We start from the raw sequence: 57,671 nt of genomic DNA on the forward strand, positions 1-57,671 counted from the left end.
TTAATAACCGGTTTATCGTCTTTTTGGGGGGCATCTATATTGTCAGGCACGTGTTTCGACTGCTTCCACCCGACAAAAATGAGGATCCCAGAGAAAAGATAAAACGCCATGTGCGGCATATTAGGCACAGAGCCTATAACGAACATGACCGCACCCGTCATGAATAATATCGACGGTTTAGACAGTAATTGACCACGCACCGATTGCGCGATGTCTTTATCATCATCACTAATGCGAGTCACAATAATCGCGGTAGCGGTGGCAAGCAGTAGCGATGGAATTTGTGCGACCAGGCCATCACCAATGGTTAATAATGCATAGGTTTGAAAGGCATCTTTACTGCTCATGCCGTGTTCAAATATCCCGATTAAGCACCCACCAATGAGGTTGATAAATAAGATACAAATACCGGCAATAATATCGCCTTTAACGAATTTGGATACCCCATCCATGGCGCCACCAAAATGCGCTTGTTGGGCGAGTGTTTCACGTCTTTTGGTGGCTTCTTCTTGGTCAATCGCGCCAGCATTCATGTCCGACTCAATCGCCATTTGTTTACCTTGAATACTGTCTAAGGTGAATCGAGCAGAGACTTCACTGACCCGTTCAGCCCCTTTGCTGATCACCATAAAGTTAACGATGCTGAGAATGGCAAACACCACAATACCCACCACGTAACTGCCGCCGATCACCACTTCACCAAAACTTTGAATGACTTTACCGGCCGCCGCTCCACCGTTATGGCCTTCTAATAACACAATACGAGTGGAGGCGACGTTTAAAGTGAGGCGCAAAAGCGTTGCCACTAACAGTAACGTAGGGAAAACGGAAAACTCTAATACATCTTTGGTGGTGCTGCACACCAGTAAGATCATAATGGCGAGAACAATGTTAAAAGTAAAAATGGTATCTAATAGAAGGGGAGGCAAAGGAAGAATGATCATTGCCAAAATGAGAAGCAGCACAATAGGGATGGCTGATTTAGAATTAATAAAAGACATATTTTTCAATGTTAACTATCCATATTGTTTAATTAATCGTATTGTTGTCTAATGTAGATTGCTTTATTTTATGGTTTTTATGAAAAGAATAATAGTATAAATCCTTTGTTTTTGGGGTTTTAAGTGGTTTTGTTGATTTGTTATTTCTATTATTTTTAAAAAAATATAAAATGTTTTGAACTAAAAGGTAAAAACGGTCGTTATATGTTTGTGAGAAAGAAAATCTCGTTATTATTTAATAAAGGATTGAACATCATGATTTCTATTGCATCTAACTTCGCTTCACAAACGACCATTAACCAAATTAACAGCTCAAATAATGCTTTGACCTCTTCTATGGAGCGTCTATCAACCGGTAACCGTATTAATTCAGCGGCGGACGATGCAGCAGGCCTGCAAATTGCTAACCGTTTGTCGACTCAGTCTCGTGGTATGTCAGTTGCTATGCGTAATTCTCAAGACGCAACTAGCCTACTGCAAACTGCAGAAGGTTCGTTAGAAGAGCTAGGTAACATTGGCGCGCGCATGAACGACCTTGCCACTCAAGCGGCAAACGGCACCAACTCTCAAAGCGACTTAGATGCATTGAATGGTGAATATCAAGCGCTTGGCAAAGAAATGGCCAATATTCTTGAAAACACCAACTTTGGTGGTCAGAAGCTTCTAGCGGGCTCTGGTCTTTCTCAGCAGGAAGGAACTAAAACTCAAGCTGACTTGGATACTGAAAGTACGGAAGCAAACGATGCGCTAACTGCTGCTCAAGATGCTTTAACCGCTGATGATGGATTAGATGACGATATTACTGCTGGTTTGATAGCAGATTTAGATGCTGCACAAGAAACAGCAAACTCCGCAATATCAGCAGCAAAAATTGGGCCAACAGAAGCTGGTATGAAATTCCAAACTGGCTCTACTACAAATGAGACGCTGAACGTCGCGATGGACATGAGCGGTATTTCAAGCTTTGTGAGTTCTATTGGTGATCTTTCTTCTGCTGACAATGCACAAGCAGCCATGAAAGCATTAGGTGGTTCTGCGGCTGTTCCTGAAACTTCAGTAGGCGCTGGAGATGCAGTACCAGCAACAGGTGGCTTCCTACAAGACGTGACTGCCCAACGTTCTAACCTAGGTGCCAACATCAACCGTATCGAACATAACATTGCTAACATGACGCAAATGAAAGAAAACCTAGACGCGTCTACTGGTCGTATTATGGATACGGATTTTGCAAGCGAGTCTGGCGAAATGACTAAGCAACAAATGTTAGTTCAAACTGGTGCGAAAATGCTGTCTACCACCAAAATGGTTCCTCAACTAGCGATGTCTATGTTGGGTTAATCAAGAACTGAATTGATAGTAAGGGTGGGCTGATATGGCTCATCCTTATGTTGTTTTTAAGGAGTAAAAATGAACATAGATGCAGCGGCTATGGCTTCCCAATTGGCTACTTATGATGTGCAACCATTTGAAAACTCTTATGGCACCAAAATTAAAACCGCCAATAGCCAGATTTCGGCTTATGACAAAATTAAAGCGTCTTTGGATTCGTTAGATAAAAAAATTTATGAATTTACCAAACGTGGTGGTGACACCATTGGTAAAAGTTCGGCAGAAACGACAACGGATGAATTTTTTGATCTAACGGTTTCAGGTAACGTTACCAACCTAAATTTGGATTTATTTGTTGAGCAAACCGCGTCATCTCATCAATTGATCATGGATACAACCGCAGAGAAGGTAACCGATACTTTTGCCACTAACGGCACTTTTTCGATTGATGTGAATGGGACGAACGTTGATCTTGATTTATCGTTGGCCGATACCGACGGTACCGGTGATGTGTCTTTGGTGGAATTTACTCAATATTTCAATAAAGAGATGGGCGATCAGGTGACATCCTCGATAGTTCGTACTGATGGTGAATTAAAAGTGATGTTTTCGGCTGTGGAAACTGGCACTGATCATACCTTTAATATTGCGGCGAGTGCGGATACTGGCCTTGCGAGCCAAGCGTTAAGTGCCACCGAGAACCCAATTAAAGTGGCGAAAGATGCCATTGTTTGGCTAGGTGAACAAGGTACCGGCGCTAAGCTGACTAGCCAATCCAATAAATTCGAAAATATAGTCGATGGCGTCACGGTTAACTTGAAAAAGCCACAAGCTGTAGATGATAGCAGTGTGGGAGTTTCTATTGCCCCAGATGAAGATGCAACGCTTAAAGCACTTAATGAATTTGTGACCAGTTATAACGAAGTATTGTCGTTAATCTCAGATTACACCGCCATTGGTAGCGCAGATGAAGGGCGTGGTGTTCTAGCCAGTGATAGCAGCATTAAAGGACTAAGCAGTGAGCTTAAAAATATTATTCGAAGTGAACATGGTGGGGTTCGATTGTATGAATTGGGGATCTCATTGGATCGAAGCGGAGAATTAAAAGTTGATGCTACCGATTTTAAAGAAAACATTAAGAATGTTGATATTGATGAGGTGTTTAAAGGTGATGATGGGTTGTTTTCTAAATTAGAAGATAGCTTGGATAAATACACCGATTTCTCAACTGGCATCATCAAGCGTAAGAAAGAGGATTTAAACGATAACGTTCAAGAATATAACGATCAGCTGGCTCGTTTAGATGATCGTTATAACTCACTTTATGATCGTTATTTAGCACAATTTACTCAATTGAATTCATTGCAGTCGAGCATGGACTCAGTATTAAACCTATTTATTTAGATAATCTATTTATGTGAAGGAAGTGATGATGTTACTTGGACGAAATGCGAAAAGCGCTTATGCCAACACTCAAATCAATGCTAACGCGGCGGTCTCTAATAGTTTCGAGTTGAATGCCATGCTGCATAAGCGATTAGATACGGAACTTGATGTCCTTGCTCATGCGATTGAAACCAAAGACTTTGAAAAGAAAGCTAAAGCCGCTCAAAAAATCATCGATATTCTGATTACCTTAGATGCATCGCTTGATCTGGAATTAAAAGAGCCTTTAATCGAGAACATTCATCAGTTGTACGAACACTCTATTTCAAGTGTTTTTTCGGCGTCAAAAGATATGGATCTTGAAAGGCTGGCCGGTGTTAAAAAGGTGCTGACGGATCTGAAAGAAGGCTGGGAAGGTTTATTAGAGCAAGTTAGGTGAATCAAGTTAGGTGAATGGATCATGCTAGAGGCGAAACTGAAGAAATTGATCAAAGTATTAAATAAAGCGAGAGCAGAGAAGGACTTTGAGACCATTCAAAAAGTCACTCACTTGCTTGCGACACAGTTGCCGAAAATCGATCAATCTAAACATATTGACGTCATACAAGCGTTGAAATGCGCCTACGAGTTAGCTCACGACACGGTTTCTGCCGAAGCAAAACAAGTCAGCCAACAAATGGGGTTATTGAACCAAAATAAAACTCGTAAGCGGGCTTATGCCAAAATGCAGATCGCAACTCAGCAGCAGATCGGTATTCATAAACTAAGCACCATTCAACGCGGATCATTATGAACTTGACCTCTTCCCATTCATCTCGAACAGTCACCTTATCTTCTTTAAATAAGGGAGATAGCGACATTCAACCCAACCGGGTCAACGATTCTGGTGTGTCATCTTCAGATTCAACAACCAATGCAAAAAAAGCTTTTTCTCACGAAATGGTGCGAGTAGAGCAATCCTCGAAATCCGATTCATTCTCTTCTAGTAAGAAGTTTTCTAATAATGAGCTCGCTAATGATGCGTTTGTGAATGGTGAGCCGCTTGATGCTGCGAAAAAAAGTGAATCATCAGACTCAGGACTTGAGAAGACAAACAAAGATGATGGTTCTGTGGATAGCTTATTAACCGACGTCGAGACCACACCTCAAGAAGCGGTGATGCTAGATTTGAATAGCTTAGAAGCTACTACGTTAGAAGCCACTACGTTAGAAGCGATGCCGGTAGGGGGAACACCGAATCAAGCTGGTGGGTTGAATGCCGATGTAATAGGCCAATCGGATGCTTCTCAAGCTGGCAGCCCATCGGTTCTGCCCTTAGACGGTAAGTCTTCTCAGGCGTTAACTCAGAATCAGACACCTTCACCGGTACGTGATACTTGGATGTTGAAGCAACAAGAAGGGCAAAAGCCTGAATTGAATGCGTTAGGAGGGAAGGTATCGCTTGCAGGAATGGAATCATCTTCTAATCAGCTGTCTCAATCGATATCGAGTATGAATACCGCTCACTCTCATAACGTGGTGATGGCGAACCACCTGACACCCGCTTCTCAATCTATGTTTTTCAATGCCAATGTTTATGCCAACCCTATGCTGGCGAAGAAAGATTTTCAGCAGCAAATTACCTCTTTGGTTTCCGATAAGCTTGAGCTACAAATCAATTCAAAATCTCCCAGTGCCACGATCCGTTTGGATCCACCGGAATTGGGTAAAATTGAACTCAAAGTAAAACTGGATGGCGATAAAGTCTCGGTGCATTTAACGGCCAATAACCCTCATACACGAGATGCGATTCAAGCCACCGTTGATCGGTTGCGAGCTGACTTAGCATTAGATATGAATGCCCAAGTGACGGTTTCTTTTTCTCAATCTGGACAACAACGAAACGATAATGACTCGATGAATCAAGGAGAAGAACAACGAGGTTCAGTTTTAGCTAATAGTGTAGATGAAACATCAAGCTTAACGTCGAGCGATCATGAGTCAACCAATAATAGGGTTTTAGCTAGGATTTAGTGATGATAATAACTAAGAAGAAGTGGGCGATAATAGCGATTGTGTTGTTATTACTGGCTGGTAGCGGCGGTTTTTTGTATGCCCAATATGGTTTGACGCCAATCAAGGATTTAGTGGCCCCGAGTGAACCAGTGCAAGAAAACAACAGTTTTGAAGTGTTACTGACAGGGACGCTTATTCCGGTGAATGATGGCAAGCGCCAAAAACTATTGTTGTTAGATTTGTCGATGTATTCCTCACAAGCAAACCAAGTTGCAGTAGAGAAGTCGAAAAACCATATACGTCATGCACTGCTCAATGCTCTGAGCGTGAAACCAACGGCTTATTTTTATGACCGAAAGTTTGTGAGCAATTTACAAAAAGATGTAGAAGATTTATTGATTGGAACTATGGGGCTTCCGATTAGTGAAGTTTTGGTCACGAAAGCCATTTATCAATAAATGAGATTTTAAATTTTACTTTAGGATCAGGAGTGAGCATGGGCAGTCAATTGGTAACAGATAAGACAGCTTCATTGTGTTTTGACGAATCGAATTTAACCGTAGATTTGAGCTGTGTACCAATGGCTATCTTCGATTTGGAGATCAGTGATGGTAAGCGAAAACGTTACCTAAATTTGATGTTCACCGTTCAAACTCCAACACATTTAATGCAGCATGTGATCGATAGCCAACCTCGTATTGAAACGGTACTCGCTTGTCATTTTTATCGTCACCTTAAAAGTTACATCAATTACCCTCCTCATCTTTTTTACATGGAAGAAATTTTGTTTCATGTCAGTCAATCACTGTATGACTTACAAATTCAATGGGTCGATCTGAAGTATATCGATATTAATAAAAGTGTATTGATGAAAAATAACCGCTGATGGTGACGCTAAAGTGTGTGCAGATTAATGAACAACGGTTGATCATTAATGAATTCGGATCGAAAAGGTGTGGTTATCGATGTTGAGTAAAAAAACCTATCAAAAGACAGATCTTAAAAGCGATAAAGAGAAGCAGTTAATCGAAGCCAAAGCAGTGAATGAGTCACTGAGTATGATCAATGGGCACTTACGTTTTTATGGGAACCTGTTTAATGAATCGGTTCTTGATGAGCTAAGGCAATGTGCCCTTTTAGCGGTGTTACTTGAGATCCGTAAATTTGATCATGTATTAGGACAAGAATTTAAAAATGCGAGTGCAGTTCGAGTGCGTGGTGCGATCATTGATGAGATCCGAGGCCGAGATTTTTTAAAGCGTAATGACCGTAAGATGTTGTCCACTTTGAAAAAAGCAGAGAAATATTTGAATAGCCAATTATTACGCACGCCAACGGATATTGAATTATCGGAGTATATGGATATTACGTTAGAGCAGCTTCGTGCGTACCAAATGATCGATGTGACATTTGAAGATGTTGGCATGTACGAAAGTATTTTGGCGCTTGATGGCGGGGATGAGCAAGTTGAAAAAGCGTATTTAATCAGTCGAGTGAAGGAATCGTTAGAAAGCTTACCAGACAATATTAAGAAAGTGATGTATCTGATGTTTGTTGTGGGGCTGAGCGTACCTGAAATTTCTGCAACATTATCAACGACCGATACCATTGTAAAAAGAATAAAAAGGCAGGGTATTCAAATGTTGAAAAATAACTTAAAGGTAGATTGAATCATGAAACAGCTCATTGGCTTTACGTTAATTGTGGTGGTCGTTTTTGGTGGATTTGTTCTTCATGGTGGACGTTTTACTGCCTTATTTAAAATTTCAGAAATTGCTATTATTTTTGGTGCCGCGTTTGGCGGCATGATCATTGCCACCAAAAAAAGCACACTGAAATTGATGCTTCAACAAGTGAAAATGTGCTTCAAGAAATCGATTTATAATAAGGATTACTACAATCAGCTTTTAAGTCTCAATTTTGAATTATTAAAAGAACATCAAGCCAAAGGCGATAAAGCGTTAGATAAGCACATTGAACAAGCTGAAGAGAGCGAGGTATTCCAAAAATATCCTTTGATAATGGGGGATAAATTTACCATGACATTTATTGTCGATTCTTATCGAGTTTTCATTTTATCGAAAGGGAAATTATCGTCTCATGATATTGAATCTGTCTTGGAAGAAGAGATTGCCTTTTTAGAAGAAGAGTTAGAAAAACCATCTGAACGTATGCATGCAACGGCAGAGTCGGCTCCTGGATTGGGTATTTTAGCCGCGGTAATGGGGATTATTCTTACCATGCAAGGCCTTGATAATGGCGTGGCTGAAATCGGACGTAACATTGCCAGCGCACTAGTCGGAACCTTTACCGGTGTGTTTGGATGCTATTGCTTACTGGGGCCATTATCCGGCGCGATGTCAAATATTGCAAAAGACCAAACCATTCCTCTTCAATGTGTGAAATCGATCATCACGGCCTACTACCAAAAAAATAGCCCACACTTTTGTGTGAATGCCGCGAGAAAGAATATTGAGATTGAAGAAAAACCTACTTTTGTCGAATTAGAAAATTCAATCAAAGAATTACACTCTAGTAAGGCTTAGCTATGCAAAGTGAACATGCCATCATCGTCAAAAAGGTAAAACGTAAGAATAAAGGCAATAAAAAAGGTGGGGCATGGGAAGTGGCCATGGCTGACTTGATGATCTCCATGATGTGTTTCTTTTTGGTCATGTGGATACTTCAAGTGATTAACACAGAAGATAAAGAAAAGTTCATCAATTTTATGAAAGATGGCAATTTAGAGCTGGTAGAGCATGGTAATGGGCTGGGTAATTCCATTAGCCCAATACATTTGCCACAGGTCGCAACTAGCCACAGCGAAGATTACAAAGAGTTTGTAATGGAAGACAGTTCGGTCATTGAGGGGGAATTTAATACTCAACAAGAATTAACGGCTTTGGCGAACTTTATCGACTCTCAGTTGGATAATCTTGATCCTAACGACAGCATTAGCCTAGAAGTTACACCGCAAGGTTTAAAGTTAGTCATTTCGGATTCGAATAAAGGCAGCATGTTTGACCGAGGGGGAAGCCGAATTACGCCTTATTACCAAGACCTACTTATTCATTTGGCACCTCTTATTTATTCGATAAAAAACTCTATGGTCATCACTGGGCATACCGATTCCGTTAAATTTGTGGGGAGGAAGCAGTCTAATTGGGATCTTTCTTCTCAACGTGCAAATGTGGCGCGAAACACGCTGGTTGAGAGTGGTTTTCCTATCTCTCATATATTCCAAGTCACAGGAATGGCAGATACCGCCCCATTAAATCCAGATGATACTCGCAGCAGCGTAAATAGGCGTGTCGAACTTTTTATATTGACTCGAAGCGCCAAAGAAATCATGTCAACAATTTATAAAAATAATCGGCTTGATCAACGTGGTGATTATGTTAAAAATTTTAATGAGTCAAAGAAAAAAGCCGCCAATGAAGCAGAGAATAATCAATGGCAATCCTCATTTGAAGCTGTTAATTAAATCGGTATGATGATGGACTTATATGCGAAATAAAGTCACGTTTATATTGATGTTTCTTTTCATTCTTAATCTTTCTGGGATTGGGAAAACATACGCCACAGAAAATAAAGTTTCTATCCCTCCTTTTTTTGTCAATATGGCATCGTTATATAATATTCCTGTCGATGTGTTATATGCTTTAGCCATCATGGAAAGTAATACAAAATTGCAGAATGGAGAGTATGCACCTTGGCCCTATACCATGAATGTTAACTATAAAGGGATGCGCTTTGCCAGCTATGAAGATTTAGTTTATCAATCTCGTTTGCTTATTAAACAAGGTAAAACAAGTTTTGATGTTGGCTTTTTCCAAGTCAATTGGAAATGGAATGGCCATCGAAGTGAATCAATTGAAGCATTGGCTAACCCTTATGAAAATGCAAGAGTTGCTGCGGAAATTATGCTTGAAGAGTATGCAAAGGTTGGGAGCTGGGCTAAAGCTGCTGGGCGTTACCATAATCCGGCGAATAGAAATGGGCATGCGGATCGTTATGCGAGTGATTATGCAAAAATATTGAATGTGATTCGTAAAAACATGCGCTATTAAATTAGAGAATATCTAACTAACATATTAATGATGAACAGTTAGCTATTTTTTAATTAAAATAAAGTATTTTTCTCAAGTTTATTTTTTGGTTTAATTATCTTTTGAATATCTAAATATATTAATTCACCTGTTTCTGATAGGCATATTAGTGTAGGAGGTTTCTTAGAAAGCCGAGTATCCCAATTTATACCTTTTTCAGCTAAAATATGGGCTTTCGATGTTCTAATAAAATGTTCAGGGTTCCTACCAATAATATCGCACAATTTTGCGACATTCTTTGGTGTGAATGCCATGCTATACCGTTCGCAAAGCTGGTTATAAGTTAGCCCATCCATACCTACTGCATCAATCATTATCGCCATATTAATGCTTACTTTTTTATTAATACAATAGGTTAATAGCTTTTGTAAAAACATCTATTTATCTCCTAATATTAATATTTACACCTATTATTGTAGGAATATTCTGTATTTGACATTAAATTTACATAATTATACATATAAATGTATAAAGGTAATAATGAATAAATATTTTTTATTTAAATACTTGATGAGATTAAAAAATATAAATAGTATTTATATTAGATGATAGGTTGATCTGAGAGGGGTATCACTAGAAAAAGTATTGGGTATGGATAGAAGAAAGCTCCAATGACTTTACTAAGTCATTGGAGCAAAATTATTGGAGGGAAATGTAACGGGTCAAATTAGATCTTAAACGATTCTAATTTTCCACCTTTATCTAGCTCGATTTGTATAACCGAAGGCATTCTGCCTTGTCCAGTCCAGGTCTTGCGTTTTCCATTGATAAAATATTCATACTTGGGAACACGTTTTGGTTTCTCTGAATCATGAGAGTATTTGACATCTGGTGAATGCATAGCTGCCATTACTTCTTCAAGACCAACGCCTTTATCCAGCAAAATCTTTGCTACTTCTTTCACATTTTCAGCATGTACTTTTGCTTCAAGCGCTCTTTCTTCTTCTTCTTTAATACGTTCTTCTAGGATATGCCCTAATCGTTCATGCGCTGCTTTTAGTTCATTCACAGTCATTTCATGGCGGGCATAGCCTCTTAAACGTCTAGTATCTAAAAGAATGGTTTTAACACTAATTGCTGTTGTCATAATTTTGCTTCCATAATCTATATCACACAAAAACTTAAGCCATACGGAGTTTGTTTTTCATATCTAGACTGCTATGGTTAATTGTTACTTTTTTTTAAATCTTTATTGTTAGCAGAATGAAAAAATATATGGCTAAAAATTAAAAGCCTAGCTACTTTTCATACATGGTGCTTTTATATGAAAGTAGATTGAGCGATTGAAACACTGAGAGATAGACTGCAATGACAAGCAAGCTCAATAATATCTGCCATTACTATTGGACGAGATTATATACAAAAACGTGAGGTGAGTCATTATTTGTTCATAAATAGATTGTATTTTGAATAAAAATGATAATTTCAAGAAGAATGAAAAGCATCATAAAATATAAGTGATTTATGAAAGGATTTCAGAAAAAGTAACCTTTTTATGCACTTTTTAATCAATTTTCACTAAAACTCTGTAAATTGCGAAGTTTTAAGTTTATCCAAATTCTCATAAGTAATACTATTAGTGAAACGCATACATCACCCAATAGTAATGACATGAGTTATAACACTTGTGTTGACAGGTAATTATGAGAAGTAAATCTGAAATTCCAAATAGGTATCGACCTGATGGCTATGATTATTACCCGATAGATTCACAGCTAAGTGATGAAAATAAACTTAGTCTACAACTCACATCGTTTAAAGAACAGCATAGCGATTTATATAATGTTGTTCGCTTTATTCATGCTCTAATCACGGTATTGAAGCACCATCCTAATGGTGAGGTTGATTTAATCATGAATCCGGAATCGTCCATTGCTGAGATGTTGACTTATAAAACTCAGCAGTGGCAAGCATTGGAAGAAGTGTTACTGGGTATCAGAAACAACCAAATACATGCTTATGTGAATGTTCGAGTTTTAAGCGATTACGATAAGAGTGGGGACTTCAATGTTTGTGTTTATTCATTTGAATTGATTGCTCAAAATGGCCAATATATTTTAAAGCAAAGTGAGCCTGTACCTTTATTTCCTGATAATTGCAGAGTGAAGATATTACCGACGAATGTTGGTATTGTTCGTTTATTGGCTAAGTATCGCATGATTTTAAAAGTACAAAGCGAGTCTAATCGCTATGGGCTGACTCAGTATGAATACGCTAAATCAGTCACCTATTTAACTCAGTGGTTATCGTCATTTTTGTTTTCTGATAATGGCATTATTCTAGGTTTATCGGACGTTGGTGAAACAAAAATAAAGTTACTTTTCTCTAAGACTACTTATCTTGACTTTAATTATGAAGTGAATAAAAGGATTAAAGGTGGTCACCCTTTTCAGTTGTCCATTATCACGAAACCAATGTCTTTCTCGAATGATTTATTAATATTACCGATTGTGATTGATGGCGATTCAATTCGCGCAATAGACAGGCAGGAGTTTAAGGAAACATTGAATGTTAACTTTATCTATGGCGATAAAGTGGATGTTTTTATGGGATTGAAAACACTCTACAACCTTTATATTAGTCAGTCTCATTAAAGCAAAAAAAGAAACATAAAAACCAAACTTTACGCTTAATATTGCCGATGCTTCTACCCTCAATGGATAAGAAACATCGGCTTTTATTTGCCTTTTAGCTTTGAATATTACAAGGCTCTTTGCTATCCATTTTTATGGGGAAAGCATATTTACATTAAGGTTTTATGAGCTTTATTTACGGCTTTTGGCTTAATGCTTTATCAATGTCTTCGGCACTATGACGCTCTTCAATGGCTTCCCACGCTTCACCCATTGGTTTATTAACGATGCGTCCTCGTTGAACCGCTGGGCGTTCGGCAATGGCTTTAGCCCAACGTTGTAGGTGCGTATAACTTTCCACATCTAAAAATTCAGCAGCATTGTAGGCATTATTTAACACTAGGTTGCCATACCATGGCCAAATCGCGATGTCAGCAATGCTGTACTCTTCCCCTGCAATATAAGTATTCTTTGCAAGCTGCTTATCTAAAACATCTAATTGACGTTTGGCTTCCATCGAAAAGCGATTAATAGGATATTCATATTGTTCTGGTGCGTAATGATAGAAATGGCCAAAACCACCGCCTAAGTAAGGTGCTGCACCTTGTAGCCAGAATAGCCAATTCATTACTTTGGTTCGTTCATCAATGGCGGCTGGTAGGAACTCACCAAACTTTTCAGCTAAATAAAACAAGATGGATCCCGATTCAAAGACTTTGATTGGCGTTTCGCCACTGTAGTCAACCAGCGCCGGGATTTTTGAGTTTGGATTCACGTCAACAAATCCAGATGAGAACTGATCGCCATCCCCAATTTTAATTAAGAAAGCATCGTATTCTGCTTCGGTAATGCCTTTAGCAAGAAGCTCTTCCAACAAAATAGTGATCTTTTGCCCGTTTGGTGTGCCGAGTGAATATAACTGAATAGGGTGTTTTCCAATTGGCAGAGCTTGCTCATGTCGAGCGCCTGAATCTGGGCGGTTTATGCTGCCCCACGTACCGCCTTGTTGTTCATTTTTCCAAACTTTTGGTGGTGTGTATTGGTTTGTCATCATGATTCCTTTTTTTGGGATTGCTAACCTAACTAGATATTAGGCTGTTTTATGAGATTAAAAGGATAGATAAGGTTAATTATGACTTTTGTTCAGAACACTTAGTTATGAGGAATACTGTTTTTATATAAATTGGTTGGAATGGATAAGATTATGCTAAGTCGTTCCGGCCTAAAATCCAGTTTGGATCTGGGCAGTTATCAAGATAAAAATTAGCCTCTTTGGGATCGACTACCCCCGGGTAATCATTTTGATATCTGTCCATGTTTTTAATGATTTGAAAATGCAGATGGGTTGCCCAGCCGCCATTTTCATCAGTATGACCAATCGTGGCAAATGCTTCGCCTTGTTTTATTTGTTGGCCGATGTCTAATGAGGTTAATGACGATTTGGCTAAGTGCCCATAGAGGGTATGAAAAGTATGTCCTTCTAGCTGATGACGTAAGATGATGGTGGGGCCGTAATCGCCTTGTTGATGATGATCTGCGAAGCCAAAAATCTCACCATCCAGTGGTGAAAACACAGGATTTCCCGCTGGAATGCCGAGATCGATACCTATATGAAGTGTACGAGATTGGTGGTCGGAAAAACTATCGGTATCTTGATATATCATGCGTTGTTCTGCGTAACGACCAATTTCTAGTACCGCACCTATTTCCGCCACCTGACGCTTAATTTCCGCTGAAAAATCATGCCCTGCATTCACTTTTCCCCAAATTTCACTGCTTGGTGATAGATCAACAATTAAGGCGGGACCAAACTGCAATTCAGCTAGTATGACAGGGTGACAACGGTGTTGCTGGAGCGCAGATTCAAGAGATGTATTCATACCTTCGCCTTTTGTGAGCCAACTTGTGTTTGACGTGGTATCAAGATAACCGTGACGACATAACCGACGGCGGCAATGAAGGTTGGCAGCATTAAATCGACATTGACTAAAATAGCGGTGAGATATCCTGTGAGTGTCCATGCTAAGCCAACCATGGCACTAGATAGCGCCATCGCCCAGCCTTGATCGCCATCACTTGCTCGATCAGACAATGCGATAATGTATAAAGGAAAAGCCGAGGCGACCATGATAGAGGTCCAGATCATTGCCATAATGTGAGTGGTTGGTGTGGGAGTGATTGCCAGTAAAACCATACCAATACCAGCACCACTTAGGACGCTTCTTAATGCATTAGGTAAAGGTATCCAGGATAGTAATAAACGAGGCACAAAGAGTAAAGAGGCAATCATGACCACACCAATTGCTAACATAAAGTATTGATAAAATTCACCTTCAACCGCCAATTGCCATTTTTGCGGTAGGATAAAGGCGATATTTTGAAAATATAAGCTCCAGCTAAATTGGCATAAAAAGACAATGGCTAAGCATGGCAGCAATCCTTTTTGACTACGAGATAACGGCGCAGATAATGAAAATGGGTTCTCTTGTTGTAATGTGGCTTGTTTCGGTAGGCGGATCAAATGAAGCAAAATAAAACAGATAATAGCGATCAATAAACAGGCATAAAAAGGGGCTTGTGCACCATATAAGGCGGTTAACTTACTGCCAAGTGCAGGGCCAAAAGACATGGCAGCCGTCATTACGACCGCAACAAAACTCATTAATGTGGCTTTGGTTTTTCCTTGGCTATTATCCGCTAATACCGCTTGAGCAATAGGTTGGCTGGCAGAGCCTAAGCTATTAATCATATTACCGGTGAATAATAGCGTTATTGAACCGGCAATGATGGCATAAACCGGCATGACGAAGCCGATTGCCGCGACGAGTAAACAGATTGCCATAACCACTTTACGACTGTAACGGTCGGCAAAACGGGCAATAAAAGGGGTAAAGAACATTGAGATAAAAGGTGCCGCAGACATCACAGTACCAAATAAGCTACGCCTATCTTCCAGTGGCATTACTTTGGCAATGGCTAAAGAGTGATCCGTTAAAAACAAATTAACATAAGCTGGAATGGTAATGAAAAAGCCAGCAGAGCCTAAAAATATGATGAAATATAGAATCAATAATGTGCTTTTTGGTAGGCAAGGTGGTGTTTGGCTTGATTGAGTCGTCATTGATTTCTCCCAAAATGATGGACGCATTTTAATGGGGTATAGATCTTATTGCTATGAATTATCGGTTTAATGCGTGAGTTTATGTTAAGAAATATCATTTAAAATGGGAATCATATAGCAGTGATGGATAATTGATGATCATCATGTGGTTAGCAATATGTTACATTTGCGCTTCATTTTCAGTTGTTTCTAAGAGCCCATGTTCATAAGAACACATGTCCATAAGAGCCAAGCTATGTTAATCACCTCACCCATTCGCCATTTTTTGTGGGGCAAAGTGAACTATTTGCCGGTGATGTTGATCCTACTTATTTATGTTGCACCTTTGATTTCAATGGCGGTATCGATCCATACTGCTTCTGCTATGCATCACCATTCAGCTCCGGTGATGGACATGTCGAAACAAGCACATCGCTCAGATCTCGCACACCATGATCATCAAGCGATGCAGGCAGAGCCTCATGACCATGGGTGGTGTGGTTATTGTGACTTATTGGCGAGCATTGCCGCGACAGTGAGCTTAGCGTTTGTCATTCTGACAGCAATGCTTGTTTTAATGTTGAGCCGTATCGATGTTGCGCCTCAATTAGGTTTATCTTTTGCTTATTTATTCCCCACCCCAAGAGCCCCTCCTGTTTCTTTATCTACTTTATGATCCTGTTTACTTAATAAGCGGGTTTATTTAATAAATTCAGCTTAATTATGAATTAAGAGAGAAATTATGAGTACAGTACAAACTAGTGCAGGGGGGGTTGGCGCCTTCATTAAGCGCTTGCACTTTTATATAGGCCTATTTGTTGGCCCATTTATTTTTTTGGCGGCTTTGACGGGGACGATTTACGTTTTAACGCCTCAGTTAGAGCAAGCGATCTATCAGCAGGAATTAACGGGTGTCACTGAGGGAACCGTGAAACCGTTGAGTGAGCAAATTGCGGCTGCGCAGAGTCGTGTTCCTGCATCGCTTGAAATTAAATCTGTTCGTCCTGCTCCCGAATTAGGCCAAACCACACGTGTTTTATTTAACGATCCTGAACTCGACCGTTACCGAGCAAGAACTGTTTTTGTTGATCCGGTGACGTTAGATGTAAAAGGTGAGCTCGCCAGTTATGGTACTAGCGGTGTATTGCCTTTACGTATTGCGATTGACTTTTTACATACCGACTTATTACTCGGTCCTATTGGTCGTTATTACAGTGAATTGGCGGCTTCTTGGATGTGGGTAGCGGCTTTAGGTGGCGTATTTTTATGGTGGCAACAACGCCGTACTTTTCATCGTCCGGCTAAAGCTGGGAGCTTTGCTCAGACTCGTTCTCGCCATGCTAAGGTGGCGATTTGGATAAGCTTAGGTTTATTATTCTTTTCTGCTACCGGACTGACTTGGTCTAAATGGGCGGGAGGCAATATTTCTGAATGGCGTCAATCTATTGGGTGGGTGACTCCTTCCGTGTCACGTGATTTAGCCGAACATCACCATGGTGAGGATCATGTACAGCACGCTAATATGACTCATGGACCTTCACATAATATGTTGACGATGTTCAATGGTGTTGAGCAGGCCGCACGTCAATTTGGTATCGATGCGGGTAAGATTGAAATTGTTCCGAGTCATCAGTCAGGAAAAGCTTGGGTTGTTCAGGAAATTGATCGTTCATGGCCGACTCAGGTAGATTCTGTTGCCATTGATCCGGCCTCTATGTCGGTGATTGCGCATGCTAATTTCAAAGACTTTCCATTAGTGGCTAAGTTGATTCGTTGGGGAATCGATGCCCACATGGGGATTTTATTTGGTTTACCAAATCAATTGCTTTTAGCTGCATTTGGCGTTGCTTTATGTTCCGTCATTATTTGGGGTTATAGGATGTGGTGGAAGCGTCGTCCTATGATCGTCAATAGTAGTGCAACCTTATCGGAAACATGGTTGAAGCTATCTCTTATAATGAAAGTGGTATCGCTTATCGTTGCCTTGCTTCTTGGGTTGGCGTTACCGTTAATGGGATGCAGCTTATTGATCTTTTGTGTGATTGACATCATCCGTTGGCGGTGGATGAATAACATACTTCAATCGGTTTAATCATTTATACTCTTCGAACTTGAAGTTGCCGCATTGTTGACGGCATTTACTTGGGTATAAATGAATATGTAAAAATGGCCAGTTGAGTGATCAACTGGCCATTTGTTTATTTTGTGTTTTATTTACTATCGTAACGACGATTAAGCTTGGCTAGATTGCGCCGCCGCTTGAGCTTCATCCGCACGACAAACTGCTGCGGTAAAGACAACATCGGTAGAACTGTTAAGGCCTGTTTCCGCTGAATCTTGGATAACGCCAATAATAAAGCCAACACCAACCACTTGCATTGCTACATCATTAGAAATACCAAATAGGCTACATGCTAGTGGGATAAGAAGTAGGGAACCACCAGCAACTCCAGAAGCACCACAAGCCGATACTGCCGCCACAACACTCAATAGAATGGCGGTTGGTAAATCAACTTGAATACCTAACGTATTTACCGCTGCAAGCGTGAGTACGGTAATGGTGATTGCCGCGCCACCCATGTTGATGGTTGCACCTAATGGAATTGAAACCGAATACGTATCTTCATTCAGTTTTAGTTTTTCACATAATGCCATGTTAACTGGGATATTGGCGGCACTTGAACGAGTGAAAAATGCAGTTACACCGCTTTCACGTAAGCACTGAAATACCAATGGGTATGGGTTTTGCTTCGTTTTAAAGAATACTAATAGTGGGTTCACAACCAGTGCAATGATCGCCATTGAACCAAGTAGAACCGCTAATAGTTGTGCGTAACCAGCAATGGCACTAAAGCCCGTTGTGGCAAACGTTGTTGCAACAAGGCCGAAAATACCAAATGGTGCAAGACGAATAATGAAACGAACAATACCTGATACGCCGTGACTAATATCGCTAAACATTTCTTTTGTCGCCGAGTTGGCGTGACGAAGTGCCAAACCTAAACCAACCGACCATGCCAAAATACCAATGTAGTTAGCGTTTACTAAAGCATTGACTGGGTTATCGACAATTTTAAATAGCAGAGTATTGAGAACTTCACCAATACCTTCTGGTGGTGTGGTTCCTGTTGCTGCATTCACTAAAGTGAGTGAGGTTGGGAAAGCAAAGCTCATAAGAACCGCAGTCAGTGCTGCTAAAAAGGTACCAAGAAGATACAGCACGATGACTGGGCGCATATTACTGCTTGAGTTTTTTTTCTGGCTGGCAATAGATGCTGCAACCAAAACGAAAACAAGGATAGGAGCGATAGCTTTTAAAGCCCCTACAAATAAATTACCAACAATAGACATACTTGTTGCTGTCGTCGGTGACACCATTGCAAGTGCAATACCTGCAATAATGCCGACCAAAATTTGTAGCACTAAGTTGCCATTGGCAAATCGAGAAATCAGTGAATTATTGTTTTGCATAATTAAGCCTGTTTTGTGTTTTATTGTCAGTCAAATTCCGCTTTGACTGTCCTACCATTGCTCTAGTGGCGGTTAGGCCAGACCATGATAACTTTTGTAGTGAATCTGTCTACTGTTAAGGGCGTTTATCAGTATAAGAGTCAGCTATGAAGTATATTTACCATGTATAAATATTGTTAATCAAATGTTGCGCAGGTTTATATCACAGAAAATAATTAAGTAAAAAAAAAGTTTTCGATTCTGTGCGCGCAAATTACAACATTGCTTTTGGTTATTTCTTGAACAAACTCAATTCCCTAACTAGCTTTAAAGAACAAAGCAGTACTTGTTCATGAATTTCATGTGGAATGTCAATCTATTGGCAGGCTTTATGAATAAGTTAAAAAATAAGAAGTTGTTAAAGATTGGAGCTTCTGCTCACTAGATGTTTTGTGCGCTTCTCGCTCCGAATAACGATAAAGTCGGAATGAATTTCCTGTGTTAAAAGCATGCTGTGAAAGTAAAGGTGGCATGTCATATCACAAGGAGATATTGCAAGGACGAGGAGGAATCTTGAAAAGATTGCGCAAAAACGTTGTTGCTTTCACCCAAGCTCTAATCGGGTTAATGGTTTTGGTACCCAAGGTGGCGTTACCAGTGGAAACCAAATTTAACCTGACCCAAGGGGTGACAGAAATTAGTGGTAAGGTGTATCACCTTCACATGCTGATTTTTTATATTTGTTGCGCCATCGCCGTGGTGGTGTTTGGTGTGATGTTTTATTCGATCATTCGTCATCGAAAATCTCGCGGAGCGGTTGCCTCTCACTTTCATGAAAGTACCAAAGTTGAAATTCTTTGGACAATTATTCCCATTATCATATTGGTGTTAATGGCGATTCCTGCCACCAAAACGTTAATTGCGATGGAAGACACCACTCAAGATGAATTAACCGTGACTGTCACAGGCTCTCAATGGAAGTGGCATTATCGTTACTTTGATCAAGGTGTTGATTTTTATAGTTTTATTACCACTTCTCAGAAGCAAATTAAAGGAAAAGAAGAGAAAGGCGAGCATTACTTATTGGAAGTGGATAACCCTTTAGTACTGCCGATTAATCGTAAAATTCGCTTTTTGATGACATCTGATGATGTGATTCATTCTTGGTGGGTACCGGCTTTTGCTGTTAAAAAAGATGCGGTTCCGGGGTTTATCAATGAAGCGTGGACCAAAATTGATCAGCCGGGAGTTTATCGCGGGCAGTGTGCAGAGCTGTGTGGGCGGAATCATGGGTTTATGCCGATTGTGGTTGAGGCGCTACCTGAAGAGGAGTTTGATGCTTGGTTAGTTAAGCAGCAACAAATTGCTGCTGAGAAGAAAGCAGAAGCCGAGAAATCTTTAGCCAAGACCCGCAGCTTGGAAGAGCTTATGGTGCAAGGAGAGAAACTGTATAACGACCGATGCAGTGTTTGTCACCAAGTGACGGGGCAAGGTATTCCCAATGTCTTCCCTGCGTTAAAAGGCAATAAAGTTGTGACAGGCCCAGCCGAACATCATATTGATGTTGTTCTTCATGGCGTGGCAGGTACGGCCATGCAAGCGTTCGCGAATCAACTAAGTGAAGAAGAAATTTCCGCTATTGTCACGTATGAACGTAATGCTTGGGGTAATAATACCGGCGATGTTATTCAAGCCTCAGACGTAAAGCGGGTGCTTACTAATGGTGAAGATCCTAAACCTTCAGAAACGAATAATTCGGCTCGACGTGAATCGATGAATAAAGGTTCTCAAGCAAAAGATATTCACATAAATGAACCTAAAATCAATCGTTCTGACATGAATGGTTTTGAAAAAAACAGGTTTGCCAGCAATGCTTCTGCACCAAGAATCAACAATGGCTCTGCACAAAAAACAATCGAAAGGAGGCACAATGAACCCTTCACCTTCTATTGATACCGCTGAGACTGACACAGCCTCGGAGGTGCATTCAGATCATCATGGTCCTTCTAAGGGCATAAAGCGTTGGATTTATTCCACCAATCATAAAGATATTGGAACGCTGTATTTATGGTTTAGTTTGATCATGTTCTTTACCGGCGGCGCCATGGCGATGGTGATTCGAGCTGAATTATTCCAACCCGGGTTACAATTAGTTGAGCCACATTTCTTTAATCAGATGACGACGGTTCATGGCCTTATTATGGTATTTGGTGCGGTTATGCCGGCGTTTACGGGCTTGGCTAATTGGATGATTCCCATGATGATAGGCGCGCCTGATATGGCGTTACCTCGAATGAATAACCTCAGTTTTTGGATCCTTCCTTTCGCCTTTTTGATTCTATTAGGATCTCTTTTTATGCCGGGCGGTGGTCCTGATTTTGGTTGGACGTTTTACGCACCGTTATCGACGACGTTTAGTTCAGATAGTACCGCTTTGTTTGTATTTTCTATTCATATCATGGGCATTAGTTCGATCATGGGTGCAATTAATGTGATTGTGACGATAGTGAATATGCGCGCGCCAGGTATGGATTGGATGAAGCTCCCTATGTTTGTTTGGACATGGCTCATCACCGCTTTCTTATTGATCGCAGTTATGCCGGTATTAGCGGGCGCGGTGACCATGGTATTAACGGATAAGTACTTTGGAACGAGCTTTTTTGATGCGGCTGGTGGCGGTGACCCTGTGATGTTCCAGCATATTTTTTGGTTTTTTGGGCACCCTGAAGTTTATATTATGATTTTACCGTCATTCGGTATTGTTTCGGCGATCATTCCCACTTTTAGCGGCAAAAAACTCTTTGGTTATCATTCGATGGTGTATGCGACTTGTGCCATTGCGATTTTGTCGTTCACGGTGTGGGCGCATCATATGTTTACAACTGGTATGCCGGTGTTTGCTGAAATTTTCTTTATGTATTGCACCATGTTGATCTCGGTACCCACAGGCGTCAAAGTGTTTAACTGGGTGGCCACCATGTGGCGAGGTTCACTCACGTTTGAAACCCCAATGTTATTTGCGATTGCCTTTATTGTGCTGTTCAGCATCGGTGGTTTTTCGGGCCTAATGTTGGCGATTGTACCGGCTGACTTCCAATATCATGATACGTATTTTGTGGTGGCACATTTTCACTATGTGCTGGTGACGGGCGCCGTATTTTCGATCATGGCGGCGGCGTACTATTGGTTACCGAAGTGGACAGGCAATATGTACCATCAGACTCTTAGCTTATGGCACTTCTGGCTTTCACTCATTTCAGTCAATATTCTCTTTTTCCCAATGCATTTTTTAGGCTTGGCTGGCATGCCAAGACGCATTCCTGATTACTCGATTCAATTTGCTGATGTGAATCAGATCGTCTCAATTGGTGGTTTTGCATTTGGATTATCTCAAGTGCTGTTTTTAGTGATTGTCGTGAAATGCATTCGAGGCGGTGAAGCGTCGCCAGCGAAACCTTGGGAACGGGCTGAAGGGCTTGAATGGACCGTTCCAAGCCCAGCGCCACACCATACGTTTTTAACCCCTCCTAAGATGGAGGACTAAACGCTAAACCTGAGATTATTTCAGCCGATAGGGGCATGAAAGAGGCATGAGGATTCTGTTATGAATAAGCCAGATCCGAATAAGAAATTAGATGCTAATCAACAAATGGCGTCGTCGGTGAATCAATCAGCGAATAATAAAAAGCTGATTGGCTACTTATTGTTTGGTGTTGTGGGGATGTTTGCCTTTGGATTCGCACTGGTACCTTTGTACGACATTATGTGTGAGCAGTTGGGCATTAACGGAAAAACCAATACGGTTGCCGCTTCTTCGCAAGGTATTCAAGTGGATGAGTCTCGTTTGGTTCGAGTGCAGTTTATGGCACAAGTTAGTCCGAATATGCCATGGACGTTTGAACCGGTTGAAGCGCAGATGGATGTGCACCCTGGGCAGGTGATTCGAACCAGTTACCGTGCTGTGAATAAAGGGGATATGGCGATGATAGGTCAAGCCGTACCCTCGATTGCACCCGGGATTGCGGCGACCCATTTTAATAAAATTGAATGTTTTTGCTTTAATCATCAACCGCTAGAAGCAAGAACAGAAGCCGAATTACCTGTGATTTTTTATGTTGATAATGACCTACCAACGTCGGTTAACCGGTTAACGTTGTCTTATACCTTATTTGATATTACCGCTAGCGCAGCACCAAAGAAAGGCGATATAGAAGGGGTAGACAGAACAGAAAATACAAGTGACACAACCAACAAACAAAACACCAGTAATACAACCATGAGCAGGGGAGCGTCTATGTCGTTCGCTCAAGTGGCCGGATCATCGCAGAAGATTTCAAATGATTTGAATGCTTCTAAGGATTCTTCTAGGGAGAGACAAGATGAACAAAACCAATGAAGCCTTCAGCGCTTCTCATTCCTCGAACCATCATAAAGTCTCCACGAGTCGTCAACCGGAAGTCTATTACGTGCCGTCGGAAAGTAATTGGCCAATTGTCGGGGCTTTTGCGCTATTTCTCATAGCGGTTGGCGCGGGGCTTTTCGTTCAACCAAAAGGTTTATTGAGTCATTTCGGTGGCTTTGTTTTATTAAGTGGCTTCATCATCTTAATTATCATGCTAATCGGTTGGTTTCGTAATGTGATTCAAGAATCATTATCTGGTTTGTATTCTCATCAAATTGAACGCTCTTTTCGTCAAGGCATGAGTTGGTTCATTTTTTCAGAAGTCATGTTTTTTGGGGCTTTTTTTGGGGCGTTATTTTACGCTCGAATGGTGGCTGTACCTTGGTTAGGTGGAGCCTCCAATAATGCGATGACCAATGAAGTGTTATGGCCCACATTTGAAGCAATTTGGCCTTTGGTGACGACACCGAGTGGTACGGTTACCGAAGCCATGCCGTGGCAAGGTTTACCATTTATGAATACCATTATTTTATTAACCTCTTCGGTGACGTTGCACCTTTCCCAATTAAGCCTAGAAAAAAATCAGCGTACGGCGTTAATTGTTTGGCTTGAGATCACTATCGTACTGGCGGTTGCGTTCTTATTTTATCAAGGTCAAGAATATGCACATGCTTATCAAGAGATGAATTTAACCCTGCAGTCGGGCGTGTATGGCAATACCTTTTTCTTACTTACAGGGTTTCACGGACTACATGTGACGTTGGGAACGTTATTTTTAATCGTGTTACTGGGTCGTATTGCTTTTGATCATTTCACGCCTAAAGATCATTTTGCCTTTCAAGCGGGTAGTTGGTATTGGCATTTTGTTGACGTGGTTTGGTTAACCTTGTTCATTTTTGTTTATGTTTTATAAAGTTGGTTGCTTCGTGTCAATTCTGTTTAGTAAGGACGAGGGTTAGGGGTGATGAGTCCGGTTGCCATCGCAATCAGTAATAATGCAATGACTAATGCCGAGAAGATAAGCCGTTTGCCGAGATAGCGGCTCATTGGAACAGAGTTTTGGTCATCAGGGTTTTGTTTCACCATCAAATACAGCGCTCTTCCAAGATTAAAAATGACAAATAATAGCAGCAGTACTAATAACAGTTTGAACAAAAAAATGATGGTCATGGAGCCTCCAGTGAAAACAAAAATTGGCATCAAAAAAGGGTTTCTAATGTTATTAACTGTGGCTCTGTTTGTGGTGATGGTCAAATTAGGGTTTTGGCAACTTGACCGAGGGCATCAGAAATTGTCGATTGAGCAAAAGTTAGAGCAAAGGCAGAAGGAGCCTGCGATGGATTTAGCAAGTTGGCAAGATAATATTAATACCTCACAAACGGGGATCAAAGTTCAGTTTATGGTACAAGCTTCACACCAACCGATTTTACATCAACCACCGGTGCCAGATTTGGTGTTTTTAGACAATCAAATCTATGAAGGTCGAGTGGGTTATTTGGTCTTTCAATTGATTGATGTTAGCAAATACACGGCTTATTCCGTGGCGTTATTGGAGTTGGGATTTGTCGATGGTGGTCCTGATCGGCGTGTTTTGCCTTCGGTCGATTATGTGAAGCAACCTCAGTTTATTCTTGGTCGTTTATATCGAAAACAAGCTAACCCAATGAGCCGAGGCTTAATGGTGGAAAAAATGAAGACAACCCAAGATCAGGCGGCGCTGCGCATTCAAAATTTATCCATAAAGGCATTGCAATCTCGTTGGAATCAAACGTTATTTCCTTATGCCATTCAACCGCTTTCTGCACTCATTACTGTGAATGATGATGCCGACATTGGGCATGCCATTTCTAATCAACCAAACGTTAATGCTTCAAAGGGGACGAGTAATCAATTCAACGCGATTAATAATCAATTAAAAGTCAGTAAGGACTTACCCCATCCATGGAAGCCATTATCAATGGGATCGAAAAAACATTTTGGCTATGCGGTGCAGTGGTTTTCTATGGCAACGGTGTTGTTTTTATTAGCCGTCTGGTTTGGTTATAGGCTCTATCAGCAATCACGTTTGTCCGTTTAGGCCTTGATTATACAAAAATGAAGACGGGTTAAGTGGTCAGTGACAAGTGATTACTGATAAGTAATAGAAACAGGGATAAGTGAGGTAAATATGACGCTCTCGGTAATGAAAGTGAAGCCAGGTTCCTCGGGGAAAAAAGTGCTGTGGATTATGCTACTTATTTTTGCTTTGCCTATTATTGCGGCTCAATTGATTTTATGGCAACACTGGTATCAAACTGGAGTGACTAATAAAGGTGTTTTGATCAGCCCGACACTTCATTATGAGGATATGGGGATGGATAATCCGGCACCTCAACGTTGGCAAGTTGCTTACATTTTGCCTACGCATTGCGAGGAAGTATGCCGAGAGCAGCTTTATTTACTGCAACAATCGTATATTGCGTTAGGAAAAGACCAACCACGAGTGGTCAATGTTGTTATTGTCCAACCTGATAGCGACCAGTCGGTTTTACGGGAAGGCGATGGATTACTCAATGGGGTTATTACGATTCTAGCTCGGCAACCCAATGAGGCGATTCAAGCATTTAATTTTGTGGTGATTGATCCACTTGGACAATGGGTCATGCGCTATCCAAGCCACCAACAGATAGACAAACTGCCCGGTGAAAGTAAAGATCGATTAAGTGATTTGCGAAAACTGCTTACTTTGTCCAGAGTGGGGTAATGGAGAGCGTATGAAGGCAGCATCAACATTAATTTGGCTAGTCAGAATCAGTCTCGCTTTAACGTTAGTGGTGATTGTGTTGGGAGCCTATACTCGAATATCAGATGCAGGATTAGGCTGCCCTGATTGGCCTGGGTGCTTTGGTCATCTCACCGTTCCCACTCAAAATCATGAGATTGTACGTGCCACTACTTTATTCCCACAACACGATATTGAACCTCATAAGGCGTGGTTAGAAATGATTCATCGCTACGTTGCCGGTACGTTGGGTTTACTGATTGCTGCAATATTGGTTTTGAGTTTTAAAGTACCGAATGTTTCTAAAGTTTGGCCTTGTGTATTGTCGGTCGTCGTCATTTTTCAAGCCGCATTGGGCATGTGGACGGTGACATTAAAATTAATGCCAATCATTGTGATGCTCCATTTATTAGGGGGTTTTGCGTTGTTGTGTTTGTTGTTGGTGTTTTATTTATTAATGAAGCCACATTCATGGTTAGCAGCAGAGGCGACGGATCATTTGGGTTTAGATGCGAAGTTGAACACTAGGCATGGCGCGCGATGGGCTTTATCTTTACACCGTGCCGCTTGGATCGGATGTGGTGTCTTGGTTGTGCAAATCATGCTTGGCGGTTGGACATCATCAAATTATGCGGCCTTAGTTTGTACTTCTTTCCCTATTTGTAATGGCAATTGGTGGCAATCGCTCAATATTAATGGTGCGTTCACTATTTTTCAGCAACCTTTATTAATCAACAATGACAGCTACGAATATGGCGTTTTGGATTATTCCTCTCGTATGACAATTCATATTATGCACCGAATAGGAGCCGTATTTACCGCATTCACTTTATTATGGTTGGCATACCGAGTGCTCGTGAATAAGATTCATCCTGTTCTTAACGTTGCCGGAATGGCTTTGATCATGCAGGTTTTTATACAAATTGGTTTAGGGATCACAAATGTCATGCTCCAATTGCCAGTTATTTTAGCGGTCGCCCACAACTTGGTCGCGGCACTGCTATTGTTAAATGTAGTATTTATATGCGTTGGGTTACGTTTATGTTTGCTGGAACCTCTTATGAGAGAGCGTTGTTCTTCATTATTAATCCATCGCCGATCATCGACGTACGCTGTTGTTCGCAGTAAAGTTGCCAGTCGAAAAATGTCGCATATAAGAGAGTAAAGTAGATTGGGTCAACCATGGTTTTCCTACCTATCGAGCTTTATGGTTGGATAAACACAGCTTATTTTGATCCGTTAGGAGGGTAACAAATGCCAAAGTCTAATGTGATTCCCTTTCCGGCGAAACCAAGCCGAAACAGTGAGCCAACCACCACGTCAAGGTTAGCAGTTCAGGCTAGGCCTGCGAGTGAGTATCAAACGTATTCACAGACTAATGAATCGACAGCTCCTCCAGAGAAAGAGCTGATTATTCAAGAGCCACTCAATAAGGCCTATTGGTTAAAGCAAGCGCGTTTGTATTACTCTTTGACTAAACCTAAAGTCGTTATGTTGATGTTATTAACCGCCTTAGTCGGAATGTGTTTATCGACGGAGGGCAAGTTACCTTTACAACCATTAGTCTTGGGCTTGTGGGGAATTGGTTTAATGGCGGGTTCTGCCGCAGCGTTAAATCACCTGATCGATAGGCGTATTGATGGTTTAATGATGCGAACGCAACATCGACCGTTACCTTCAGGGCAAATGCAAAGCTGGAAAGTTCTAACGTTCGCGAGTGTAATCGGCGCGATTGGATTTCTCAGTTTGTTTTTTGGTGTGAATGGATTAACGGCATGGCTTACCTTTGCCAGCCTCATTGGTTATGCGGTGATTTATACTTTGTATTTAAAACGTGCAACCCCACAAAACATTGTTATTGCTGGTATTGCCGGTGCGATGCCGCCATTACTGGGTTGGACCGCAATAACTAACGAACTGCACGCCCATGCATGGTTATTAGTGATGATCATTTTTATTTGGACTCCTCCGCATTTTTGGGCATTAGCCATTCATCGTAAAGACGAATATGCCAAAGCTGATATTCCTATGTTGCCAGTAACACATGGAGTGGAGTTTACCAAAACGAGTGTTCTGCTCTACACCATATTACTTGGTCTTATCTGCTTCTTACCCGTTTTGATTGGCATGAGTGGTACGGTTTACGCTGTAATCAGCACCCTACTTTCGATTGGTTTTATCTATAAAGCGTGTGAGTTGAAATATTTTCCTAAGCTGAACAGCGCGATGGAAACGTTCAAATTTTCGATATATCACTTAATGGGGTTATTTGTGGCTTTGCTGGTGGATCATTATGTTTTGATATGATGTTTCAATAAGATAGGCTACCTTAGTATTACGTAGTTTAGGGTTACATAGTTTAGTTTTATCATGTTTATTTTTATTATTTAGGAATGGATACAACAATGAAAAGTTTTGGGTCAGGTTTTAACAATTTTTTCGTCGGTTTGTTTTGAAGGTACTCCTGATTTACCAATGGGGCATGAAGGTATCAAGGCATTTCATCAAGTAGATAGCTGTGAAAATATGGTGATGATGTGCTTAGCTGAAAATCAATTGAATTTTGAAGGCTTACCAACGATGAGTGCTTTCATTAAAGATGCGGCGCCAATTCAAGATTATGTTGCGCGCGCATCTGATGACAGTGCGGTCATATTATATACCTCCGGTACCACTGGATTAGCTAAAGGGGCCGAATTAACCCAAAGCAATATCATTACTAACGCTCTTGTCGCTCAAAATATTATTGGTCTAAATAGTGACGACATCAATATGGCAACCTTACCGTTATTTCATACCTTTGGGCAAACGGTGAATATGAATACAACGGTATTGTGTGGGGGGACGATGTTGCTGGTTCCTCGGTTTGAACCTGGCACAGTATTACGTTTGATTGAAAAACATAAAGTGACGATCTTTGCTGGGGTTCCAACGATGTATATTGCCCTTTTGCATACTAAACAAGATGCCGACATTCGTAGTTTAAAGGTTGGAGTCAGTGGTGGTGCATCAATGCCCGGTGAAGTGATCAAAAACTTTGAGAAGAAATTTGGTGTGCCGATATTAGAAGGCTACGGTCTTTCGGAAACGAGTCCGATAGTTTGTTTTAATCATTTAGATGCTGAACGTTTTGTTGGCTCTGTTGGCCAAGCGATTCAGGGCGTTGAGGTACGTTTAGTCGATCTAGAAGATAATCCAGTGGAAACGGGTGAAGAGGGAGAAATCATCGTTCGTGGCCATAATGTGATGAAAGGGTATATTAACCGACCTGAAGAGACGACATCTGCTATGAAAAATGGTTGGTTTTATACCGGCGATATTGCACGACAAGATGAGCTGGGCAATATTTTCATAGTTGATCGAGTCAAAGATATGATTATTCGAGGTGGTTTTAATGTATACCCACGCGAAGTTGAAGAAGTATTTATGACACACCCTGCGGTCTCTATGGTGGCGGTTATTGGTATTCCTCACGAAGAATATGGCGAAGAAATCAAAGCTTATGTGGTGCTGAAAGAAGACCAATTTATTGAGGCGGATGAACTGCAAGCTTGGGGTAAAGAACAATGTGCAGCTTATAAATACCCACGTAAGGTAGAAATACGAGAAGCTTTACCTATTAGTGCTACAGGTAAGATTTTGAAGAAAGATTTAAAAGCTGAATTTAAGGCTTAATAACACCAATCTTGTTTATAAAAAGAAGTCTTATTGGGCTTCTTTTCTTATTTTAATTTGTTGTTCAAGCCACTCTGTAAAAGCTTTAAACCGTGGTCGATATTCCATTCCTTTGGGGCAAATTAAAATATAACTCATGCCTGACTGAACGTGTTTAAAAGGCGTAATTAGTTCACCTTTATCAAGATAAGGTTGGATCAGAGCAAGCCTTCCTATCCCTATTCCCATGTGGTTTTTTATAGCAGAAACGGACGTTTCGCCGTGATTAAAGACGTAGTAATTTTCATGGGGTTTAAACGATAGTTTTTGCTGCTCAAACCACAAGCGCCATTCATAATCAAAGTTCGCATAATCAATCGATTCAGTGCAATGGATTAATTGGATATTTTCAAGCTGCTGAATTTCACCCGTTAAGCCATGCTTTTTTGCAAATTCTGGTGTACACACTGGCGTTAACACTTCTTCCATTAAGACTTTATTGTACATATCGGAATGTGTTCGATGGCTGTAATAAATCGCCAGATCCACGGGTTCGTGCTTGAAATCAAGTGGGCTGGCTTTTACCCGAATTTTAAGGTTTAGGTTAGGGTAGAGATCTTGAAATTGATTCAGCCTTGGCATTAACCACGATTCCGCGAATGTTGGTGCAATACCAATATACAATTCTCCTCGTAATTCATTGAATTTAATGTCATCAATATCCGAAAAAATTGCAGCAAATGAGTGGTTAACCGTTTCGTATAAACGCTTACCCTCATCGGTTAGTTCCAACTTTCTGGTAAGGCGCACAAATAGTGAAAACCCTAGTTGTTCTTCAAGTTGCTTAATGCGCTGACTGATCGCTCCTTGTGTTAGGTTTAACTGTTCCGCTGCTTGGGTGAAACTGAGTGATTTGGCCGCTATATTGAACATATATAAATTAGTCACGGCTTGCTGTTTATGTTCCATTTTATACCTGTGGATTAGTAGAGCTAATTCATAGTGTAGGATAAATGGTTTGTTGAGGTTATTTCAATACGTTTTAATCAGAACATCTTATGTATCGTGTTATCACTAATTTAAAGGAGACAAAAATGGCGTTTCGTTTTCCTAACGATTTTTTATGGGGTGGCGCGACGGCGGCTAACCAAATTGAAGGTTCTAATACTACCGATGGTAAAGGGCTCTCTACCTCTGATGTGCAACCCTTTGGTTCGTTTGGTGAATTAATTCCTCGTCATGGAGGAGACTTCAATATTAAGGATATCGCTATCGACTTTTATCATCGATACCCTGAAGATATTAAGCTGATGTCTGAGATGGGCTTTAGTTGTTTTCGATTATCAATTGCTTGGAGTCGTATTTTTCCGCAAGGTGATGAGCTTCAACCCAATGATGCAGGTTTAGCTTATTACGATAAAATTTTTGATGAGCTGAGAAAATATAACATCACGCCATTAGTGACGCTTTCTCATTATGAAATGCCGCTGTATTTAGCCGAGCATTATCAAGGTTGGACAAGCCGCGATGTGATCGCTTTTTTTGAACGTTATGCTAGGGTGGTGTTTCAACGTTATGGTGATCGCGTTAAGCATTGGCTGACGTTTAACGAGATTAACGTGACTTTACATGAACCCTTTACTGGTTCCGGTGTGCCGCGTGGCAGTAGCCCTCAGCAATTGTATCAAGCGATTCATCATCAACTCGTTGCGAGTGCTAAAGCGGTAAAAGCTTGTCATGAAATGGTGCCCAATGCTCAAATTGGTAATATGATGTTAGGGGCGATTCAATATCCACTTACTAGTCATCCTGATGATGTGTTTGAAGCGCTAGAGCGTAATCGCGATTGGTTATTTTTTGGTGATGTTCAGGCTCGTGGCTATTACCCAAGTTACATGAAACGTAAATTCCGTGAATTGTCAATTACACTTAATATCACGGAAGATGACGTTCAATCTCTGAAAGAAACCATAGATTTTGTGTCATTTAGTTATTACATGACAGGCTGCGTGACGACTCAAAAAACCAATATGACCATGATGGATGAGTCCATGTTCAAAATGGGAGGGAATCCTTACCTAGAATCGACAGATTGGGGTTGGCAGATTGATCCAAAAGGCTTACGTATTGTATTAAATGAGCTATATGATCGTTATCAAAAGCCGTTGTTTATTGTTGAGAATGGTTTGGGGGCGGTTGATGTGCCTAATGAGAATGGCGATATAGAAGACAACTATCGAATTCAATATTTGAATGATCATCTTTATCAAGTCGGTGAAGCGTTGCAAGATGGCGTAGAGATCATGGGTTATACCAGTTGGGGGCCTATTGATTTAGTGAGCGCTTCCACGGCTCAAATGTCTAAGCGTTATGGTTTTATTCATGTAGATCGTGATGACCAAGGCAATGGCAGCTTAGCGCGCAAACCGAAGAAGAGTTTCTATTGGTATAAAGATATTATTGAATCACAAGGTGAGGGTTTGGTCGCACCGAAGCAATAATCTAAACTTCATATTTTTCCCCTACTAAATGAAGATGAAATGTCGGCACCTATCATGCTGTTAAAGCGTGATAAGGTGCCACAACCTCTTTTAATCGATAGGCTAACTCTCGGCATTCTTCTTCAGTTTTAATATTTGTAAAACTTAATATTAAACAAGGAGGAACAGGGCGTGATGACCATTGAGATAAGGCTTGAGCGTACAGTCCGGTTTCGATCATTTTCTGAGAAAGAGCGACATCATCAATATTAGAATTCTTTAAGGTCACCAACATATTCATCCCACCGGGTTGGGGCTCAACCGATATTTTGTCGCCAAGAACGTCATTAAAAACTTTGGCGGTAAGCTCTAAGCGATCTCGATAGAGCTTTCTCATGCGTTGAATATGGCGAGACAAGTGGCCTTCTTGCATGAAAGCCAAAATAGAGCTTTGTATCAACCCTGAAACATTCCCCGCATAGAGTTCTGAACATTGTTCAAAGTCCGGTACTTTACTCGTCGGTACGACTATATAGGCCACTCTTAAACTAGGAAATAGGACTTTGCTGAATGTGCCAGAGTAAATAACTCGTTCTTGAGTATCTAAGCTTTTGAGGGCTGGTAAAGGAAGCCCTGAGTGGCGGTATTCCCCATCGTAATCATCTTCAATGATCCATCCTTGCTTTTTATTTGCCCAATCTAACAGCTCTTGCCTACGCTGTAGGGATAACGAGACACAAGTTGGGCTTTGATGGGCAGGTGTTACAATCACCGCGTCAGCGTGAAGGTTATGGGGTATTTTTACACCTTCTGCATCTACCGGCATGGCGACCGGATTAAAATGATTGTTCGTTAATATGTGTCTGGTGAGTGGATAGCAAGGGTCTTCAACCCCAATGTGTGCATGTTTTTTTAAAAGGACGTTAGTGATCCAGTTAATTGAATTGACATAACCGGACGTGATAAAAACTTGCGTGGGTTGGCACTGTACACCGCGTGAAAGTTGTAGGTATTGTGCGAGCGCGATCCTGAGTTGAGGAAGACCATATAAAGAGGGGTAGGCGAGATCCTCCATATTGATATGTCTTGCTGATCGCGCTGCCATTCTGGACCATATTTGGCGAGGAAAAGCATCTAAAGCAGGGAGCCCTAACTGAAATGGTAATAGATCTGCATTTTCTATTTTTGCATTGAATCCAGGTTGGCGAGTATAGACTTTTTGTTTGGTCACTTTGGATAAATCACGTAAGTTGTCACTGACACGTGTACCCGATTGACCTTGTGATTCTATGTACCCTTCTGCTTTTAACCGAGCGTAACCTTCTTCTACTGTACCGCGGGCAATGCCCATTTCTTTCGCCAGAATTCGAGCTGATGGTATTCGCTCTCCTGGTTTTAATATGCCTTGTAAAATGGCGGAATGGATGCGCTGATACACTTGCTTATAAGCGGGTACTTTATTGATGGGTTTTTCCATTTTAAATATGGTCCATAAAAATAGTTAATTTATGGCTCTTATTGTGAGCCATATCTATTTGTATCATGCCAGTCTTGGTGATCAAACATAAAACTTAAACAAGCTTCCCTTGAGAGAGAAAACATGAATGTTTTGCTGATTAACAGTAGCCCTCAACAACAAAATGCGTCGACTTATTGTGTTGCTAAAACACTGCTTGAACAATGGTCTCAGGATAATGAGGTGTTATTACAAGAAATCAATGTTACGACCATTCCTCATGTAGACAGTGCCTATGCGACAGCTTTAGGTTCTATTCATGGCGAGCATGATGAAAGCGTGGGAAGTTTAGCGTTGTCTAATCAATTAATTACGTCACTGGATTTTGCCGACGTAGTCATCATTACTTCCCCTATGCATAACTATTCGGTGCCTTCTGGATTAAAAAACTGGATCGATCATGTGGTGAGAGTCGGAAAAACATTTAACGTTAGCTCAACGGGTAAGCATGGGTTATTGCGTGATAAGCCAGTCTATATTCTTATTTCATCTGGTGGCGCTTTTTCTAGCCAAGAGGCTTATCAACCGGATTTTTTCACGCCTTATATGAAGGAAGTACTAGCAACAATTGGTCTTAATAATGTGGTCTTTTTTTCAGTTGAAGGGACGGTTGGCCACTCTAATGAAATACACCAAAAAATTGAAGCGGTGCAAACTGAAATACGAACTTACCTGCGGACTATTTGAATATTACTTAATTCACGGCCTTCTCATCTGATTCGCACTCAAAGTAGAGGGTTTTAATTTTTTTAAAAATAATAGGAAGATTGTTATGACATTATATTTTATTCGTGTGATGAAAGCGCCATTGGTCGCGCTTTTATGTTTATTTTCATTAGCACAATATGCACATGCTGAAGATGATTATTCTGCCGATGGTGAGCGTCGTGCCAAATCGGCTGGTGAGTCATTAGTGGGCACTCCAGCGCCACAAATGAAAATCACCACCATTGATGGCAAAACGATCGATCTTGTTCAAGTGTATGGGAAAAAACCGGTTTATATTAAATTTTGGGCAACGTGGTGTGTGCCATGTCGTGAACAAATGCCGGGCTTTGAAGAGATCTATAAAAAATATGGCGATAAAGTACAAGTAATCGCAGTAAATACCGGCATTAGCGATAATCTTGCATCAGTCACTACGTTTCGTAAAAAAATGGGCCTTACCATGCCAATTACGATTGATGATGGCAAGTTAGCGCGTGCATTTCATCTACGTGTGACACCGCAACATTTATTGGTTGATAAAAATGGTAAGTTCGCCTATTTCGGCCATATGGATGATAAAGAATTCCATCAAGCATTGGATAAAGTAGTCGCAGAAAAATCCAATGGTAAGCCGTTAAATAACCCAACGTTTGTGCCAAAAGATTCGGGTTATAAAGTGGGTGATACGGTGCCAGATTTGGCCTTTTCTACCATTGATGACAAAGCCGTAGATTTTAAATTCAACGCGCCTAATAGTAAAAAAGTTGGCGTCGTATTTTTTGGTCCTTGGTGTGAATGGTATTTAGAAGACACTGAGCCGAAAACATCGAAAGCTTGTACTCAAGTGCGTGAGCTATTAGAGAAAAAATCGAAAGCTTCAAGCATTGAATGGGTAACCGTTTCAACTAATTTATGGTCATCGATTGCTGATCTACAAGATTACCGTAAGAGTTATGGCACCACGCTGCCAATCGTATTTGATAATGATGGTGAGTTATTCAAACAATTTGGTGTCAATCAAGTGCCAACCATTACGCTGATTGAGCCAAATGGTAAAGTGAGCCTGAAATCTTCGATTCAAGATGATGATTTCCAAGCAACGTTAGAGAGAATTTCAAAGTTTAAATAAATAGTTATTATTTGAAATTTTTGCTTGAAGTACTGTTTTAGTGAAGCTGCTTTTTGATGAAGTATGGTGTATGGCGTACTTTTCTTAAAAAGACAGCTTCATTTATTTAGAAGAACTATTTAGTAATCGAGATAAGACATGATGAGAAGTATGAAACGTTTTGTTCAATTAGTGTTGTTTAGTGCTAGCTTGATATGCGCATCACAAGCGCTCGCTAACCAACAAGGTAATAACCCTAGTCTTATCTCGATTTCTATTCAATCGGAATCCAATCAACCAGCGGCCGGGAGTACGGAACCACTCGCGATCACCATGATCCCAAAAGAAGGTTGGCATGGTTACTGGAAAAATCCCGGAGATGCCGGTTTCCCAACCAGCTTTAATTGGACGCTGCCAAAAGGCGTGAGTATTGGAGAGATTCAATATCCGGCGCCAAGTCAGTTGGTGACCAGTGATATTATGAATTACATTTATCACGGCGAATATGCCTTATTGGCCACTTTAGTGGTTGATAAAAGTGTTCCACAAGGCTCGAAATTACCGATTAAACTGGGTATTAGTTATTTAGTTTGTAACCCACAAACCTGTTTGCCTGAACAACAAACAATTGAAAAAACACTCACCGTGGGTGATGGAAAAGTCACTCCAGAAAGCCAAAAGATTTTTAACCAATGGCGTCAAAAATTGCCAAAGCCCTTGGATGCAAAAGGTCAGTTTTCAGTTGAAGATGACAAATTTACCTTATCTTTACCGTTACCAAGTTCCATCCAAATTAGCAAAGCTCATGTCTATCCTCTCATTAACAATACGATTGTGAATAATGCTAAACAAGCGTTAGCTCATAATGGCGATGTGTTAACGATGCAGACTCAAGTGGGCGAAGAAAAGAGTGACGTATTCAACGGTGTTCTGGTTTTAGATAATGGTATCTCACTATCTTTTGAGGCGAGTAAAACGCAACATATCGCTTTTACACCGAGCCAGCATTCTGATGATAGTAATGTTTCTCGTGAGCAAGGTTCTAATAGCAGTACATGGTTGATTGGCTTGGCGGCCTTGTTAGGGGCAATTGTTGGAGGCTTACTGCTTAATATTATGCCGTGTGTTTTTCCGATTCTAAGTTTGAAAATTTTAAGCCTTTCTCATCAAGGATCTGAAAAGCAAGCTAAAGTAGGTTCAGTTGCTTATACCTTAGGTGCGGTGCTGGTATGTGTCATATTAGGTGGCGTGATTTTAGGTTTGCGCTCACTTGGTCACCAAGTTGGTTGGGCATTCCAATTGCAAAGCCCTGCAGTTATTGCAGGATTGATCGTTTTAATGAGCGCAATAGGTTTTAACTTAGCCGGTTTGTTTGAAATCGGGACATTAACCTCAGGCTCTCGCTTACAAGACCAAAAAGGTCCAATGGGTGATTTTTGGACGGGCGTTTTAGCGGCATTCATTGCCACGCCTTGCACTGGGCCCTTTATGGCAACTGCATTAGGCGCCGCCTTAGTTCTTCCTATTGGAATTGCCTTCATTATCTTTGCGGGCCTAGGTTTTGGGATGGCACTGCCATTTTTATTAGTGGGCTTTATTCCTGCGCTGCGGACTCGTTTGCCAAAGCCGGGCGCATGGATGATCACCGCCAGACGTATTTTGTCTCTGCCTATGTTTGTTACCGTGTTGGGATTGGTATGGATTTTAATGCGACAAGCTAATAATGATTTTGTGTTGTTGGTGTTAGCGGCCACTATGCTGTCTACTTTTGGCTTATGGCTGACGGGATTATGGCAACATTCACAACATAAAGGAAAATGGTGGCCTGCATTATTGCTGACTTTGATGCCATTTTTGGCTGTAGTTTATGGCGTACCAAGTGCGTTATCTACTTCATCAATATCGCAAAAAACTGATTTAACGACCGTTGTTTTTAATCAAGAGAAGCTAAATGAATTGCGATCTCAGGGCGATGTATTTGTGTATTTCACTGCCGATTGGTGCTTAACCTGTAAAGTGAATGAGAAAACATCGATTGATCGTGAAGAGGTGCAAGCAGCATTGAAGCAAAACAATGTAGTCACCATGGTCGGTGATTGGACCAATGGCGATAGCGAGATCACGGCATTTTTATCACAACATAATCGCTCCGGTGTGCCTTTGTATTTATGGTATAAAAAAGGGGTTGATGAACCGATTGTGTTGCCACAAATTTTGTCGCCATCTACATTGCTGGGACAAGCGACGAATTGAAAAAGCGTAAAGCAGAATAGGTAAATGATAGGCAGTCCAATAGGCACGATAAGGTGCCTATTGGGTTTATCGAGATCTGCGTCGATTACTCACGACATTCTTCTAATGCTTGCCATGCACCTCCATTGTTTTCTTGTGGAATCTCATTGTAAGACCACCATTTCGCTTTCCATTCAAACCCTTGATACTGAACGGTTTCATTATTCATATAAGCGGTGTCTTTTTTCCATATTACGGCACGACATTTGGCTGGTAAAGCTTGAGGATTTTCCATCCAATTCACTAGTTCTAAATGGCTGACAATACGTACATCCGGTTTTGATAATGCGTAATCTAAAAATGCTTCAAGTGCTTGGCGACGTTCTGCTGCGGAAGATGAGGTTGGCGCCCATTGATCCATTTGCTCATCATAATGAGTCGAGTGAGCAAGAAAGGTCATGGGAGCTTTATTGCCAGCAAGGCGCTTATCCAAGTTATATTTTAAAATAGCTAAGACATCAGGCCCGCTTAATCCTGCCATATAAAATAAGTTGTAGTCACCCGACTCAATTTTGCCCGATTGGGTATCAAACCAGCTCATCTTTTCTAGTATTTTTGAACGCAGTGAATAATGGATGCCGTATTGTTTGGCCGTTGCATCATCTGGCACGGTAAACGCATAAACGGGCACTTCCCATAATCCAGCATGTTGCGTTACTGGTGGCTTAATCCCCCAACTAGCAACAATATCTGCGCCCGGGCTGCCGTTGTCTAATGTGTAAGGCCAATATTGATTACCTGCGTGATGAGTAGCGTCATAACCTTCTGCAATACTGGCATCGTATTTAAAACCCGCTTGGTTTAAGTAAGCCAACAAGGCATCGTTATATTCTAAATACGGAGAGCGAAACCCAACGGCTTTGGCATTAATGCCATCGTCATTTGATGGAAACTCTGGATCAATTTGCTCGAAAGGTTTATTCATTGCGCTCTGACAAGCATCGACTTGTTCTTGCCATTGTGCTTCGGTAAAGTCTAATCCGTGCCAATGGTTAAGAGTATGGTTTCCCATTTCATGCCCAAGTAGGTTGGCTTGATACCACGTTTCTTTTACATGTCCTGTATTCGTGCTTTGTTCGTTGTTGATTAAAATGGCTTCGCAAGTATTAAAAAAGGTGGTGTGGATAGATTGCCCATCAAAAGTGCCTGAATGCCCATTTCCTTGGGGATTACTTCTTTTTCCCCATTGGTTTAATACCCAGTTTTGTCCATCGACTAATGTATTGTCGTCAAAGGCTATTGCGATAAATTGCGGTGCATTTTCAATGGCAATACTGGCGGGTGGAAGTTGCGATGGGGCAACGTTAGCGGCGTAAGCATTGATTGATATAACAGCCAGGCTCAGGGAAAAAATTATACTGTGCTTTAACATCATCATTCCTTGTTTTGTTAAATAAAATCGAAGTAATGATAGAAGTGATCAAAAGTAGATGTGCGTTAAGGCAAAGAAATGGAATCGATAAAACATTTAACGTGTAAGTGAGTAATTTGTTAGTTTCGAGGCGATACTAAAGGCAGCATGAGAATGGTTAGAGTCAGAATGTTAGATTAGGAAGGCTATGTTAGCCTTCCTAGAACTAATGTGATGGTATCGGCGTTTATATCACCATGGGTAAGACCGAAGCGGCGAGCAATCCAGACATTGAATAGTTAAACCATTTTACTCGCTGAGGGCTACTGAGCCAGATTTGCAGTTTTTGCCCAGCGTATGTCCACAAACTCACTGATGGAATATTCACCAAAGCAAACATTAATGAAACGATAGCAATACCTTGCCAATTTGCCATGGTGTTGTACACACTCACCGCTGTGATCGCCATAGTCCATGCTTTCGGGTTTACCCATTGAAAGTTAGCGGCTGAAAGAAAACTCATGGGTTGATAAATCGTTTCATTATCACTGGGCTGTGAGCGAGCGATTTTCCACGCAAGATAAAATAAATAAGCAATACAAACGATATTCAAGATCTGGTGCAATATAGGGTAAAGAGAAAATACATTCATTAACCCCACTCCGACTAACACCACCATAAAGCTAAACCCAAAGGTAACGCCAAGCATATGAGGGATCGTACGTAAGAATCCAATATTCGCTCCAGAGGTCATTAACATAATATTATTTGGCCCAGGAGAGGCAGTTGATACCAATACAAACGTAAATAAAGCGAAAAGTTGTTGTAGTTCCATGTTGTTCTTCCGTCATGTTGAATTCTTCTTGTATGTTATGACGATTTTGACTACATTTTATGTCTATTTAATGTGTTAATAAGGCTAATTAAGCAAGAATATTTCATTATGGATAAATTTGAAGAGAGAATATTGCAAGAGCTTCAAGCTGATGGTCGTTTATCCAATGTGGAGCTAGCAGAACGCATTGGGCTTTCGCCATCCGCCACACTTCGCCGTGTGCAAGAATTGGAACGCAGTGGCGTAATAAAAGGCTATCGAGCCGTTTTAGATTCTGAAAAACTAGGAATAGGCTTTGTGGCGTATGTGTCGATTGGTTTATCGGATCATAGCCAAAAATCACAACGTGGTTTTGAGGAGCATGTTGAGCTGGCAAAGGAAGTTACGGAATGCCACAACATTACGGGCGCAAACGAATATTTATTGCGAGTGGAAACCAAAGATTTAAGCCGCTATAAACGTTTTCACTCCGAAGTGTTAGGTGAAATTCCCCAAGTAAATTCGATTACCACTTTGGTAGTGATGGATTCACCGAAAGATAACCGTTAAACGGTATAATGATGTCATTCCTGAAACGAGGAACGTGTTATCTGGAATCTATTTCTTGCATTTACGAATGATAAGCTCCTTGTCTCTTTTTTATTGTATTTTTTATCAACATCAATCAACCACTACCATTTGTATTTTTCGGCTCATGGTTAGAATGCTAATCATGACCAAGGTACTCATTAAATAAAACATGCCTAAATCGGTTTGAGTGGCGATAAAGTGACGCACTAAAAACTCGCCGAAAAACCCTGCGATACACATTTGAATAGAGCCAGAAAACGCCGATACTGCGCCCACACGATGAGGGTGAGGCTCTAAGAGCAGCGACATCGAAATAGGAAAGCTCATGCCTTGTGCGATGGTTAAAATAGTAAAGCCGATGATCAAATGCATAGTGGCTAAAGGCATCACTAATAACCAAATACCGGCAATGGCCATTAACCCAAAGGCTAAGCTCAGCAATTGAGATTTTGAACAATATCGATTAAGACGGTTAACGGTTAGGCTACCGATTAACAACCCTGCCGAAGGAATGATCATGGCTTGTCCATAATCGGATACTGTCATGCCTAATTGTTGTTGCAATAAAAAAGGCAAGACAGACAACGAGACCACCGCGCCTAAATAGCTAATCCAGTTATAACTGGCGCTCGATAATACTTGCTTGTTGGTGATGAGTTCAGTGTAGCCTTTTATGACTTTTACGGGGCTAAAGCGGCTTTTGGGGTAAGGAAGTGTTTCAGGTAATACTTTCCACCCGAGAGTGACAATGGCAATTAAATAAATTAATACGGCGGTAAATACGCTTTGCCAACCAAAGTGATAGGCCGCCCAGCCTCCAAATACGGGAGACACAATCGGCAATATTGACGCCGTAATAGAAAGGTAAGATAACGCTTTAGTGAGATCGGTACCGTTGTAACTGTCTCGTAGTACACTGCGCCCTAATACCGATGCACTCCCTGCACCTAACCCTTGTAATAAACGCCCAAACAATAAGGCATCAAAACTATTTGCCCATAAAACACAAATTAAGGTGCCGACAAGGTAAACTCCTTGCCCTAATAAAAAGACAGGGCGGCGACCTATTGCATCGGAAAGCGGGCCATAAAAGAGTTGAGATAAGCCAAAGCTAATTAAAAAGAACGTCACAATTGATTGAACTTGGGCTTGAGAGGCCGCTAAGTCGTGGCTAATGAGTGGTAAAGAAGGCAGATAAATACTCACACCAACCTGACCCGTTGCAATGATCATCATAGCGAGCAAAAGTGGTGTTTTTTTAAAGACATTGAGCGTTTTTGTTTTCATTAAGCTAGTGTACTTTGGTGAATATAAAATGATAATAGACCGAACAGGAAAGAGATTGAGTCTATTTAAGAAATAATGAGGGCGCGTGATGGATTGGATGGAATCGGTAAGAACTTATATTAAAGTAGTGGATGAAGGCAGCTTTAATCAAGCGGCTAGAAAACTCAATACAACCAGCTCAGCGGTAAGTAAGCGTATTCATTTTTTAGAGCAACGTATTGGTGTCCAACTGCTTAAACGTACGACTCGATCTTTAAGCCAAACAGAAGCGGGCGCTTTGTTTTATCAACGAGGAAAAACCCAATTAGAACAATGGCAATCACTGGTGGATGAAACACGCTCGGTCAACCAAGCCCCGACGGGGATGCTAAGAGTCGGCGCGACGTTGGCATTAGGCTCAAAATTTTTCATGCGGTATGTTGATGATTTTTTACGTCAATATCCCCAAATAAAAGTTCAGCTGATTACCACCATGCCTGGTCAGTTGCCAGAACTGAGTTTTGATATTTATATTGGTCGTGAAATTGAAAACCTCGATACGTTAAGTTTTCGTGCTGCGCCTTTAGTGGATTATCAATCCGGTTTTTATGCTTCTCCTATTTACTTGAAAGAACATGGCGAGCCGAAAACAGTCGATGATCTTGCTTTGCATAATATGTTGATTTGGGGTGAAAAAGTGGAAAGAGAGGTTCGTTTATCGACGCTTGGTGAGCGCTCAAAGAAAGTGCGTTTTACGGGAAATTTCTCGACCACTAATCCAGAAGCGTTATTCCACAGTGCCAAACGTGGCATGGGGATAATTTTATCCAACCAAGTGATGTTACAAGAAGAAATTCAACGTGGTGAATTGGTACGAGTACTGCCTGATGTGACTTCTGAACACACACGAGTGTATGCGTATTACCCTAAACTCGATTATGAGCACACGCGAACTCAGCTCTTTGTGGATTATTTAAAGCAACGACTAAAGCGTGAAAAAGACGTAAAGGTGGTTTAGTTTTAGTCTTTTTTGTCCATGTGATCTGTTTGAGTTTAATCCCATGGGTGCTGAAGGAAGTAATCACTTAAAAAATCGATTAACGCACGAACGGTGGGGGATAGATGTTTTCTGGAAGGGTACAACACATAAATGTCCATTTCTTGTAATCCCCAATGTGGTAGTACTTGGATCAGCTCACCGCGTGCTAAATAGGGTTTGACTAGGTAAGTGGGTTGCATGGTGATGCCGGCATTCTTCAAAGCTGCTTGCATTAAAATCGTGGCATCATTTGCTGTTAACCGGCAGTTGACTTCAACTGATCGCATGTCTTCTTGTTGCTTCAAATGCCAGACATGGTGATCGAAATTTTTATACCCTAAACAGGAATGCAGGGAAAGATCGTTTGGTTCCGTAATCGGATTATGTTGAGATAAATAGTGTTCACTGGCGACTAAAGCAGAAAAACATTTCGCAATAGGTTTACCGATTAACGCTGGATCAGGAGAGAACGCAATGCGTATCGCAAGATCGATTCGGTTATTGATCAGATCGGTGGTGGTATCTTGCAAATCAATATCAATTTCAACGCTTGGGTGCTGCGCCATAAAATCGGTAATGGCTGAAATTAACCGCGCGTGACCAAAAGACATGCTGCTTGCTATGCGGATTTTACCATTTAACTCATGATTAGGCTTGATGGCATTAAGCATTTTTTCTGCATCATCCACCCATTGTTCTATATCCGATAAGCATTGCTCACCTGCGGTCGTTAACGATACTTTCCGGGTCGTACGGTGTAATAAACGAGTATTAAACCAAGCTTCAATGGCTTCTATATATCTTGTGACCATTGGCCTAGACATCTCTAAACGCTCGGCGGTGGTGGTGAAGCTGCCCGTTTGAGCAATGTCGATGAAAACTTTCGCAGCGGTGACTTTATCCATTTATTTGTTCGATTTAAGAAATAATGATGCACAGTATTGTCTATATATCTGAACAATTCAAATCAATACACTTCTTCCTGTTTCCAAAATAACTTAAACAGGAATGAAGAATATGAAAACTTTTACGCTACTAACTACATCTCTTATTGCCGTTACTTCGGCTCATGCCGCGATGCAAAATGAAACGCAACAAATGCCATTAACGCTCCAGGTTTATCATGCTGCTCCAAGTAGTTTTGATGTGAACTCAACTCTGGTCTACGGCCAAACGGAAGCGGCGGTGATCGATGCTGGTTTTAGCAAAGCGGATGCATTAAGAATTGCCGCGAATGTTCTTGATTCAGGTAAAAAGTTGACCACTATTTTTATTAGCCAAGCTGATCCCGATTACTATTTTGGCATCGAAACTCTAAAGCAATATTTCCCTGATGCTAAAGTGCTGGCGACTCCAGCGGTACGTGATGAAATTAAGCATAAAATGGCGTCTAAAATAGAGTATTGGGTACCAAAAATGGGTGTGAATGCGCCAGTAAAACCAGTCGTTCCAGATGCTTATACACTTTCTTCATTTTCTGTGGATGGACAAAAAATAGAAATAAGAGGTTCTGAAGGAGTGTTGGCTCATCGTCCTTATCTTTGGATCCCATCGCTAAAAGCCATTGTTGGAAACGTTGGTATTTATGGTGATATGCAAGTCTGGACGGCGGATACACAAACGCAAGGTGAATTGAATGCTTGGGTTGAACAACTCGCCGAAATGAAAGCACTGAAGCCACAAGTGGTGGTTCCTGGGCACATGGAAGCTTCTACATCGCTTGATATCAGTACCATTCAGTCAACGGAAGATTATTTAAACGCTTTTATCAAAGCGAAAAAGAGCAGTAAAAATAGCCAAGAACTAATTGATAAAATGATGGCTATCTATCCAGAAAAACAAGTTCCGCTTACTTTAAGCCTTGGGGCAAAAGTGCATATGGGAGAAATGAAATGGTAAAAGTGCATTATTTCTTCGACCCTTTATGTGGCTGGTGTTTTGGGGCGACGGATCTGGTTGATGTGTTAAATAATAGGGATGATCTTGAGATCATTTTGCATCCTGGAGGCATGTTAGAAAATCAATTCATGAGTGATGAATTTCGCGCTAAAGTTAAAATTTATGATCCGAAAATTGCGTCATTGACTGGGCAACAATTTGGAAAGAAATATACCGATAGAATTAAAAGTAACGAACGTATTCAATTGGACTCTTTTGTAACGGCTCAGGCGGTGATGGCGATGGAATCGATTAACGCTCGTGGTGTTGATATGCTAAAAGCGATTCAATTCGCGCATTATCAAAAGGGGTTAGATGTGAGTCAAACTGAAGTGTTGACTGATTTAGCGATAGAGCTAGGGGCTGAGAAAGACGCTTACCAAGTTGCTTTTAATTATTCTTCCTCTCAGTTGGATAAGAATATTAGCAACAGCCGTCAGCTAATGAGGCAGTGGAGCGTACAGGGCTTTCCAACTTTGATTGCAGAAATCAATGATGGGCTTAAAGTATTGCCACATTCTTCTTTCTATAATCAAGTTGAACAATGGAAAACAGGATTAGACACATGGCTCACTTGATTTAGATCGCGTTACTATCATCGTGCTATCTCATTATGAGATTCGGTGTAAAAAGAAGTTTAGTAGAAAAAGTGGTTAGACAAAAAAGTGGATACTTTCGCTTATTGTTTAGCCATTTTTTATTGGTTAAAACTGATCAATATCACTATTTAAGATAATTGTTTTTATTTTTTATTATGTCGTTTTTTATTTTTATTCTCTCGATTTTTCATCTTTTACTATCTGTATTATCAATACGTTATTTAGCTATCTTGGCAAATATCTTCTTTTCCTTTCGCTTATTAAATTAATAAAAAACACTTTATTTTTCATAAAATGAGATTTTTTGTTTCATTTTGATTTGACGGTTTCTTGTTCTCTGCATAGATTTAATCAAAGTGAAATATCTTCAGTAAGCCGTAAATATATTTCATTCAGAGTGAAAAACTTTCATTCGTTGATCAAAATCTCAATCTGAAGCTTGCTCATGGAATGACAAGCTGGTGGCAGTAGGTTGATGTTCATAATCCCGCACAAAAAGGAGAATGGGATGAGCAAGTTACGTGCTATGACGAGAAAAATGCAACTAGCAACTGCGACGGTTGCTCTGTCAATTTTGTCGGCTACTTCACCAGCTATGGCGGAAACAAAAGCGCCGACTGCATTTAAATGTAAACCCGGAGAAACCTATTACATGAATGTGATGGTATCTGGTGTGGAATATTGGTTCCCTGTTTATGAAATGATGAAACAAGCGGCTCAATCGATGGGCTGTAAAACGGTTTATACCGGTACACCAGAATATGACGTGAATAAACAACTCGCTTCTTTTGAACAAATCCTCGCGAAAAAGCCGGCAGGTATTTTACTGCACCCAATGAATCCAGATCCTTTTATTGAACCTATTAACCGAGCAGCGGAAATGGGCATTCCCGTGGTGACGTTCGCAGCCGATTCACCAAACAGCAAACGAGTATCTTTTATTACGTCGGATAACTATCAAGAAGGTAAGTTTGCCGCTGATGCGGTGGCGAAAGATATGGGCGGTAAAGGTGAATATGCAGTTTTGGAAAACCCAGGACAAGATAACCATGATCGACGTGTTACTGCTTTTGTCGCTCGTATGGAAGAGAAATGGCCGGATATGAAGTTGGTTTCTCGTGCTGCGAGTAATACTGATGCAGTGAAAGCGTATAACGCCGTTATGACTATGGCGCAGGCACATCCAAAATTAGGAGCTGTGTTTATGCCAGAAGCCACATCGGCGATGGGAGCGGCCCAGGCCAGTAAGGAACTGGGTGGAAAAATACGTATTTTCAATGCCGATGTGAATGCCAAAATTTTGGACATGATTAAGCAAGGTGAAATTTTTGGCGCGGTTAACCCGAACCAAGGTATGCAAGGTTACATGGGCATGATGTTGCTTTATATGGCAGCTCACCCAGAGATGATTGATCCTATGAATGACCATAAACGTTCCGGTTATAACCCAATGGGCGTTCCGTTTGTTGATAATGGTTTTTCTATTGTCACGAAAGAAAATGCCGATGATTTTTATTGGGATAAGTACCTATCAAGACGCGGTACCAAAGGTATTAATGAGTAATGTTGATTTATGGAGACCTAGTGTCTAGGTCTCTTTCTCATTTACTTTTTTACTCATTCACTCTCTTACTCATGGAGGCGACATGGTGGATATAGCCAATAGGACACCGGTGCTTGAGATCAAAAATGTCACGAAGACGTTTGGCTCAACCGCAGCACTCAACAATATTTGTTTTGAATTATTACCTGGTGAAATCCATGCCGTTGCGGGTGAAAACGGTGCGGGTAAGTCTACGTTAATGAAAATTATTGATGGTATACATCAGCCAGACAGCGGTGATATATACATTAATGGGCAAAAAGTTGTGGTGAGTAATCCACTGATGGCTCAAAAGCTAGGCATTGGGTTTGTTCATCAAGAAATTGCGCTGTGTACCGATGTTTCGGTTGCTGAAAACATCATGATGGCAAAAATCAATCATTCGCCAGGTTGGTTCGTTGATTATAAGGCCTTATATCGTGAAGCCTATGATGTGATTAGCCAGTTGGCCGATATTGACCCGAAGCAGAAGGTGTTAAATCTAACGATCTCCAATCAGCAGTTGGTGGAGATCGCGAAAGCGTTGGTTTTGGATTGTAAAATTCTTATTTTGGATGAGCCAACGGCGGCCTTAACGGATCAAGAAACGGAAATATTATTTTCCATCATGCAGTCTCTAAAGGCCCAAGGCATCAGCATTATTTATATTAGCCATCGCATGGCAGAAATTTTTGAGCAATGCGACCGAGTTAGTGTGTTTCGTGATGGTTATTATATTCACACCAAACAAATTGATAAAACCACCCCCCAGGCGATCATTCAGAGTTTAGTTGGTCGAGAAATTGACAATTTATATCCGCTAAAATTTGCAGGGACAGTGGAAAGCGGCCCCGTTATTTTAGATGTTGAAAGTTTGTCTGACGGTCGTCGATTTAATGACATTAATTTTAAAGTCTACCAAGGTGAAATTTTTGGTGTTGCGGGGCTCATTGGTGCTGGTCGTTCGGAAATGGTGCAAGGCTTGTGTGGTCTTCGTAAAAAACACACTGGAATCCTGACGTTTAATGGTCAAGTCGTCAAGATCACCGGTTACCGAGATTCAATTGAGCAAGGCATCGTGTATTTGTCTGAAGATCGCAAAGAAGAAGGGCTGTTTCTTGAGCTGTCGATTTTATCCAATGTATCCGCACTGAAACTTGAGCAAATTTCAGATCATGGCTTGATTAATAAAGATAAAGAATTTGAACAAGCACAGACACTGACCAGTAAGCTGAATCTAAAAAGTGGCAGCTTATATCATAAAGTCTCTTCATTAAGTGGGGGGAATCAACAAAAAGTGGCGCTTGCTAAAATCCTGTCTGTTAATCCCAAACTCATCATTCTTGATGAACCGACGAGAGGCATTGATGTTGGGGCAAAAACTGAAATCCACCAATTAATCCGAGATTTGGCGAATGCAGGGATCGGTATCATCGTTATTTCTTCAGAGCTGCCAGAAATCATTGGGTTAAGTGACCGAGTAATGGTGATGCGCGAATCGCATCAAATGGGGTTACTCGTTGGTGAGCAAATAACAGAACACAATATTATGCACTTAGCATCTGGTGCTGAAAAATGGCCTCTAGACGCTGCACAAGCGTAATGCAGGAGAAAAAGAATGACTATTGAGAATGTATCGACACATAAAACCACGGCGCCAAGTAAAAAGCGTTCATTAGGTGAAATACTGGTTGAGTTTAGCCAAATGAGAGAGTTCACCTTATTGCTGATTATTGTGGTGATGTTTATTGGGATGAGTTTTGCGTCTCCGTATTTCCTGACTTGGGCGAATATGAAAGCAATGCTTTTATCGTTTTCAACTGAAGGCATTGTTGTCGTTGGTATGACGATGTTGCTGATTGTTGGTGGAATTGATCTGTCCGTTGGTGCGGTGATGTGTTTAGCCATGGTGTTTGCGGGCAAGCTTTTTATGCTCGGCATGAATCCTTGGATGGCGAGTTTAGCGGCAATTGGTTTTAGTGGGCTTATCGGTTGGTTGATGGGCCTGTGCGTTACTCGGCTAGGGCTGCATCATTTTATTGTCACGCTGGCTTTTATGGGGTTGGCTAGAGGGGCGAGTATGATCATTACTCAAGGCACGCCTATTTCTCTTTTCACATTACCGCCTGAATTTAAGTTTATTGGTCAAGGGACGCTATTTGGTGTGCCGTTCTCCATCATTATTTTCTTCATTGTCATTATCATCAGTGATTTCCTGCTCCGTAATGCTAAAGCGTTTCGTAAGATTTTTTATACCGGAAGTAATGAAAAAGCAGCGCAATATTCTGGGGTGAATACGAATAAGGTCAAGCTGTATGTCACGGTCTTATCTTCGGCGTTGTGTGGTTTAGCCGGCATTATTTATATGTCTAAATTTGGCGCAGCGACTCCGAACTTTGGCGTAGGTTTAGAGCTAAATATCATTGCAGCTGCGGTTATTGGTGGGGCCAGTTTAAAAGGAGGCGAAGGGACGATTTTCGGCGCTATTTTAGGGATTGCACTGCTAAGTGTAGTATCGAGTTCATTGATGCTGTTGGACGTGTCGGTGTACTGGCAAGAGTTCATTAAAGGCTTGATTTTACTCGCTGCGGTTGCGGTTGATCACCATATGCACCAGAAATCTAAAGCCAAAGCGTAAGGGACTGAATCTATGCAAACCACAATGAAAAGTATTGAAGTATCCCGTTTGGTGAGCAAGGTGTTGTTCTCGCATTATAAAGAGAATCGCAGTCAGTCTGATATTTCAAAAAGCTTAGATTTGTCTCCAGCTAAAGTGAATCGAATTATTCGTCAGGCACGTGAAGACGGCTTAGTTGAAATTATTTTAAATATTCCTCACATGGGTGTGATGGAATTAGAAAAACAACTGGTGGCGACAACAGGGCTATCTAAGGCTGTGCTTTGTCCGTCTTATATTGATCCTTCAATCGAGAGTTTTAGTCAAATAGCCGAAATAGCCGCGGAGTTTTTGCAAGATACATTGCGAAAAAATGATGTCATTTGCATCAGTGGGGGCAAAGCATTAGCAAGTATTGTCGAGGTGATTAAACCGGCAAAAGGCATGAATATTACTGTCGTTCCCGCAACCGGTGGGGTGCAAGGGCGGCATTTCACCGATGTAAATTATTTGGCCTCATCTCTCGCGGAAAAATTAGGTGGGCGCTCTATGCAAATTCATGCGCCTTTATTTGCCGATACGCAAGAAGACCAAGGCATGCTGTTGAACATGCGCTCTACCAAAGAAGTGTTGGATATGGCACGTCAGGCCGATATTGCATTAGCGGGGATTGGCGCGGTTTCCAAAGGGGATGAAAGCTATTTTGATTTACGCCATTGGGCGGAGGGCGAGAAGTCTTTAGTGGCAAAAAGCCAGTGTAAAGGGGAAGTGTTCGCCCACATTTATGATCAAGCTGGGACGGGTTGCATTGAGGCATTAAATAATAAATTGGTTGGATTAACACTGGAAGAGTTAAGCAATATCCCTGTCAGTATTGGGGTGGCTGCAGGCATCGATAAAATTGCTCCCATTGCGAGCGCGTTACGAGGGGGCTTTCTCAATACCTTGATAACGGATGAAGCAACCGCACAAGGTGTGTTGGACACATATTAACATTCAAATGGAAAAGGAATACTCATGAAAAATAGACAGTTAGGGTTATCTGGCATTGATGCATCCGCGATTGGATTAGGCACTTGGGCAATGGGCGGATGGATGTGGGGCGGCACCAATGAAAAAGACGCGGTTGCAGCGATACAAGAATCCATTACCTGTGGCGTTTCACTGATTGATACCGCGCCCGCTTATGGGCTTGGTCATTCAGAAGAGTTAGTGGGTAAGGCAATCAAAGGCCAAAGAGACAAGGTTATTCTGGCGACAAAGTGTGGCCTAGTGTGGCACACCAATAAGGGCAATCACTTTTTTGATGAGGAAGGACAAGCGGTTCATCGTTACTTAGGTCGTGATTCTATTCAATATGAATTAGAGCAAAGCCTGCGCCGATTAGGGACTGACTATATCGACTTGTATATTACTCATTGGCAGGATCCGACGACACCGATAGAAGAAACGATGGCAACGTTGTTGGAACTGAAACAACAAGGAAAAATTCGCGCCATTGGCATCAGTAACGCCAGTGTGAATGATTTGAAACAGTATCAACAATTTGGATCGGTTGATGCGATACAAGAACAATACAACATGATTGAACGAGATCTTGAACAAGATTTACTTCCTCACGCTCGTGAAACGGATGTGTCGTGTTTGAGCTATTCCTCTTTGGCGCTCGGTTTACTCAGTGGCAAAATCACTGCAGAGCGCACTTTTGACGGTGATGATCAGCGTTTATCTAATCCTTTATTTTCAAAAGACAATCGCCAGAAAGTGCAACAGTTTTGTGAGTCGATTGCTCCTCTTGCTCATGATTATGGTATCACTATAGCCCAACTCGTGATTGCTTGGACTCTCGCGCAACCTGGTATTACTTACGCATTATGTGGCGCGCGCAACCCTATGCAAGCGGCTGAAAATGCCCGCGCCGGGGAAGTAAATTTAGCCGCGATAGATGTGGATGTCATCAGTAAAAACGCGGTTCAGTTTCTTGGGCAATTACAAAAAAGTTGATCGTATTTTACGCACAGCTAACTCACCACACACCACAAATCATGCACCAAAAACGATAAGGGGAACCGTATGCCAAAGGATGGAAAACAGACGCGTTTACCACACGATCAATCTTTTGATGTTGTGATTGTTGGTGGTGGGATCAATGGCATTAGCGTGTATCGGGAGTTGTCATTACAAGGTGTGAAGGTGTTGCTGTTGGAGAAAGAAGATTTCTGCAGCAAAGCCAGTGGCGCCTTGTCACGAATGATTCATGGTGGTTTGCGGTATTTGGAAAATGGTGAGTTTGAGCTGGTGAAGGAGTCGTTAGCAGAGCGAAATCGTTTACTGGCGAATGCCCCTCATTATGTACAGCCGTTAGTGACCACCATTCCGATTTTCTCTCGCTGGTCGGGCTTAGTTTATGCGTTGTTTAATTTTACGGGAATGATGAATAAGCCGAGTCGTCGTGGGGCTTTGGTGGTGAAACTCGGGTTATGGTTTTATGATTTTTTCACTCGCCACGACCAACAATTACCAAAACATCGTTTTTCGTCAAAAGCCAATACGCTTGCTCGCTGGCCTCAATTTGATCCTTCTGTTCAGTGTAGCGCCGATTATTATGATGCTTGGATCAGCGCCCCAGAACGCCTTGCGATTGAGTTACTGCAAGATACAAAAGACGGTAAGCATAGTGAGAGTATAGCGTGTAATTATACCGAGCTAGTCGCACGTGATGGCAGCAACTTTAGTATACGAGATACATTGACGGGAGAAATCGTAAACGTCACCGCTGGAAAACTCGTCAATGCGACAGGCGCCTGGATTGATAAAACCAATGTTCGCATTGGGTTAAAATCCGATTATTTACAAGGAACAAAAGGCTCACACATTATCGTGAAACACAGCGATCTTTTTGCGCAGTTAAAGGGTCACATGGTGTTTTATGAAAACCCTGAAGGGCGTGTGTGCATCCTGTTCCCTTATTATGACAAGGTACTTATTGGCTCGACCGATATTCCGGTTGCCGATCCTGATAGTGCCACCTGCACCGAGGATGAAATTATTTATATGATTGATTCACTTAAGGCAATCTTTCCTCATTTGGTGATTGATCGTGAGGATATTGTGTATCAATTTAGTGGTGTTCGACCTTTGCCCTCAGTTAAAACCTCCACAACAGGACAAATTCCACGCAGCCATTCTTTGCAAGTTGATGATAGTGAAGATGGTAACGTACGAACGTATTCGCTCATTGGAGGAAAGTGGACCACTTTCCGTGCTTTTGGTGAAGAAGTGGCGGATCAAATTTTGGCGGATTTGCAACAAGAACGTCAAATTTCAACGGTTAATCGTGCGATTGGTGGCGGGCTAAATTTCCCCCAAACCGAACGTGAACGTCAGGCTTTTATTCAAGATTTACAGGTGACATTTGGCATTAACGAAGCAAGCGCCAGTCTTATGCTGCAACGTTATGGAACCGGGTGCATGTCAGTGTTGAGGTTTACAACAAAAAGTGACGATGCGGTGTTAACTCATTTGCCTGATTACACTCAGCGAGAATTAGCCTATCTAATAGAACAGGAATCGGTTTGTAAAACATTAGATGTACTGCAACGGCGTACATCGATTGCGATACAGGGCAGAATTAATCAAGCCGTATTGGTTGAAGTGACGCAAGTTGTCGCGGCAACTTTAGGCTGGGATGACGCACAAATCAAACACGATTTAGCGGAAAGCTGTCAGTTATTACGTGTGCATCATGGTTTAGATCTTAATTTAGAACAAGTCGAAAAGCTTATCGTTGCAACGTTAAGTGATACTTATGCTTATTAATATAGGCCTACCAATAAAAGGGAGTTTTAATAATATGTATATCAGCAAAAAAGTGAGGATGAACCGATTATTTAATCAAGGTCGTTGTTTGGATGTCGCTCTTGACCATGGTGTGTGTAATGAACCATCTTTTTTGGATGGATTAGAAGACATGAACTCTGTGATGAGCCAACTGGTTGAGGCAAAGCCTGATGCGATTCAGATGAATTATGGTCAAAGTGATTTATTACAAACGGTGGATGGTAAAGATAAACCTGCCCTTGTGATGCGAGTCGATATGGGTAATCCATACAACATTATTCGTCATCGTCATATGTGGGCGGTGATGCAAAATGATCAAGAGCCGATCCTGCAAGCCCTACAAATGGATGCTGCGTGTGTGGTGGTCAATTTATTTATGCTACCAGATGAGCCCGATCTATTTCGTCAGTGCGTGGTCAATATCAGCAAAGTAAAAAATGAATGCGATAAATATGGTATGCCGTTGATGATCGAACCTTTAGTGATGCAGCCCGCCAGTTCTGGTAAGGCGTACGCGGTCGATGGTGATGCTGAGAAAATCGTCACCTTAGTGCGTCTGGCACGAGAAATGGGGGCGGATATTATTAAAGCGGATCCAACGTCAAATCCACTGGATTTTCACCGCGTGGTTGAGGCTGCGCGTTGTCCGGTATTGGTCCGAGGCGGTGGTAAAGAAGATATAGAAGTCGTATTTAGTAAAGCGCGCCAACTGCTTGACCAAGGCGCGCTAGGCATGGTGTATGGGCGTAATATTTATCAACACCCTAATCCTAGCCAAATCGTGAAGGCTTTCATGGCCATGATACACAACGGAGCCAGTGTATCGGACGCATTAGCGATTTATCAGCAGTAAGTGAACCTGATGAAAATGCAGGATCAGAGAACAATGAATAAAGGATGTTAACCATGGAACCATATGCACTGGGCATTGATTGTGGCAATACTGGAATTAAAGTGGCGCTTTTTGATTTGCAAGGGCAGGAAATAGGCGCTCTGGGCGATAAAGTGCCATCAGATTTTCCAGCGCCCGGCTTTGTTCAGTGCAATATGACAGAGCTTTGGCAGCAATGCTCGAGCTTAATACAGCAACTGCTAGAAAAGCTTGAAGTGAATGCCGAACAAGTCATCGCGGTAGGATGCAGTGGACATGGTAATGGCCTGTATTTATTGGATAATCATTATCAGCCATTACTGGCGATAAAGTCATTAGATTGCCGAGCCAATGATCTGGTTCAGACTTTAAAGCAACAACTCAATTATGACGCTATTCATGAGATGAACCGACAAGGGATTTGGCCGGCCCAATCAGCGGCATTATTGTGTTGGCTGAAACAATATGAACCGAGTGTTTATCACAATATTGGCCAAGTTTTATTCTGTAAGGATTATTTGAATTTTTGTCTTACCGGAGAAGTGGCCACGGAATATGGGGATTTAAGCGCCTCTGGTTTATATGATTTTTCCGCCGGGGACGTTTCAGGTACGTTATTGGCCGAGTTGGGGATTTCGGAGATAAAACAAGCGATACCGACAATGTATCAAAGCCAAGAAATCATGGGGAAAGTAAGCCATGATGCTGCGAGATTGACGGGATTACTAGCTGGGACACCGGTTGTGAGTGGCTGCTTTGATATTGTCGCTTGCGCGCTAGGTTCGGGTGTTTGGCATAGTCAATCGGCTTCTGTTATCGCAGGTTCGTGGAGCATTAACCAAGTGATCTCGGACAGCTTACCTAGCCGAGCGGTGTTTATGGCGTGTCACTTTCCAGAGCAACGCTATTTGGCGATTGAATCCAGCGCGACATCGGCTTCTAATCTGGAATGGTTTATTTGTGAATTTTTTAAAGAAGAAAAACAACTAGCAGAAAAAGAAAATCGCGACTTCTTCGAGCAACTGAATACTTTGGTTTCCGATACTAAGGTGGTGAATGCGCTTCCATTATTCCATCCTTATCTTTATGGCGGGTGTGATAATCAACCTGTGCAAGGCAACTTTTTTGGCTTAACTGGCTGGCATAAAAAATCGGATTTGCTGTATGCCGTTTATGAAGGCATTGTATTTGGGCATTTAGAGCATATGAACCAATTACGTTTATCTGGGCAGCATATTGAATCTGCGATATTAAGTGGCGGTGCGGCGAAGAGTCCGGTTTGGAGCCAAATGTTTGCCGATATATTAAACGTTAATATTCAAACGTCGGATTGTACAGAAGCGGGCGCAAGAGGAGTGGCGATGGCTGCCGCTACGGGAGCGGGGTATTTTTCGTCCCTTCAAATGGCGGTTGAAACCATGGCAAAGCTGAATCCTCCACAAGTCCCGGATCCTGAAAGACAAGAGATCTTCCAGCAGAGATACCAACGATACCTTGACGTGTCGGCAGCATTAAAAAAGCTGGCTTGATCCGTTTTGTTTTCGTCATACCCAAGCTATTCAGCTCTTTAGATACGTAAGATGTTGATACCTAGATTTTTAGGCATATAACACCATAAACACCCTCATTATTCGTTTTCGTTTCGACTGAGACGACGTTGTCGATCCTGTGCATCAGCAAACCTGCATAACATCTCAATTTTAATTTAAAATGATATTTTTTGTATCGTTATTTGCAGTTTATTCTATATTAATACTATCAACAGAGATAGAAAAGGATGATGCAATGGCACAAAGAATTGTGATGCCCGGCTTGATGGAAATCGGCGCAGGGGCTTTAGATAAAGTGGCTGATCTTTTGGCGTTATTGTCGTGTCGACAACCGTTAATCATTACCGATCGAGTCATGTTAGAGCTGGGTTATGTAAGCCGAGTAGAAGTCGCTTTAGCGGCGCAAGGCATGGAGTATGATGTGTTTTTAGATACCGAACCAGAACCGACGGAAGCGTCTATTCTACCTTCGGTGGATAAAGTGGTGACAGGGCAGTTTGATTGTTTAATTGCGTTAGGTGGCGGCAGTGCGATTGATAGCGCTAAAGCGATTGGATTGCTGGCGCAGCATGGCGGCAGAATGCGTGACTATAAAGTGCCCCATGTGGTGACCGAACCCATTCTGCCAGTGATTGCTATTCCAACCACCGCTGGCACGGGCTCGGAAGTCACTCGAGTTACCATCATTACCGATCAAAATACCGATGAAAAAATGTTATGCATGGGGCCAGGATTAATTCCTCAAGCCGCTATTATTGATTATGAACTTACCTTATCCGTCCCGGCGCGAATTGCCGCGGACACCGGCATTGATGCACTGACTCATGCGATTGAAGCGTATGTGAGTGGCAAATCAGGGCCATTTTCCGATCAACAAGCGCTTTCGGCTATGCAGCTTATCGCACCAAACCTGCGAGAAGCGGTGAATATGCCCGGAAATCACCAAGCAAAAGAAAAACTGATGCTTGGGGCAACGCTAGCAGGCATTGCGTTTTCGAATGCCTCGGTGGCGTTGGTGCATGGCATGAGCCGGCCAATAGGTGCACACTTTCATGTTCCTCATGGGTTAAGTAACGCAATGTTATTGCCTGCGATTACCGAGTTCTCTATTCCCTCTAATATGAAACGTTATGCGGATTGTGCGCGCGCTATGGCGTTGGTTGATAAGCAGGTGTCAGATGAAGAAGCGGTTAAACACTTAATGCTTGAATTGATTCAGTTAAACCAAGATCTCGCGGTGCCTGCCATGTCGGCGTTCGGTATTGAAAAAGCAAAATATGATGAGCTATTAGACACCATGGCGGAGCAAGCCTTGGCTTCGGGCTCGCCCAATAATAACCCACGCATTCCGACGAAAGATGAAGTGATCGAATTATACAAAAAGGTATGGAGTTAACCATGATAGGAAATTATATCAACAATGAATTGGTGCGTGCCACCTCTGAACGCACTTTGCCTGTGACTGATCCGGCAAACGGAAAAGTTATCGATCAAGTGGCTTTGTCTTCGGTGAGTGATACCGAGCAAGCGATTGCAGCGGCAGAAGAGGCGTGGCCTACATGGTCTAAAATGACGCCTTTAAATCGCGCTCGTATCCTTTTTCGATACAAAGCGCTGGTGGAACAAAATATGGATGAACTGGCGGAATTAATTAGCCGCGAGCATGGCAAAGTGCACAGTGATGCCGTGGGGGAATTAACCCGCGGATTAGAGGTTGTCGAGTTTGCTTGTGGCATACCACATCTTCAA

Annotated in this window: 54 protein-coding genes and 1 pseudogene (2 of these 55 cut by a window edge); 41 read left to right on the forward strand and 14 right to left on the reverse strand. The window is 41.5% G+C overall.

The window, feature by feature from the left end; genetic code table 11:
- Positions 1-1,001, reverse strand: partial view of a flagellar biosynthesis protein FlhA gene (locus VCASEI_RS13190; RefSeq protein ID WP_089110225.1) — the start only. The gene continues 1,072 nt to the left of window position 1, outside the view; the window shows 1,001 of its 2,073 coding nt (coding positions 1-1,001); its start codon is at positions 999-1,001; its stop codon lies off the left edge, out of view.
- A gap of 255 nt (positions 1,002-1,256) precedes the next feature.
- On the opposite strand from VCASEI_RS13190, the gene VCASEI_RS13195 reads away from it, so the two are divergent.
- From VCASEI_RS13195 to VCASEI_RS13245, 11 genes are all read left to right on the forward strand, one after another.
- A complete protein-coding gene (locus VCASEI_RS13195; protein ID WP_089110226.1) occupies positions 1,257-2,339 on the forward strand; it encodes a flagellin N-terminal helical domain-containing protein in 1,083 nt (360 codons plus the stop codon).
- Between the two features lie 69 nt (positions 2,340-2,408).
- Positions 2,409-3,734, forward strand: coding sequence for a flagellar filament capping protein FliD (gene fliD, locus VCASEI_RS13200; RefSeq protein WP_089110227.1), 1,326 nt, complete (start codon positions 2,409-2,411; stop codon positions 3,732-3,734).
- Positions 3,735-3,762: 28 nt separating this feature from the next.
- On the forward strand, positions 3,763-4,155 hold the full coding sequence (locus tag VCASEI_RS13205) for a flagellar export chaperone FliS (protein WP_089110228.1): 393 nt from the start codon (positions 3,763-3,765) through the stop codon (positions 4,153-4,155).
- A gap of 21 nt (positions 4,156-4,176) precedes the next feature.
- On the forward strand, positions 4,177-4,509 hold the full coding sequence (locus VCASEI_RS13210; RefSeq protein ID WP_089110229.1) for a hypothetical protein: 333 nt from the start codon (positions 4,177-4,179) through the stop codon (positions 4,507-4,509).
- Complete coding sequence (locus tag VCASEI_RS13215) at positions 4,506-5,729, forward strand: flagellar hook-length control protein FliK (protein WP_089110230.1); 1,224 nt, start codon at positions 4,506-4,508, stop codon at positions 5,727-5,729. The genes VCASEI_RS13210 and VCASEI_RS13215 overlap by 4 nt, the downstream gene beginning before the upstream one ends.
- A gap of 2 nt (positions 5,730-5,731) precedes the next feature.
- Positions 5,732-6,169, forward strand: a complete 438-nt coding sequence (locus tag VCASEI_RS13220; protein ID WP_089110231.1) for a hypothetical protein — start codon at positions 5,732-5,734, stop codon at positions 6,167-6,169.
- Between the two features lie 38 nt (positions 6,170-6,207).
- Positions 6,208-6,597, forward strand: a complete 390-nt coding sequence (locus VCASEI_RS13225) for a hypothetical protein (RefSeq protein WP_089110232.1) — start codon at positions 6,208-6,210, stop codon at positions 6,595-6,597.
- Between the two features lie 79 nt (positions 6,598-6,676).
- A complete protein-coding gene (locus VCASEI_RS13230) occupies positions 6,677-7,381 on the forward strand; it encodes a sigma-70 family RNA polymerase sigma factor (RefSeq protein ID WP_089110233.1) in 705 nt (234 codons plus the stop codon).
- 3 nt (positions 7,382-7,384) lie between these two features.
- A complete protein-coding gene (motA, locus tag VCASEI_RS13235) occupies positions 7,385-8,257 on the forward strand; it encodes a flagellar motor stator protein MotA (protein ID WP_086959822.1) in 873 nt (290 codons plus the stop codon).
- A 2-nt stretch (positions 8,258-8,259) separates the two neighbouring features.
- Positions 8,260-9,195, forward strand: coding sequence for an OmpA family protein (locus VCASEI_RS13240; protein WP_089110234.1), 936 nt, complete (start codon positions 8,260-8,262; stop codon positions 9,193-9,195).
- A 22-nt stretch (positions 9,196-9,217) separates the two neighbouring features.
- Positions 9,218-9,781 (forward strand): transglycosylase SLT domain-containing protein, encoded by a 564-nt coding sequence (locus VCASEI_RS13245; protein WP_089110235.1) that lies wholly within the window; start codon positions 9,218-9,220, stop codon positions 9,779-9,781.
- A gap of 53 nt (positions 9,782-9,834) precedes the next feature.
- Here the strand turns inward: VCASEI_RS13245 and VCASEI_RS13250 are convergent, their stop codons facing one another.
- Both VCASEI_RS13250 and VCASEI_RS13255 read right to left on the reverse strand, forming a co-directional pair.
- Entirely contained in the window at positions 9,835-10,197 is a 363-nt protein-coding gene (locus VCASEI_RS13250) for a hypothetical protein (RefSeq protein WP_086959819.1), read from the reverse strand.
- A 290-nt stretch (positions 10,198-10,487) separates the two neighbouring features.
- A complete protein-coding gene (locus VCASEI_RS13255) occupies positions 10,488-10,907 on the reverse strand; it encodes an H-NS histone family protein (protein WP_107928094.1) in 420 nt (139 codons plus the stop codon).
- 556 nt (positions 10,908-11,463) lie between these two features.
- Here VCASEI_RS13255 and VCASEI_RS13260 point away from each other — a divergent pair.
- Complete coding sequence (locus VCASEI_RS13260) at positions 11,464-12,414, forward strand: hypothetical protein (RefSeq protein WP_089110236.1); 951 nt, start codon at positions 11,464-11,466, stop codon at positions 12,412-12,414.
- A gap of 175 nt (positions 12,415-12,589) precedes the next feature.
- Here VCASEI_RS13260 and yghU read toward each other — a convergent pair whose 3' ends face one another.
- The 3 genes from yghU to VCASEI_RS13275 all read right to left on the reverse strand — a co-directional run bounded on the left by yghU (position 12,590) and on the right by VCASEI_RS13275 (position 15,514).
- Entirely contained in the window at positions 12,590-13,444 is an 855-nt protein-coding gene (gene yghU / locus VCASEI_RS13265; protein WP_086959817.1) for a glutathione-dependent disulfide-bond oxidoreductase, read from the reverse strand.
- Between the two features lie 151 nt (positions 13,445-13,595).
- A complete protein-coding gene (locus VCASEI_RS13270; protein WP_086959816.1) occupies positions 13,596-14,273 on the reverse strand; it encodes a peptidoglycan DD-metalloendopeptidase family protein in 678 nt (225 codons plus the stop codon).
- Positions 14,270-15,514, reverse strand: a complete 1,245-nt coding sequence (locus VCASEI_RS13275; RefSeq protein WP_089110237.1) for an MFS transporter — start codon at positions 15,512-15,514, stop codon at positions 14,270-14,272. The genes VCASEI_RS13270 and VCASEI_RS13275 overlap by 4 nt, the downstream gene beginning before the upstream one ends.
- Positions 15,515-15,749: 235 nt before the next feature.
- On the opposite strand from VCASEI_RS13275, the gene VCASEI_RS13280 reads away from it, so the two are divergent.
- Together VCASEI_RS13280 and VCASEI_RS13285 are read left to right on the forward strand one after the other, a co-directional pair.
- A complete protein-coding gene (locus VCASEI_RS13280; protein WP_162621069.1) occupies positions 15,750-16,169 on the forward strand; it encodes a DUF2946 domain-containing protein in 420 nt (139 codons plus the stop codon).
- Positions 16,170-16,235: 66 nt separating this feature from the next.
- Complete coding sequence (locus VCASEI_RS13285; RefSeq protein WP_086959813.1) at positions 16,236-17,585, forward strand: PepSY-associated TM helix domain-containing protein; 1,350 nt, start codon at positions 16,236-16,238, stop codon at positions 17,583-17,585.
- Positions 17,586-17,725: 140 nt separating this feature from the next.
- Here the strand turns inward: VCASEI_RS13285 and sstT are convergent, their stop codons facing one another.
- Complete coding sequence (gene sstT / locus VCASEI_RS13290; RefSeq protein ID WP_086959812.1) at positions 17,726-18,964, reverse strand: serine/threonine transporter SstT; 1,239 nt, start codon at positions 18,962-18,964, stop codon at positions 17,726-17,728.
- A 561-nt stretch (positions 18,965-19,525) separates the two neighbouring features.
- On the opposite strand from sstT, the gene coxB reads away from it, so the two are divergent.
- The 4 genes and pseudogenes from coxB to VCASEI_RS13310 all read left to right on the forward strand — a co-directional run bounded on the left by coxB (position 19,526) and on the right by VCASEI_RS13310 (position 24,258).
- Positions 19,526-20,896 carry a cytochrome c oxidase subunit II gene (coxB, locus tag VCASEI_RS13295; protein ID WP_442253605.1) on the forward strand — a complete coding sequence of 457 codons (1,371 nt, stop codon included), beginning with the start codon at positions 19,526-19,528 and terminating at the stop codon, positions 20,894-20,896.
- Positions 20,874-22,487 carry a cytochrome c oxidase subunit I gene (gene ctaD, locus VCASEI_RS13300; RefSeq protein ID WP_089110238.1) on the forward strand — a complete coding sequence of 538 codons (1,614 nt, stop codon included), beginning with the start codon at positions 20,874-20,876 and terminating at the stop codon, positions 22,485-22,487. The genes coxB and ctaD overlap by 23 nt, the downstream gene beginning before the upstream one ends.
- Before the next feature lie 105 nt (positions 22,488-22,592).
- Positions 22,593-23,156, forward strand: a pseudogene (locus tag VCASEI_RS13305) (cytochrome c oxidase assembly protein); the annotation flags it as partial.
- 166 nt (positions 23,157-23,322) lie between these two features.
- Entirely contained in the window at positions 23,323-24,258 is a 936-nt protein-coding gene (locus VCASEI_RS13310) for a cytochrome c oxidase subunit 3 (RefSeq protein ID WP_226983426.1), read from the forward strand.
- A 26-nt stretch (positions 24,259-24,284) separates the two neighbouring features.
- On the opposite strand, the gene VCASEI_RS13315 is transcribed toward VCASEI_RS13310, so the two are convergent.
- A complete protein-coding gene (locus tag VCASEI_RS13315) occupies positions 24,285-24,515 on the reverse strand; it encodes a DUF2909 domain-containing protein (protein WP_086959808.1) in 231 nt (76 codons plus the stop codon).
- Between the two features lie 10 nt (positions 24,516-24,525).
- Between VCASEI_RS13315 and VCASEI_RS13320 the strand changes: the two genes are divergently transcribed.
- The 5 genes from VCASEI_RS13320 to VCASEI_RS13340 all read left to right on the forward strand — a co-directional run bounded on the left by VCASEI_RS13320 (position 24,526) and on the right by VCASEI_RS13340 (position 29,781).
- The gene (locus tag VCASEI_RS13320; RefSeq protein WP_238321411.1) at positions 24,526-25,422 is read left to right on the forward strand and encodes an SURF1 family protein; all 897 of its coding nucleotides are present in this window, start codon (positions 24,526-24,528) and stop codon (positions 25,420-25,422) included.
- A gap of 90 nt (positions 25,423-25,512) precedes the next feature.
- Positions 25,513-26,088, forward strand: coding sequence for an SCO family protein (locus tag VCASEI_RS13325; protein ID WP_226983427.1), 576 nt, complete (start codon positions 25,513-25,515; stop codon positions 26,086-26,088).
- Between the two features lie 10 nt (positions 26,089-26,098).
- Complete coding sequence (locus VCASEI_RS13330) at positions 26,099-27,271, forward strand: COX15/CtaA family protein (protein WP_086959806.1); 1,173 nt, start codon at positions 26,099-26,101, stop codon at positions 27,269-27,271.
- Positions 27,272-27,360: 89 nt separating this feature from the next.
- Positions 27,361-28,413, forward strand: coding sequence for a heme o synthase (gene cyoE / locus VCASEI_RS13335; RefSeq protein WP_226983428.1), 1,053 nt, complete (start codon positions 27,361-27,363; stop codon positions 28,411-28,413).
- Between the two features lie 168 nt (positions 28,414-28,581).
- Complete coding sequence (locus VCASEI_RS13340) at positions 28,582-29,781, forward strand: long-chain-fatty-acid--CoA ligase (RefSeq protein WP_226983429.1); 1,200 nt, start codon at positions 28,582-28,584, stop codon at positions 29,779-29,781.
- Positions 29,782-29,811: 30 nt separating this feature from the next.
- Here VCASEI_RS13340 and VCASEI_RS13345 read toward each other — a convergent pair whose 3' ends face one another.
- Positions 29,812-30,729: a LysR substrate-binding domain-containing protein gene (locus VCASEI_RS13345; protein WP_086959803.1), complete on the reverse strand. Its 918-nt coding sequence runs from the start codon at positions 30,727-30,729 to the stop codon at positions 29,812-29,814.
- 125 nt (positions 30,730-30,854) lie between these two features.
- Here VCASEI_RS13345 and VCASEI_RS13350 point away from each other — a divergent pair, with 125 nt between their 5' ends.
- Positions 30,855-32,261, forward strand: coding sequence for a glycoside hydrolase family 1 protein (locus VCASEI_RS13350; protein ID WP_086959802.1), 1,407 nt, complete (start codon positions 30,855-30,857; stop codon positions 32,259-32,261).
- Between the two features lie 52 nt (positions 32,262-32,313).
- Here the strand turns inward: VCASEI_RS13350 and pdxR are convergent, their stop codons facing one another.
- A complete protein-coding gene (gene pdxR / locus VCASEI_RS13355) occupies positions 32,314-33,717 on the reverse strand; it encodes a MocR-like pyridoxine biosynthesis transcription factor PdxR (RefSeq protein WP_197709598.1) in 1,404 nt (467 codons plus the stop codon).
- Between the two features lie 123 nt (positions 33,718-33,840).
- Here pdxR and VCASEI_RS13360 point away from each other — a divergent pair, with 123 nt between their 5' ends.
- From VCASEI_RS13360 to VCASEI_RS13370, 3 genes are all read left to right on the forward strand, one after another.
- On the forward strand, positions 33,841-34,443 hold the full coding sequence (locus VCASEI_RS13360; RefSeq protein WP_086959801.1) for an FMN-dependent NADH-azoreductase: 603 nt from the start codon (positions 33,841-33,843) through the stop codon (positions 34,441-34,443).
- A gap of 85 nt (positions 34,444-34,528) precedes the next feature.
- On the forward strand, positions 34,529-35,593 hold the full coding sequence (locus VCASEI_RS13365) for a TlpA family protein disulfide reductase (RefSeq protein ID WP_086959800.1): 1,065 nt from the start codon (positions 34,529-34,531) through the stop codon (positions 35,591-35,593).
- Between the two features lie 150 nt (positions 35,594-35,743).
- Positions 35,744-37,825 (forward strand): protein-disulfide reductase DsbD family protein, encoded by a 2,082-nt coding sequence (locus tag VCASEI_RS13370; protein WP_086959799.1) that lies wholly within the window; start codon positions 35,744-35,746, stop codon positions 37,823-37,825.
- 85 nt (positions 37,826-37,910) lie between these two features.
- Here the strand turns inward: VCASEI_RS13370 and VCASEI_RS13375 are convergent, their stop codons facing one another.
- Both VCASEI_RS13375 and VCASEI_RS13380 read right to left on the reverse strand, forming a co-directional pair.
- Positions 37,911-39,236, reverse strand: coding sequence for a polysaccharide deacetylase family protein (locus VCASEI_RS13375; protein ID WP_162621070.1), 1,326 nt, complete (start codon positions 39,234-39,236; stop codon positions 37,911-37,913).
- A gap of 226 nt (positions 39,237-39,462) precedes the next feature.
- On the reverse strand, positions 39,463-40,050 hold the full coding sequence (locus VCASEI_RS13380) for a LysE family translocator (protein WP_086959797.1): 588 nt from the start codon (positions 40,048-40,050) through the stop codon (positions 39,463-39,465).
- A gap of 108 nt (positions 40,051-40,158) precedes the next feature.
- On the opposite strand from VCASEI_RS13380, the gene VCASEI_RS13385 reads away from it, so the two are divergent.
- On the forward strand, positions 40,159-40,599 hold the full coding sequence (locus VCASEI_RS13385) for an Lrp/AsnC family transcriptional regulator (RefSeq protein ID WP_086959796.1): 441 nt from the start codon (positions 40,159-40,161) through the stop codon (positions 40,597-40,599).
- Positions 40,600-40,710: 111 nt separating this feature from the next.
- On the opposite strand, the gene VCASEI_RS13390 is transcribed toward VCASEI_RS13385, so the two are convergent.
- A complete protein-coding gene (locus VCASEI_RS13390) occupies positions 40,711-41,907 on the reverse strand; it encodes a multidrug effflux MFS transporter (protein WP_086959795.1) in 1,197 nt (398 codons plus the stop codon).
- Between the two features lie 88 nt (positions 41,908-41,995).
- Between VCASEI_RS13390 and VCASEI_RS13395 the strand changes: the two genes are divergently transcribed.
- Complete coding sequence (locus VCASEI_RS13395) at positions 41,996-42,904, forward strand: LysR family transcriptional regulator (RefSeq protein ID WP_089110240.1); 909 nt, start codon at positions 41,996-41,998, stop codon at positions 42,902-42,904.
- Positions 42,905-42,939: 35 nt separating this feature from the next.
- On the opposite strand, the gene VCASEI_RS13400 is transcribed toward VCASEI_RS13395, so the two are convergent.
- Positions 42,940-43,830 (reverse strand): LysR family transcriptional regulator, encoded by an 891-nt coding sequence (locus tag VCASEI_RS13400; RefSeq protein ID WP_086959793.1) that lies wholly within the window; start codon positions 43,828-43,830, stop codon positions 42,940-42,942.
- A 112-nt stretch (positions 43,831-43,942) separates the two neighbouring features.
- On the opposite strand from VCASEI_RS13400, the gene VCASEI_RS13405 reads away from it, so the two are divergent.
- From VCASEI_RS13405 to VCASEI_RS13460, 12 genes are all read left to right on the forward strand, one after another.
- Positions 43,943-44,824 (forward strand): MBL fold metallo-hydrolase, encoded by an 882-nt coding sequence (locus VCASEI_RS13405; RefSeq protein WP_086959792.1) that lies wholly within the window; start codon positions 43,943-43,945, stop codon positions 44,822-44,824.
- Complete coding sequence (locus VCASEI_RS13410) at positions 44,818-45,441, forward strand: DsbA family protein (protein WP_086959791.1); 624 nt, start codon at positions 44,818-44,820, stop codon at positions 45,439-45,441. Before VCASEI_RS13405 ends, VCASEI_RS13410 begins: the two co-directional genes overlap by 7 nt.
- A 529-nt stretch (positions 45,442-45,970) precedes the next feature.
- Complete coding sequence (locus VCASEI_RS13415; RefSeq protein ID WP_226983393.1) at positions 45,971-47,026, forward strand: substrate-binding domain-containing protein; 1,056 nt, start codon at positions 45,971-45,973, stop codon at positions 47,024-47,026.
- An 82-nt stretch (positions 47,027-47,108) separates the two neighbouring features.
- Entirely contained in the window at positions 47,109-48,647 is a 1,539-nt protein-coding gene (locus VCASEI_RS13420) for a sugar ABC transporter ATP-binding protein (protein WP_089110241.1), read from the forward strand.
- Between the two features lie 15 nt (positions 48,648-48,662).
- Positions 48,663-49,682 (forward strand): ABC transporter permease, encoded by a 1,020-nt coding sequence (locus VCASEI_RS13425; RefSeq protein WP_089110242.1) that lies wholly within the window; start codon positions 48,663-48,665, stop codon positions 49,680-49,682.
- 12 nt (positions 49,683-49,694) lie between these two features.
- A complete protein-coding gene (locus VCASEI_RS13430; RefSeq protein WP_089110243.1) occupies positions 49,695-50,654 on the forward strand; it encodes a sugar-binding transcriptional regulator in 960 nt (319 codons plus the stop codon).
- Between the two features lie 24 nt (positions 50,655-50,678).
- Positions 50,679-51,665 (forward strand): aldo/keto reductase, encoded by a 987-nt coding sequence (locus VCASEI_RS13435; RefSeq protein WP_086959787.1) that lies wholly within the window; start codon positions 50,679-50,681, stop codon positions 51,663-51,665.
- A 69-nt stretch (positions 51,666-51,734) separates the two neighbouring features.
- Positions 51,735-53,480 carry a glycerol-3-phosphate dehydrogenase/oxidase gene (locus VCASEI_RS13440; RefSeq protein WP_089110244.1) on the forward strand — a complete coding sequence of 582 codons (1,746 nt, stop codon included), beginning with the start codon at positions 51,735-51,737 and terminating at the stop codon, positions 53,478-53,480.
- Between the two features lie 34 nt (positions 53,481-53,514).
- Positions 53,515-54,354, forward strand: a complete 840-nt coding sequence (locus tag VCASEI_RS13445) for a class I fructose-bisphosphate aldolase (protein WP_089110277.1) — start codon at positions 53,515-53,517, stop codon at positions 54,352-54,354.
- A gap of 53 nt (positions 54,355-54,407) precedes the next feature.
- Entirely contained in the window at positions 54,408-55,901 is a 1,494-nt protein-coding gene (locus VCASEI_RS13450; protein ID WP_162621071.1) for an FGGY-family carbohydrate kinase, read from the forward strand.
- 256 nt (positions 55,902-56,157) lie between these two features.
- Positions 56,158-57,318, forward strand: coding sequence for an iron-containing alcohol dehydrogenase (locus VCASEI_RS13455; protein WP_089110245.1), 1,161 nt, complete (start codon positions 56,158-56,160; stop codon positions 57,316-57,318).
- A gap of 2 nt (positions 57,319-57,320) precedes the next feature.
- On the forward strand, positions 57,321-57,671 hold the start of the coding sequence (locus VCASEI_RS13460; RefSeq protein WP_089110246.1) for a CoA-acylating methylmalonate-semialdehyde dehydrogenase. 1,146 nt of this gene lie beyond the right edge of the window; only the first 351 of its 1,497 coding nucleotides appear in the window; it begins with the start codon at positions 57,321-57,323; its stop codon lies beyond the right edge, outside the window.

The organism is Vibrio casei, from assembly GCF_002218025.2.
GTDB lineage: Bacteria > Pseudomonadota > Gammaproteobacteria > Enterobacterales > Vibrionaceae > Vibrio > Vibrio casei.

Excerpts from the sequence above, each read along its gene's own strand:
- VCASEI_RS13375 (WP_162621070.1), bottom strand. The coding sequence starts at position 39,236 with ATGTTAAAGCACAGTATAATTTTTTCCCTGAGCCTGGCTGTTATATCA.
- VCASEI_RS13215 (WP_089110230.1), top strand. The coding sequence starts at position 4,506 with ATGAACTTGACCTCTTCCCATTCATCTCGAACAGTCACCTTATCTTCT.
- VCASEI_RS13310 (WP_226983426.1), top strand. The coding sequence starts at position 23,323 with ATGAACAAAACCAATGAAGCCTTCAGCGCTTCTCATTCCTCGAACCAT.
- VCASEI_RS13205 (WP_089110228.1), top strand. The coding sequence starts at position 3,763 with ATGTTACTTGGACGAAATGCGAAAAGCGCTTATGCCAACACTCAAATC.
- VCASEI_RS13230 (WP_089110233.1), top strand. The coding sequence starts at position 6,677 with ATGTTGAGTAAAAAAACCTATCAAAAGACAGATCTTAAAAGCGATAAA.
- VCASEI_RS13455 (WP_089110245.1), top strand. The coding sequence starts at position 56,158 with ATGGCACAAAGAATTGTGATGCCCGGCTTGATGGAAATCGGCGCAGGG.
- VCASEI_RS13270 (WP_086959816.1), bottom strand. The coding sequence starts at position 14,273 with ATGAATACATCTCTTGAATCTGCGCTCCAGCAACACCGTTGTCACCCT.
- VCASEI_RS13315 (WP_086959808.1), bottom strand. The coding sequence starts at position 24,515 with ATGACCATCATTTTTTTGTTCAAACTGTTATTAGTACTGCTGCTATTA.
- VCASEI_RS13440 (WP_089110244.1), top strand. The coding sequence starts at position 51,735 with ATGCCAAAGGATGGAAAACAGACGCGTTTACCACACGATCAATCTTTT.
- VCASEI_RS13240 (WP_089110234.1), top strand. The coding sequence starts at position 8,260 with ATGCAAAGTGAACATGCCATCATCGTCAAAAAGGTAAAACGTAAGAAT.
- cyoE (WP_226983428.1), top strand. The coding sequence starts at position 27,361 with ATGCCAAAGTCTAATGTGATTCCCTTTCCGGCGAAACCAAGCCGAAAC.
- sstT (WP_086959812.1), bottom strand. The coding sequence starts at position 18,964 with ATGCAAAACAATAATTCACTGATTTCTCGATTTGCCAATGGCAACTTA.
- VCASEI_RS13350 (WP_086959802.1), top strand. The coding sequence starts at position 30,855 with ATGGCGTTTCGTTTTCCTAACGATTTTTTATGGGGTGGCGCGACGGCG.
- VCASEI_RS13275 (WP_089110237.1), bottom strand. The coding sequence starts at position 15,514 with ATGACGACTCAATCAAGCCAAACACCACCTTGCCTACCAAAAAGCACA.
- VCASEI_RS13390 (WP_086959795.1), bottom strand. The coding sequence starts at position 41,907 with ATGAAAACAAAAACGCTCAATGTCTTTAAAAAAACACCACTTTTGCTC.
- VCASEI_RS13220 (WP_089110231.1), top strand. The coding sequence starts at position 5,732 with ATGATAATAACTAAGAAGAAGTGGGCGATAATAGCGATTGTGTTGTTA.
- ctaD (WP_089110238.1), top strand. The coding sequence starts at position 20,874 with ATGAACCCTTCACCTTCTATTGATACCGCTGAGACTGACACAGCCTCG.
- VCASEI_RS13330 (WP_086959806.1), top strand. The coding sequence starts at position 26,099 with ATGAAGGCAGCATCAACATTAATTTGGCTAGTCAGAATCAGTCTCGCT.
- VCASEI_RS13425 (WP_089110242.1), top strand. The coding sequence starts at position 48,663 with ATGACTATTGAGAATGTATCGACACATAAAACCACGGCGCCAAGTAAA.
- pdxR (WP_197709598.1), bottom strand. The coding sequence starts at position 33,717 with ATGGAAAAACCCATCAATAAAGTACCCGCTTATAAGCAAGTGTATCAG.
- VCASEI_RS13395 (WP_089110240.1), top strand. The coding sequence starts at position 41,996 with ATGGATTGGATGGAATCGGTAAGAACTTATATTAAAGTAGTGGATGAA.
- VCASEI_RS13435 (WP_086959787.1), top strand. The coding sequence starts at position 50,679 with ATGAAAAATAGACAGTTAGGGTTATCTGGCATTGATGCATCCGCGATT.
- VCASEI_RS13345 (WP_086959803.1), bottom strand. The coding sequence starts at position 30,729 with ATGGAACATAAACAGCAAGCCGTGACTAATTTATATATGTTCAATATA.
- VCASEI_RS13420 (WP_089110241.1), top strand. The coding sequence starts at position 47,109 with ATGGTGGATATAGCCAATAGGACACCGGTGCTTGAGATCAAAAATGTC.
- VCASEI_RS13260 (WP_089110236.1), top strand. The coding sequence starts at position 11,464 with ATGAGAAGTAAATCTGAAATTCCAAATAGGTATCGACCTGATGGCTAT.
- VCASEI_RS13195 (WP_089110226.1), top strand. The coding sequence starts at position 1,257 with ATGATTTCTATTGCATCTAACTTCGCTTCACAAACGACCATTAACCAA.
- VCASEI_RS13445 (WP_089110277.1), top strand. The coding sequence starts at position 53,515 with ATGTATATCAGCAAAAAAGTGAGGATGAACCGATTATTTAATCAAGGT.
- VCASEI_RS13340 (WP_226983429.1), top strand. The coding sequence starts at position 28,582 with ATGGGGCATGAAGGTATCAAGGCATTTCATCAAGTAGATAGCTGTGAA.
- yghU (WP_086959817.1), bottom strand. The coding sequence starts at position 13,444 with ATGACAAACCAATACACACCACCAAAAGTTTGGAAAAATGAACAACAA.
- VCASEI_RS13225 (WP_089110232.1), top strand. The coding sequence starts at position 6,208 with ATGGGCAGTCAATTGGTAACAGATAAGACAGCTTCATTGTGTTTTGAC.
- VCASEI_RS13365 (WP_086959800.1), top strand. The coding sequence starts at position 34,529 with ATGACATTATATTTTATTCGTGTGATGAAAGCGCCATTGGTCGCGCTT.
- VCASEI_RS13380 (WP_086959797.1), bottom strand. The coding sequence starts at position 40,050 with ATGGAACTACAACAACTTTTCGCTTTATTTACGTTTGTATTGGTATCA.
- motA (WP_086959822.1), top strand. The coding sequence starts at position 7,385 with ATGAAACAGCTCATTGGCTTTACGTTAATTGTGGTGGTCGTTTTTGGT.
- VCASEI_RS13450 (WP_162621071.1), top strand. The coding sequence starts at position 54,408 with ATGGAACCATATGCACTGGGCATTGATTGTGGCAATACTGGAATTAAA.
- VCASEI_RS13400 (WP_086959793.1), bottom strand. The coding sequence starts at position 43,830 with ATGGATAAAGTCACCGCTGCGAAAGTTTTCATCGACATTGCTCAAACG.
- VCASEI_RS13245 (WP_089110235.1), top strand. The coding sequence starts at position 9,218 with ATGCGAAATAAAGTCACGTTTATATTGATGTTTCTTTTCATTCTTAAT.
- VCASEI_RS13370 (WP_086959799.1), top strand. The coding sequence starts at position 35,744 with ATGAAACGTTTTGTTCAATTAGTGTTGTTTAGTGCTAGCTTGATATGC.
- VCASEI_RS13250 (WP_086959819.1), bottom strand. The coding sequence starts at position 10,197 with ATGTTTTTACAAAAGCTATTAACCTATTGTATTAATAAAAAAGTAAGC.
- fliD (WP_089110227.1), top strand. The coding sequence starts at position 2,409 with ATGAACATAGATGCAGCGGCTATGGCTTCCCAATTGGCTACTTATGAT.
- VCASEI_RS13285 (WP_086959813.1), top strand. The coding sequence starts at position 16,236 with ATGAGTACAGTACAAACTAGTGCAGGGGGGGTTGGCGCCTTCATTAAG.
- VCASEI_RS13405 (WP_086959792.1), top strand. The coding sequence starts at position 43,943 with ATGAAAACTTTTACGCTACTAACTACATCTCTTATTGCCGTTACTTCG.
- VCASEI_RS13325 (WP_226983427.1), top strand. The coding sequence starts at position 25,513 with ATGACGCTCTCGGTAATGAAAGTGAAGCCAGGTTCCTCGGGGAAAAAA.
- VCASEI_RS13385 (WP_086959796.1), top strand. The coding sequence starts at position 40,159 with ATGGATAAATTTGAAGAGAGAATATTGCAAGAGCTTCAAGCTGATGGT.
- VCASEI_RS13210 (WP_089110229.1), top strand. The coding sequence starts at position 4,177 with ATGCTAGAGGCGAAACTGAAGAAATTGATCAAAGTATTAAATAAAGCG.
- VCASEI_RS13280 (WP_162621069.1), top strand. The coding sequence starts at position 15,750 with ATGTTAATCACCTCACCCATTCGCCATTTTTTGTGGGGCAAAGTGAAC.
- VCASEI_RS13255 (WP_107928094.1), bottom strand. The coding sequence starts at position 10,907 with ATGACAACAGCAATTAGTGTTAAAACCATTCTTTTAGATACTAGACGT.
- VCASEI_RS13415 (WP_226983393.1), top strand. The coding sequence starts at position 45,971 with ATGAGCAAGTTACGTGCTATGACGAGAAAAATGCAACTAGCAACTGCG.
- VCASEI_RS13410 (WP_086959791.1), top strand. The coding sequence starts at position 44,818 with ATGGTAAAAGTGCATTATTTCTTCGACCCTTTATGTGGCTGGTGTTTT.
- VCASEI_RS13430 (WP_089110243.1), top strand. The coding sequence starts at position 49,695 with ATGCAAACCACAATGAAAAGTATTGAAGTATCCCGTTTGGTGAGCAAG.
- VCASEI_RS13360 (WP_086959801.1), top strand. The coding sequence starts at position 33,841 with ATGAATGTTTTGCTGATTAACAGTAGCCCTCAACAACAAAATGCGTCG.